The following is a 57,080-nucleotide window of genomic DNA, read 5'->3' on the forward strand; positions in this document are numbered from 1 at the left end:
ACGCTTCGGCATGGAAACCCGCACCGAGCTGATCCTTCTGCAACGCACCATGGTTGTCGTCGAAGGCGTCGCCCGTTCGCTCGATCCAAGCGTCAACATCTGGGACGTCGCCAAACCGGTCGTCGGAGACTACATCCGCGACTCTGTAGGGCCAAAGGCTCTTGCTCGTGATCTTTGGAAAACGGCGCAGGTATTGTCACGTTTCGGCCCGCGCCTACCGGGTCTCGTCGAATCCGCACTGATCAAACAGATTTCCGAAGAACCAGAACCACGCCGTCGCATCTGGCCCATTGCAGCCGGCAGCATGGTGCTCGGCGCGGGCCTTGGTATCGGAGCCGTGTACCTCGCGGTGACTTTGCTCTAGCGGCGGGTCAACCAGTCCGCCCTTGGCAACACCGCGTGCCCGCCGCACTGCACGGCCGGTTTCATCTTGCCAAAAATACTCAAATCCAAGCCGCCCAACAAAAAGCCCCGACCAATGGCCGGGGCGTTTTTTGCAAAAAGAAATCAGATCAGTTGATCAGCCCCGCATGACGCATGGCCGCATCAATCTGCGCCTTGGTGCTGTCCAGCAACCCTGTCAGCGGAGAGCGCACCTCATCCGAGCACAGGCCCAGCTGAGACATGCCGTATTTTGCACCAACAAGACCGGGCTCTACAAAGATCGCACGATGCAGAGGCATCAAGCGGTCCTGAAGTTCCAGCGCCTTGCCATAGTCACCAGCCAGAGTGGCCTCTTGGAACTCTGCACAAAGACGTGGCGCGACATTGGCCGTCACAGAGATACAGCCCACACCACCATGTGCGTTGAAGCCAAGCGCCGAGCCATCTTCGCCAGAGAGTTGAATGAAGTCCGCACCGCAGGTCTCGCGTTGGTCGCTCACGCGGGCAACGTCTCCGGTGGCGTCTTTCACGCCGACAATCCGAGGCAGTTTCGCAAGCTCACCCATGGTCTCAGGCGTCATGTCGATGATCGAGCGGCCTGGAATATTGTAGATCACGATCGGCAGATCGCAGCAGTCATGCAGCTCGCGGTAATGCGCCAGCAAGCCCCGTTGCGTCGGCTTGTTGTAGTATGGCGTCACAACGAGGCCCGCATCCGCGCCGGCTTTCTCGGCGAATTGCATGAAACGCACGGCTTCGACGGTGTTGTTGGACCCGGCCCCCGCGATCACAGGAATACGACCCGCCACTACTTTGACGACCTCTTCGATCACGGTCTCATGCTCTTCATGGGTCAAAGTCGGGCTTTCACCCGTTGTCCCAACCGGAACCAAACCATGAGAGCCTTCGCTGATATGCCACTCGACCAGCTTCTTGAGCGTATCCAAATCCAGCTCGCCGTTCTTGAACGGCGTGATGAGTGCAGGCATAGACCCTTTGAACATAACACGCTCCTTTGTTGTGCGATCTGGGCAGGACGCCCAAGTGACAGGCCGGAAGTCGCCGACCCAGGTTGAATTTCGCGCGGACCCTAGCCGGAAGTGGCGAGGTTGCCAAGTTACTCATTGGACCATGAGCAATCCGCATCTATGTTTGTCCTATAACCCGCAGCGAGGTGGAAAACGCAAGAGATGATGCAGCGGATTTGGGCAGTATTTTTGGTTTTCATCGTCAGCAGTGCAGCTTGGGCACAGCAGGCGGTGGATATTTCGCCCGTGATGCGGGCCATCCAGTCTCAAAACTGGAGCGAAGCTGCGCGCCTATCTCGCAGCTATGGCCCCGTGGTCCAGGATATCGCCGAATGGCACCGTTTGCGCGCGGGTGAAGGGACGTGGCGCGATGCACAGAGTTTCCTGCGCCGTAATGGGGATTGGCCAGGGTTGCCCTTGTTGCGTCGTAAACAGGAACCGAACTTTGCCGATGCGCCCGCCGATGCGATCTATCAGGTCTTTGCCGAAACCGGAGCGCAAACCGCTGAAGGCGCGCTTCTTTTGGCTGATGCGTTTAAGTCGCGGGGTTTACGCGACGAAGCCAATGCGACGATCACGCAAGCTTGGCTCGAGCGCGCCATGAGCGACGAGGAACATGCAGCCTATCTGGCGCGGTATGGAGACGTCCTGAAATCCCGTCATGTGGACCGCCTTGATGCGATGCTTTGGAATGGCTGGCGGGAAAATTCTCAGCGCATGTATCAGCTTGTACCAGATGGTTGGCGCAAGCTGGGTGCCGCGCGGCTTGCGCTGCGCGAGGACCGTACGGGCGTGGACGTATTGATCAACGCGGTGCCCTCAAGCCTCACCGATGATCCCGGGTTGGCCTATGAACGGTTTCTGTGGCGCATGCGCAAAGACCGAGACGCAGAAGCCGCCGCATTGATCCTTTCGCGGAGCGAGGCGAGAACCTTGGGCAATCCCGAGGCCTGGGCCAAGCGGCGTCTCGCGCTTGCGCGGTCGGAAATGCGGGAAGGTCGCGCTGCGCAGGCCTATAAAATAGCGGCGCAGCATGGGTTGATTGACGGCAGCGACTTCGCACAACTTGAATGGCTCGCGGGGTATATCGCCCTGAGGTATCTCGACGAACACTGGCTCGCGCTTCAGCATTTCGTCTTCTTTGAACAGGCCGTGCAGACCCCGATTTCCCTTGGTCGCGCGGGGTATTGGATTGGCCGTGCCTATGAGGCCATGGGCGATCAAGCTGCGGCGCAACGGGCCTATGCCGGAGGCGGAGCCTATCAAACTACATTCTATGGGCTTTTGGCGGCCGAAAAGGCGGGACTGCCGGTCGATCAATCCCTGTCTGGTCAATCTAATATCCCGAATTGGCGTGGTGCGGCCTTCGCGCGCTCGACGGTGCACGAGGCGGCGATGATGTTCTTGGCATCCGGCGAAGGCCCGCTTGCCGAAAGGTTTTGGCTGCATCTGGCTGAAACACAGGATGTCCTCGGAATGGCGCAGTTGGGCGCGATGGCGATTGAATTGAATGACCCTCATATCGCGGTGAAGCTTGGTAAGTATTTCGCCAGCCAAGGCATAGAGATCCACGCGCCCTATTACCCGCTGCACCCTCTGGCCAATCGCACGGATCTTCCTGTTCCAAAAGAGCTGGCCCTCGCCATCGCTCGCCGCGAAAGCGAGTTTGATCCTTCAGTTGTCTCTCACGCAAATGCCTATGGGTTGATGCAGATCTTGCCAGGTACAGCAAAGCTCGTCGCGGGAGCGTTGGGCGTGGGGTATTCCCGGTCCAAGCTGCTGAGCGATCCCGCCTATAACGTGACCCTAGGGACGGCCTATTTGGATGGGCTTAGCGAGGAATTTCAGGGGAATGTGATTATGATGGCCGCGGGCTATAATGCGGGACCACGTCGGCCCGAGGCCTGGATGGCGCGGCTCGGTGACCCTCGCCGCGCGGGCGGTCCTGATATGATCGACTGGATTGAACATATCCCGTTCACAGAGACGCGGAACTATGTGATGCGCGTGTCCGAAAGCTTGCCGATCTATCGCGCTCGATTGGGGAAGGATCCCCTGCCGATCCCTTTTTCTGAGGAAATCCGTGGGAGCACTTTGGCGAATTAAGCCAGCGACTGAACGAGGATCATGATCCCCGAGAGCAGCAAGAGTGTTAGCACCGCGCGTTTGAACCCTTTGGCTGTAACGCGACCAAACATCCAGACGCCTGCGAGGGCTCCGAGGATCACAATCGGCATCGAGACCAGTGACAGGCGCAGGACCTCGGATGTCAGTTGCCCAAAGGCGAGCATCGACACCGTAGACAGCGCCAAGATCGCAAGGTTGTAGGGCTGATAGCGCGCGCGTTGTTCGGCGGGAGGCAGGCCTCGCATCTGATACCACACGACTGGCAGGGCTCCGGACAGGCCAGCAAGCCCTCCGAGAATGCCACCGAGAAAGCCAATGATGCGATCCCAGATCAGCCCTGAGACGCGGATTTGCGGCACCGAGCGCCGCGCCATGAATTGCCAAAGCGTATAGGCGATCAGGAAAACACCCACGATCAGTTTGACCCGCTCTGGCGCGCCGTAGGCAACGAGCGCTGTGCCAATAGGAATGCCGAGAATACCCGCCCAGATCAACGGCCAGGCCTTGGGCCAGGAGATATGTTTCGCCAGTTTCGCAAGCCCCGTCAGCTGCCCTGCGGTGGCGCTGAGAACGACCAATGGCGGAACCAGATAAGCCGGGAGCGCTGCGAACCAGATGCCTGACACCACAAGCGCAAAGCCAAACCCCGCAAAGCCGCTGATAAAGCCACCCACAAACGCGCCAAGACCGACTGTTATGAGGATCATTGGGTCCATGGATTAGTCCGACGACACCCGTTCGCGCCACAGGGTAAACAACCCCGCGCCCACGACAATCGCCGCACCTACGGCGACGTTGATGCGCAGCGTTTCCCCGAATGCGAGGATCCCGAGTGAGGCCGCAAAGGGCAGTTGTAAATAGGCAAAAGGCTGCACAGCGCTGGCCTCTGCCACCTCATAGGTCTTGATCAACAGCCAATGTCCAAAGACACCGCTGCAACAGAGGATCGCCATCCAGATCAAATGTGTGCCCGTCATGACTTCCCAGTGAAACACGCCAATCGCCGTCATCACGACGCAGCCCACAACGCCTGTATAGAAAAAGCTCGTCATCGCATCGTCTTCGCGCGCGACATACCGCGTCGCCAATCCATAAACCGCGAACATGGCAGCCCCCAGCAAAGGCACCGTGGCAAGTGGAGAGAATACACCCACGCCGGGTTGCAGAATGATGAGAACGCCCACGAGGCCCGCGCCAATCGCCGCCCATCTGCGCCAGCCGACCTTTTCGCCCAGAATTGGACCAGACAGGGCGGCGATCATCAGAGGATAGCAGACAAAGATCGCATGGGTCTCGGTGAGGCCGAGCAGGGTAAAGGCCAAGACGGTCACGATAATCTCGGCGGCCAAAAGCGCGCCGCGAAAGATCTGCATCAGGGGGAACTTCGTGCGGGCCATCTTGCGGATACCCGCTGCGCGCTGAGCCAACACCAGAACGAAGGCGGCAAAGAACCAATAGCGGATCATGATCACGAGAAAGAGGTTGTATTCTTCCGCCAGAAACCGCGAAATCCCGTCCTGCATGGCAAAGACGAAGGTCGTCAAGCACATGAGAAGGATACCAAGACGGTTGGACGCTTGCGCCATGGTTTATCCTTTCACGCCGACGGTCATATGCCGCTTACGCCCGAACCCCGGAACGCGCTCGATGGCAAAGCCTGCATCTTCAAGCCCCCGTCGCACAAAACCCGCCGCAGTATAGGTCGCGCAGGTTCCGCCCGTTTTTGTGTGATCCCCGACAGTTTGCATCAGGTCCGCATCCCAAAGTTCTGGATTCTTGGCAGGCGAAAACCCGTCTAAAAACCACGCATCCGCCTGCCAATCTTGCTGCGCCAAGGTCTCGCGCGCATCACCCAGGATCACGCGTGCCTCAATCCCATCGAGCGTCGCAAGCGTCGGATCCTTTTCCCAAGCTGCAGAGAGCCGCGCGGCAAAGGGCGCGAGCTCGGGAAAGGCCTCATGCGCGCGGCGCATCTCTGTTGCGCTCATTGGAAAGGCTTCAAAGCTTGTGAAGCTTAGCGGTGTCTCCATGCCCGAGGCTTCCCACGCTTGCCAGACCGCCAAGAGGTTCAAGCCAGAGCCGAAACCCAACTCGGCAATATGAAACCCCTCAACAAACCGTGCGGGCAGATCATTGCCATCCAGAAACACATGGCGCGTTTCATTCAACCCGTTTTCCAAACTGAAATAGGGATCATCAAACCGCGTCGACACGGGGATCGTGCCATCGCGCCAGATCAGCTCTGCACTCTGGTTGCTCATTGCGGATTGCCTTAAAGAGAGGGACGCGTGGTCCGACACGCAACTGTGACGCAGCTTGGGGTGATTTGGCAATGGTGGATGTAACGGTCTATGGGGCTGGGATCTTTGGGCTTTCAGTCGCCTGGTCCTGTGTCAAACTAGGTGCCAAGGTGCAAGTGATCGATCCGAACGTCGTCGCTGCTGGCTCCTCTGGTGGTATTGTCGGCGCGCTGGCGCCTCACACGCCCGAGAATTGGAACGACAAGAAAGAGTTCCAGTTTCAAAGCCTTATCATGGCAGAGGACTATTGGGCTGACATCGCCGAGGTGAGTGGACAGTCCCCAGGCTACGCAAGATCAGGACGTCTACAACCCATCGCCGATCAGCGTGCTCACGATCTGGCGCTCAAGCGCCAACAAGGGGCGGCAGAACTCTGGCGCGGCAAGGCCATTTGGGAGATCAAACTTGCGGCCGATTTCGAAGATTGGTGCCCCCTAAGCCCCACAGACTTTGTCATTCTCGACACGCTCTCAGCCCGCATTCACCCGCGTCAGGCCTGCGAGGCTCTTGCTGCGGCACTTAGGGCCAAAGGCGTGGAGATCTCGCCGGATGGTGCGCCCAAGGGCCATATCGTCTGGGCAACGGGCTGGCGTGGGCTTCTCGAGCTTTCAGAGGAAACCGAACGCCCAATCGGCAATGGAGTCAAAGGGCAAGCGATCTTGCTAGAGCTCGATCGTGCGGATCTGCCTCAGCTCTTTGCCGATGCACTGCATGTGATCCCTCATGCGGATGGGACAGTTGCGATCGGCTCGACCTCCGAGCGTGACTTTGAGGATCCAAACGCAACAGACGCGCAGTTGGAAGAGATCTATCAGCGCGTGATAACCGCAGTGCCCGCTCTAAGAAATGCACCTATCCTCGCGCGCTGGGCCGGCGTGCGCCCGCGTGCAAAAAGCCGAGCGCCCATGCTCGGGAACCATCCCACGCGCGCGGGTGACTTCATCGCCAACGGTGGCTTTAAAATCGGCTTTGGTATGGCACCAAAAGCAGGCGAGGTAATGGCGGATCTGATCCTGGAAAACCGCGACGAGATTCCAGAAGGCTTCCGCCCTGAAGCCTCACTCTGACCTATTCATCTTGCCAAAAATACTCAAACTATCCTCTGATTTCGACTTCCAAAGCCCGCATGAGGCGTTCCACCGACGCCTGATATCGCTCTGACACCAAGCGACCTTCATCGTCAAATTCTGATCCCGCCGAGGCAATGCCGACTTCCGGCGCTGCTGCGATGCGCACGCTGAAAGGTGTCATACAGGTACGCAGCATGGTTTGCGCGCGCACGCCTCCGGCGCGGCCAGCAGCAGCACTCATGACCGCCACAGGTTTACCCGCCCAAGGGGACGGTTTTGCGCGGCTCACCCAATCGAGCGCGTTTTTCAGAACGCCGGTTATGCCGCCGTTGTATTCAGGCGTCGAGATAATGACCGCGTCAGCGTCCGCAATTTGAGACACCAGTGTCTCCACCACGTCAGGCAGACCGTGCTCGTCCTCAAGGTCTCCGTCGTAGAGCGGGATATTGAGGTCGGCTTCCAGAAACTCACACTCGCCGTACAAGCGCGCGGCCTCACGGATGAGCTTGCTGTTGACCGAGTCTTTGCGAAGGGAACCCGAGATGCCCAATATCTTAGTTGCCATGATGGCCTCCAGTCTGTGCGTTGAGGCTAAGGTATAACGACAGACCCGCGGGGCAACTGGCGATTGCGCACATGAGTCAGGCTGATCACGCACAGAAAAACCCCGCGCAGATCGCCTCTACGCGGGGTTTGGAAATGTTCCGATCTTAGCCTGCTGTCGGCAGGATCACAATCTCAACGCGGCGGTTCTGCGCGCGGCCCTCTGGTGTGAGGTTCGATGTCACCGGCTGGCTTTCTCCGCGGCCAATCGCGTCGATCCGGCCGAATGGGACGCCCTCGGCCATCAAGACATCAGCGACCGCGTTTGCACGACGCTCAGACAAAGTCTGGTTATAGGTCGCATCCCCTTCGTTGTCGGTGTGGCCGATGACCTGAATGGTAGAGTTCGGATAGGCCAAGAGGTTGCTTGCGACGGACCGCAGGTCGCGCTGCAAATCGGCGCGTACGGTATAGCTGTCGGTGGCAAAAAGAATGTTGTTCGGCATCGTCACGATCAGGCGGTCACCCGTGTTGGTGATATCGACGTCGGAATTGTCCAGATCGCGACGCAGGTCTGCTTCTTGGCGGTCCAGAATATCGCCTGCAATTGCGCCGATGCCCGCGCCAATCGCTGCGCCACGCACGGTGCCGCCGACTTTGTCATCCGCGGTGATCGCGCCGATAGCGCCGCCGAGGATCGCACCGATGGTCGCGCCCTGGCGTGTATTGTCGCGTTCAATGCCCGCGTATTGAGGATCTGTACAAGCGCTGAGCGTCAGTGCTGCGCCAGCGGCCAATGCCAGTGAAAGTCTTGCTCGAGCCATCTTCATGCCCCTTTCGGTTCGCTTAGTCGTGATGGGTTTACTGCTAAAGCGAGTCTGAGGCTTCCCGCCTTGGTTCACAAGGGGGAATTCGGCAAGGCTTTGCTCAAAATGCTGTGTCTAAGATGCCTGAGCCAGGCTTTCAGACTGCGCGGCCTCATAGGCCAGCATGGCGCGTTTGACCGGCAAGCCCCAGTGATAGCCGCCAAGGCCGCCCGATTTCCGAAGCGCTCGGTGGCAGGGGATGATCCAACTGATCGGGTTTTTCCCAATCGCCGTTCCAACAGCCCGCACCGCTTTGGGCGAGCCGACCGCATGCGCGATCTCGGAATAGGTTGTGACTTGCCCCGAAGGGATGCGCATCAGAGCCTCCCAAACCTTAATCTGCAAGGGTGTGCCGATGAGCAGTAGCGGTGTTTCGCCTTTTGATGTGCCAAAGACATTGGCGATCCAGGGGGACAGCATGTCTGGATCTTCGACAAACTCAGCGTTGGGCCAGCGGGAGGTCAAATCGGCGTATGTGTTGTCTCGACCGGTTTCGGAGGCGAAAGCCACGCCGCAAATGCCTTTAGATGTCCCCATGACAAGGGTTTCGCCAAAGGGGCCTTCAAACCAGCCAAATGAGATCACAAGACCCGCACCTTTTTGGGCGTATTCGCCGGGGCTCATGGCTTCCCATCTGAGGAAAAGATCGTGCAGGCGCCCGGTGCCCGAAAGGCCAAGCGAATGGGCGGTGTCCAATGTGGTGAAGCGCTCGTGCAAAAGCGATTTCGCATGCCCGAGCGTGAGATATTGTTGAAAACGTTTTGGCGAAATCCCAGCCCATTTGGAAAACTGACGCTGGAAATGCGCGGGGCTCATGCCTTGCGCGGCCGCCAGCTCTTCGAGGGAAAGCGCGTCCTGCCCCTGATCGATCATCTCGATCGCCCGGCGCATGACGCCATAGTGGTAGCTTTGTTCCATATCGCTCATGTGCTCATCGCTTCCTTCGGGCGCTCTTCGTTAGGGTAACTTAAGCCGCGTGCCTTGCTCAAACGACCCGTTTGTTGCGGTTTTTCTCAGGAAGGGTTTGACGCAGGTGCCAGACGGGCTAAACCCAGCCCATGGCCAAGCAACTTGATTACCACACGATCCGCGAGATCTTTACCCGATTTGAAGCCGCCGAAGCCGAGCCCAAAGGAGAGCTTGATCACGTCAATGCCTATACATTGGTGGTCGCTGTGGCCTTGTCCGCGCAGGCGACCGACGTTGGAGTGAACAAGGCGACAAAGAACCTCTTTCCCATCGCGGATACGCCGCAAAAGATGTTGGACCTAGGCGAAGAGCGGCTGATTGAACATATCAAAACCATCGGTCTTTACCGCAACAAAGCGAAGAACGTGATGAAGCTGAGCCGTATTCTGGTGGACGATTACGGTGGCGAAGTTCCCAATTCCCGCGCTGCTTTGGAAAGCCTGCCGGGCGTGGGGCGCAAGACCGCCAATGTGGTTTTGAACATGTGGTGGCAATACCCCGCGCAGGCGGTGGATACGCATATCTATCGCTTTGGCAATCGGTCAGGTGTGTGCCCTGGCAAGGACGTCGTTGCCGTGGAGCGCGCCATCGAGGACCATATCCCGACCGATTTCCAACAACACGCGCACCATTGGATGATCCTGCATGGACGCTACACCTGCAAAGCGCGTAAACCCCTGTGCGGCACCTGCCTGATTCGAGATCTCTGCCTATTTGAGGACAAAAACCTATGACCCAATATCAAGTCGTCGGCATCGGTAATGCGATTGTTGATGTCATCAGCCAATGTGACGATAGCTTTCTGGACCTCATGGGCATCCAAAAAGGCATTATGCAGCTGGTCGAGAAAGAACGCGGCGAAGTGCTGTATGGCGGGATGACCAACCGGGTTCAGGCGCCGGGTGGATCTGTGGCGAATACGCTCGCGGGCCTTGGGGCGCTGGGCCTGACCACTGCCTTTATCGGGCGCGTGAATGACGATGCCCTGGGCAAGTTTTACCAAGCCGAAATGGTCGCAGGCGGCACGGATTTCCCGAATGCGCCGGTTGCGGGCGGTGAATTGCCAACCTCTCGTTCTATGATTTTTGTTTCGCCGGATGGTGAGCGGTCAATGAACACCTATCTGGGGATTTCCTCCGAGGTCGGACCAGAGGACGTGTCCGAGGATGTGGCTGGCAACGCGAAGCTTCTGTTCCTTGAGGGCTATCTTTACGACAAGCCACAGGGCAAGCAGGCGTTTGAACGGGCTGCAGAGCTTTGCAAAACAGGAGGTGGCAAGGCTGGGATTTCCCTGTCTGACCCATTCTGCGTAGACCGTCACCGCGATGACTTCCGTCGCCTTGTGAAAGAGCTGGACTATGTCATCGGCAATGACCACGAGTGGAAGTCGCTCTATCAGACCGACGACCTCCAAGAAGCGCTGGATCAAGCGGCTCAGGAAACTGGTTTGATCGTATGCACACGTTCCGGCGAAGACGTGATCATGGTCGAAGGCGGCGAGACCGCGACGGCACCTGTCCGCACGATTGTCCCCGTGGATGCCACAGGCGCTGGCGATCTGTTCGCGGCCGGGTTCCTATATGGCTATGCGACCGGCCAGCCCTTGGCAAAAGCGGGCCGCATGGGCTGTGTCGCTGCTGCCGAAGTCATCAGCCACTTTGGTGCGCGCCCCGAAGCGGATCTAAAGGCCTTGTTCCGCAAGGAAGGCCTGCTCTAAAAGCTCTTGCTGGGGGACGTATCGGCCCCCGTCGAACCCGTTCCCCAGCAAGACACTTTGTGTGATGCGCACGACCCCCTGGACGATGCGCAAGACCGAGTAAACCGCGATTCTAGTTAACAAAGCCTTTAGGCCTATGGCCAAATTTGGGCGTTAGTCGCCGAGCTTAGCGTGGACTTCATCCAAATCGATTTCCCCGATGGGCATCTTATTGGCCGGATTCTCGAAATCATATTTGAAGAGTTTGAAGTCGCGTTTGTAGATCTCGTACATTAGATGCATCGAGAGATCGTCGAAGTAATCCTCAACAGGATGCGCGCGTTTGGGGCCATGGCCCTCGGATTCGTTAAACCGCGGCACATCTTTCAGCTTGATCGCATTGGGCACCTCGATGTGATCCAGTACATCCTGCATCCCTTCATTAAAGCTCTCGGTCCAGAAGATCTTGTTATAGCGCCCGCCATTCTGAATGAATGTCGAGACATGGCCCGAGGTCGCTGACCAGTGAATGTCGGGATCCATCGGGCGGCGAAAGCGAATGGTGTCGCGGGCAAACAGCAAAAAACGACGGAAGCTCTTGATCTGGTCAAACTCCTCGGTGCCGTCCTCTCCGCCGACATCGATCCCATATTTCTGGATCAGCATCGGCACCATATTGCCGCGATAGCGCCGTCCATTGCGCTGAATGCCGCAGATCTTGTCAAAGAACGAGCTGAGGATCCGAGTATAGGGGTTGCGCACGCAGGTAAACGCATAGGTTTCACCAGCTTTCACAGCATCTGTGATCAGCGGTTTGCTGTCATCCAGCGCCCACTTGTGCATCCCTGCGGTTGCATCGTGGATATCGCCGTCAAAGTAGTCGCCGTTGTCGGAATAATACATGATCTGCCCGATGGTCGAGCAGGCGCATTTCGGCACAACGCGGTACACCACGCTTTGACTTTCCGTCATCCAGACGCCGGGAAATCCCATCTGCTTTGGCCTCTCTTAGTATTTTGTGATTATTTTTAGGGCAAATCCGGGAAGAGTAAAAAACAAATTTCGCAAATCGCTCGTTTTGATATACTGGGCGTTAAGAATAATGATCGAGCGGCACACGGGGCAAGGGTTTCTACCATGGCAAAAATTGCATTTATTTTGCTTTGTCACAAAGACCCTGCGGCTGTTGTGGAACAGGCTACGCGTCTCACCGCAACTGGTGATTGCATTTCCATCCACTATGACAAAAGCGCGGATCCGGCAGGCTTTCGCGAGATCCAATCTCAGTTGGCAGACAATCCAAACGTCGTTTTGGTGAAGCGTCGCGTGAAGTGTGGTTGGGGGGAATGGTCTCTGGTCGAGGCCACACTGCGCGCGGTGCGTGCCGCGCTGGATGCCTTCCCGAAGGCCACGCATTTCTACATGCTTTCTGGCGATTGCATGCCGATCAAAACCTCGGAATATATCCAAGAGTTTCTGGCCGAACAGGACGCGGATTTCATCGAAAGCCACGACTTTTTCGAAAGCGACTGGATCAAGACAGGCATGAAAGAAGACCGTCTGATCTATCGCCATTTCGTCAATGAGCGTGGGCGCAAAGATCTGTTCTACCGACTTTACAACCTGCAAAAGCGTTTCGGCATATCTCGGGAAATTCCCAAGGATATTCAGGTGCATATCGGCAGCCAATGGTGGTGTTTGCGGCGTCCGACTATGGAAAAGCTGATGGAGCTGGTGCGGGAACGCCGCGATCTGGTGCGGTTTTTCAAATTCACCTGGATCCCGGACGAGACCTTCTTTCAGACTCTCATTCGTCTTGTAGTGCCTGCTGAGGAAATCGAGAGCCGCACGCTGACGTTTTTGATGTTCACTGATTACGGCATGCCGCTGGTTTTCTACAACGACCACTACGACATGCTGATCAATCAGAACTTCCTGTTTGCGCGCAAAATCAGCCCCGAGGCGGACGAGCTGAAAGCAAGGCTTGGCGATCTCTATGCGGCCAAAGGCGTGTCATTTGAGATCTCGGACGAGGGGCCAGGCCTTTTCAAATTCGTCACCGAACGTGGCCGGATCAGCCGTCGCTATGGCAACCGCTTCTGGGAGGTCGAAACGACTCTGGGACGTGACCGCGAGCTGATGATCGTCGTGTGCAAGAAATGGCATGTTGCAAAGCGCGTTCTGGCCAAGATTAAACAGGTCACCAATGTGCCCGCTGTGGAATTCCTGTTCCAAGAAGAGGACACCGAGCTGCCCGATCTTGGCGGCATCCAAAGCACGGTTGCAAAACGTCACCGCCATCGCCGCGCGTTGTTGCGGATGATGTTTGATTATTTCCAAACCAACCGGATGATCATCTGTATGGATCCTCAGGGGCTTGAGCTTCTCAAAGACTTCTACGCGGATCGATCGACCACGCGCGCTTTAGAAATTCAGTGCAGCTACAGCGATGACTACCTCAAAGGCCATGCCGCGCGCATCGGACTGGCTGGCGAAAGCACGCCGAAGGATACGTTTGAACGCATCCTGCCAACCATTCGACGCGGGATCGATGACGAAAGCGACGCTATTCGCGATGCGCGATTTGAAAATTACCACTACATCCGCGAACAGGACGAGTTTGACGACTTCTTGGACCCTCTGCAGGCGTTCTTGTCGGTCTCGCAAGATCAAGCGCGCGATATCGCAGCAACGCCACATATGTTTGCCGACTAACAACAGGTCTGACCAAAAGCCGCAGGGCAGGGCTTATCGCGCTCTTGCGAGCGCTGCCCGCTTGCCCCATAGTCCGCGCGAAACGACCCAAGCGATCAAAGCCAGCCAAAGGATCTAGACGATGACCACTGACGCGCCTGAAACCATCATCGTGGACAGCTATCGTGTGGCTTGTGACGGTGGAGACGGTGCCTTGGGCCATCCGCGCGTCTATCTGACGATCCCGCGCGAAGTTGGCTATGTGGTCTGCCCTTACTGCGGTCGCAAATATGTGCATCGCGACTTTGCGGACAAACTGGCCTAAGCCACCCTTACAGATGCGTTAAAGCGTGGCGTCTCTCTGGTGTGTCTAGATGGGGGACGCTATTGAATTGCGTCAACAATTGCCGTCCCATGAAAGCCTGCCAATTGTGTAGCGACGTATTGTGGATCGCCAGACACATCTGTGCCCAAGCCGGGGTGTTCAACGCCAAAGTGGTTCGCAATACCGTGCTTATCAAACCACCGGATGTCACAACCAAAGCCGGGCCGTCACCGCTCGCTATATCCTGAATCACCGCATCCACCCGCGCGGCAAAATCCGCGAAAGGCTCGGCAATATCTTCTAGCTCGTCTGCCGCCCATGCCGCGAGCACGCGCTCCAACTGCATCGCGAAGCCTTCGCGTGTCATAGGCACCGGTTCGCCGGTTTGACGCTCATAGGACTGAGCCAAAGAAAAATACGGGAACTCGTTAAGACGTGCGTCGATCTGCAGCGATCCATATTGCTCAGCCCCCATGCCCTGCGCGGTTTCCTGATGGCGCCGCATGGAGCCACAATAGACCCGCGTGAAATGCTGTCCCGTGTCGCGCAGATAGGCGCCGAGCCAAGCCGCCTGTTGATGCCCAAGATCCGACAGCCGATCATAGCTTTCTTCATCCCGTGCACTCGAGTTCGCCTGCCCATGGCGCACCAACATCATCTGGCTCATATTTGCCCCGCTTTCTTTTTGAAGACCGACATGTAGGGCAGGCCAAAGGCTGCGAAAAGTGAATTTTCTGTAAAGATGGTTGTGTGCCTATCGGAAACCTGCGTTGCATTTCAAATTCACCCTTGGCGCAAAACGCATCTCGGCTGTCGGTTAAAGCGTCTAGGCAGGTGCGGATTTTGGGCTACTGTGTCGTGGAATCTAAGGAGACCCAGCATGTCCGATCGTATACGTTTCACATTGGATGGCCAGGAAGTTGAGGCTGACAAGGGCCTTACGATCTGGGAGATCGCGCATGGTCGCGGTCTGGTGATCCCGCATCTGTGTCACAAGCCGCAGCCTGGGTACCGTCCCGACGGCAATTGCCGGGCTTGTATGGTCGAGATCGAAGGCGAGCGTGTTCTGGCGGCGTCTTGTATTCGTGAACCCTCTGAGGGCATGGTTGTTCACACCAACACCGCGCGGGCGGAAAGCGCGCGCAAGATGGTTGTTGAGATGCTGGTCGCCGATCAGCCCGAGCGCGAAGAGAGCCATGATAAATCCAGCCACCTCTGGGATATGGCGGATCTCAATGGCGTCTCTGAGTCCCGTTTCCCGAAGCTTGAAGAGGGCCGCATTCCGCTTTTGGACGACAGCCATGTCGCGATGAGCGTGAACCTTGATGCCTGTATCTCCTGCGGCCTCTGCGTGCGTGCTTGTCGCGAAGTTCAGGTGAATGACGTGATCGGCATGGCTGGACGTGGCCACGACGCTTATCCGACCTTTGACATCGCTGACCCGATGGGGGACTCAACCTGTGTGGCCTGCGGCGAATGTGTTCAGGCCTGCCCGACGGGGGCTCTGATGCCAGCCACGGTGGTCGATGAGAACCAAGTCGGCGACCGCAAGGATTTTGACACGGAAACTGAGTCCGTCTGCCCGTTTTGTGGCGTTGGCTGTAAGGTCAGCCTCAAGGTCAAAGACAATAAGGTCAAATACGTCGAGGGCATCAACGGCCCTGCCAACGAAGGCCGCCTTTGCGTGAAGGGCCGCTTTGGCTTTGACTATATCCACCATAAACACCGCCTGACCGTGCCGCTGATCCGCCGTGACGATGCGCCCGCCAAGGGCTTGAACGTAGACCCCGGCGATCTGTCGACCCATTTCCGCGAAGCCACGTGGGAAGAGGCGATGGATCTGGCCGCCAAGGGCCTGATCAAGCTGCGCGATGAGGATCCTAAGTCCGTCGCAGGTTTTGGCTCGGCCAAATGCACCAACGAAGAGGCGTATCTCTTCCAGAAGTTCATCCGCCAGGGATTCAAACACAACAACGTCGATCACTGCACGCGGCTTTGTCACGCGTCTTCAGTGGCGGCCTTGATCGAGAACGTCGGCTCTGGCGCCGTCACCGCGACCTTCAACGAGGTCAAGAACTCGGATGTGGCCATCGTCATCGGTGCGAACCCGATTGAGAACCACCCGGTGGCAGCGACCTACTTCAAACAGTTCACCAAGCGCGGTGGCAAGCTCATCGTGATGGATCCGCGCGGCGTCGGCCTGCGCCGCTTTGCCGACGAGATGCTGCAATTCCGCCCGGGGGCCGATGTGGCGATGCTCAATTCGATCATGAATGTGATCGTCGAAGAAGAGCTTTATGACAGCCAATACATCCACCGTTGGACCGAGAACTGGGACGCCGAGAAAGCCCACCTCAAGGACTTTACGCCTGAGGCGATGGAAAAGATCTCGGGCATTGATCCCGAGCAAATCCGCCGCGTGGCGCGCACCTTCGCGAAGGCCAAAGCAGGTATCATCTTTTGGGGTATGGGCGTCAGCCAGCACATCCACGGCACGGACAATTCCCGCTGCCTCATTAGCCTCGCGCTGATGACCGGCAACGTTGGCAAACCCGGCGCAGGTCTGCACCCGCTGCGCGGCCAGAACAACGTACAAGGCGCCTCTGACGCGGGCCTGATCCCGATGTTCCTGCCGGACTACCAGACGGTGACCAGCGACGATGTGCGGCGCAGCTTCACCGATGTCTGGGGCGGCGGAGACTTCAGCAATGAAAAAGGCCTCACCGTGACCGAGATCGTCGATCAGGTCTACGCGGGCAACATCAAAGGCATGTATATCCAGGGTGAGAACCCCGCGATGTCAGACCCTGATGTCGAACACGCACGCGACGCTTTCGCGAAGCTCGATCTGATGATCGTGCAGGATATCTTCCTGACGGAAACCGCGAACTACGCCGACATCATCCTGCCGGCTTCTGCCCTCTATGAGAAGAACGGCACGGTCTCCAACACCAACCGCCAAGTCCAGCGGGTGCGCCCTGCGGTGACGCCTCCGGGTGAGGCGCGTGAGGATTGGGCCATCACAGTTGAGCTCGGCCAGCGCATTGGTCTGCCGTGGGAGTACAAAGACGTCTCTGAAGTCTTTGCCGAGATGAAGCTCAATATGAAATCCTTGGACAATATCACCTGGGAGCGTCTGGAAACTGAAACCGTCACCTACCCATCGCTCTCCCCGGAAGATCCCGGTCAGGCGATTGTCTTTGGCGATGGCTTCCCCCGCGAAGACGGCCGCGCGCGGTTCACCCCTGCCGCTGTGATCCCACCGGATGAAGCGCCAGATGCGGACTTCCCGATGATCATGACCACGGGCCGTCAGCTCGAACATTGGCACACAGGGTCGATGACCCGCCGCTCTCTGGTGCTCGATCACGTAGAGCCTGAAGCAAACTGCTCGCTGCACCCCAAGACGCTGCGCCGTCTGGGCATCCAGCCGGGCGAGATGCTGCGCCTTTCGACCCGTCGCGGCTCCATCGAGATCATGGCGCGTGCGGATCGGGCAATTGCCGAGGACATGGTCTTTGTGCCCTTCGCCTATGTCGAAGCCGCCGCCAACGTGCTCACCAACCCGGCCATCGACCCCTATGGCAAAATCCCAGAGTTCAAATTCGCCGCCGTCAAAGTCGAGAAAATCGACCAGCAAATCGCCGCGGAATAACCGGTTTCATCTTGCCGAAAATACTCCCGCCGGAGGCATCCCCTCTGGCGGGAGTCAACTACATTTGCCAGCTAAGAGCGTCTTCCTGATACCCCCGCTGAACCGCGTCTTCGCGAAGCCCGTCGGCCAGTTGAGAGGCTTCGCGAAGGTTGGCAAAGCTTTGGGATGTCCTGTGTTTTAGCCCACCGACGACACCCCATTCGCAGATCACGGCAACATCATCAAAAAGATCATAAGCGATCTCGACGCGATAGAAACGCGGCGGGCTTGAGGGGAGGTGTCTATACAGGAAGCACTCTGCCATAGGTTGTTTATGGCATGTGTTTACGTGCGAATCAACAAATAGTTGTGATGATAGGGTTGTCGCCTAAATATAGACATCTTCACTGCTGATTGTGGTGCGCTTCGACAAGGGCGGGTTTTCCAAAAAGAGCCCCCGTGGCGTCTGACCCGCACACGGGGGAGTGGGAGTGTGATGTGAATTGCACGCGCGCTTCTCAGTCAGGTCACCGATGAAACGCTGCAAAACCCTGAAGTGATACCCAGGAAGAGATGGTATCTGAAACTCCTGCCTCAAACATATCCCGTTTAGGGCGAGTTGTCTATATATTGTGGGTGGAAGGTATTCCCTACCGCTTATATTGCGTGGTTCCAACGGTCAAACCCAAGACACATCGCCCAGAAAGATATAGCCGGCTCCGTAGATCGTCTTGATAAGTCGCGGATTTTTCGGATCTTCTTGCAGTTTCGTCCGCAGTCGGCTGATCCGCACATCCATCGCCCGATCAAAGCTTTCGCCCGCAGCGCCGCCCAAGGTTTCCTGCATCTGCGCGCGGTTGATCAAACGTTTGGGGCTGTCCAGAAACAACCGCAACACCTCGCCTTCTGCGTGACTAAAGGTGGTTTCTTCCCCTAGCTGATCTTCTAGCACATAGCGATCAAAATGCGCGGTCCAGCCGTTAAATTTCGCTGTGTTCGAGCTGTTGAGCGGTTGTGCGCGGTCTTTGCGCAGGCGGGCTCGCACGCGGGCCACCACTTCGGCAGGGTCGAAAGGCTTGGTGATATAGTCATCGGCCCCCAGCTCTAATCCGGTAACCCGATCCTGAACCTGCGCGCGGCCAGAAATGATAATGACAGCAGCCCCCAGTTCCAACGCCAGCCGATGCACGAGCGTCAGTCCGTCCTTGTCAGGCAGGCTCAGATCAACGAGGCAAACATCAGGCGTCACCCGCCGCAAGGCGGCTTCAAACTCGGTTGCACGGCCAAAGCCCATAGTTTGAAAACCGGCCTCTTCCAAAGCGTCCGAAAGGACCTGACGCACGCCGGCTTCATCATCGAGAATTGTAATCAATGGGGCGCTCATTCTGAGTCCTCGGCATTCAAGAAGTTGGCCAGATCCTTGGCGACGAAAGGTTTGCGCAGCACGGGAGCTAAGGCAGCAGCGCGCACGTAGAGAGGATCATCTTCGGGCAGGCTGGTCATCAAGAACAAGGGCAACGATCCATTGACGTTACGTGCCAAATCCACGCCGGTCGCCACGCCTTCAAGTTTGATATCGGACAAGACCAGCGAGATGTCAGGGACGTTTTCCAACAAGGCCAAGGCCTCTTCGACGATGGCGGTTTCGATCACCGTGTGGCCCTGTTCGGTCAACATCTCCCGGATCGCGCCGCGCAGATCTGGGTTGTCCTCGACCAAGAGCACAAGCCCTGGAGCCTCCGCCCCGCGCGCCCACCGCAATGGCAGGCGGATCGAGACGGCGGCGCCTTCGCCGGTGTTGGATAGGCGGACATCGCCACCCATGAGTTTGGCCATATCATAGACCATCGGAAGGCCAAGGCCTGAGCCCTCCGAGCCTTTGGTGGTGAAGAATGGATCTAGCCCTTTGGCTAAGGCCTCTTCGCTGAACCCGGGTCCGTCGTCGCGCACTTCGAGCCTGAGCCAGATGTCCTGCACAACATCGACGGTCAGAGTGATTTGCCCAACGCCATTCAGCGCGTCGCGCGAGTTTAGAATGAGATTCAAAAGGCTGTCTTGTATCACGCCCGCATCCAGCAAAAGCGCGCGGTTGGGCACATAGTTCTTAACCATCAGGCTGACCTGACCATCGAGCGCAGGTTTCGCCAAGCTTTGCAGGTTCAGCAAAAGATCGCGGATCTGATGGCGCGCGAGTTTCGGGGCGCGTTGACCGGTCATATCCGCAAGTTGGTTGAGCAAGGTGCCTCCGCGCCGTGCCGCCGTCAAAGTCGTGTCCACAAGCTCGCTGGCCGCCCCATCAAGGTCCATTTTTTCAAGCTTGCTCTGCGTGCCGAGAATGATGGTCAGCAGATTTGAGAAATCATGCGCCAAACCGCTGGTCATCTGCGCCGCCAATTCGCGGCGACGTGTTTGTTGCAGAGCGGCGCGTGTCTGGGCTTCTTGGGTGATATCCATCGACAGGATGTAAACGCCCCGCCGCTCGGCCGCTTCTCCGTCAGGGGTCAGGGCGACGCGGATGCGACGTTGGCTGTCTTGATCGGTGAATTCAAAGACCGACGGGTCCCCGCCGAAAGCCGTCTCGAGATGCGGCTCAAGGCGCGCGTATGCGGATTCGCCGAGCGTCTCATTGATCAACGTGCCTACAATATTGCGCGGCCGACCGGGCATGACTGACGACAGTCGCCTGTTTGAATAGGTATAGCGATAGTCAGGGCCCACGTGTGCAATATGGGCGGGCATCATTTCGGTGGTGAGACGCATGCGGGCCTCAGAATCGGAAACCAACCGTTTGGCCTCTTCCAAAGCAATGACCGTGCTTTCAAGCTTGCGGTTCGCGCTGGCCAGATCTTCGGAGTATTTGAGCAATGTCTCCGAGAGTTCCTCGGATCTGCCGCGCAACAACTCTTCCTGCCGCTTCACGTTCGTGATGTCAGTATAGACGGCCACCCATCCGCCATCGGGCAGAGGAGAGCCCTCGACGCTGATCCAGCGCCCGTCTTCGCGCTCGCGTTCCATGTAATGCGGCTCAAAGGCAAGCGCGCGCTCGACGCGCTCTTTCACGAGCGTTTCGATGTCCTCCACGTCGCCATATTCACCGCGTGTCGCGATAACCCGAATGGTTTCCTCAAAGCTCGCGCCGGGGCGCATCAGGTGATCCGGGATCTCGAACATCTCGCGAAACCGCTCGTTGGCCACCACAAGTCGCAGCTCGCTGTCATAGATGGACAGAGCCTGTTTGATCAGGTTCAGACCAGCCATTGTCATGGCTTGAATAACGGTTTGCGATAGTCCTGATCGAGGTGTCATGGTCCGTCTCCTTCCCTAGGGCTAGCACCGGGACGGCTGGGTCGAAAAGGGAATAATGTCGGCTGTTACAATTCGTAAGGATTGAGAAATGTTCAGGAAAAAGTTGACGGTTTAGTTTTCTCTATCGCCTAATGGATGTGAGGAATCGCTTTCAGGGCGGTGGACCTGCGCAAGCAGGCTCAGGGAGGAAAAAATTTGACACAGCTGTCGCAAGCGACGCAGGGATTGGCTTCGGTCCCGGCGCTCTTGAACCGTAATGTCGCGCAATTCGGCGACAAACCGGCCTATCGTGAAAAAGAATTCGGGATCTGGCAAAGCTGGACCTGGGCGGAAACCGCTGACGAGATCGAAGCGCTTGCGCTTGGGTTTCTCGAGATGGGCGTGTCCGAGGGCGATTTCATCGCGATCATCGGACGCAATCGCCCATATTTCTATTGGACCATGGTGGCGGCTCAATCAGTTGGGGCCGTGCCGGTTCCGGTCTATCAGGACTCCGCTGCCGAAGAGATGGCCTATGTCCTGGGCCATTGCGGCGCGAAATATGTCGTGGCCGAGGATCAAGAGCAGGTCGACAAAGTCATCGATGTTCAGGACCAACTGAGCGACTTTGATCAGATGGTCTACCTGGATCCACGCGGCATGCGAAAATACGACCACAGTAAGCTGCATCAGTTCAGCAAGCTGCAAGAACAAGGCCGCGCTGCGAAAGCGAAACATGCCGCCGAGTTGAAAGCGCGCAGCGAAAAGCTGACCTACGACAGCACCTGCGTGATGCTCTATACCTCGGGCACCACCGGCAAGCCTAAGGGCGTGGTGCTGAGCAATCGCAATATCATTGAGAGCGCGAAAAACGCCTGCGAGTTCGATAAACTCGGCCCGGACGAGGAAATTCTCGCCTATCTGCCGATGGCTTGGGTTGGCGACTTTATCTTCTCGATCGGTCAGGCCTATTGGAGCGGGTTCTGCACGAACTGCCCGGAAAGTGCCGACACGATGATGACCGATCTGCGCGAGATCGGGCCCACCTATTACTTTGCCCCGCCACGTGTGTTTGAGAACCAGTTGACCAACGTCATGATCCGTATGGAGGACGCTGGGCGGTTCAAGCGCTGGCTGTTCAAACGCTATATGGAGCACGCTAAGAAGGTTGGTGGCAAAATTCTGGATGGAGAGCCCGTCGGCGCGATGGACCGGCTGCAATACGCCATCGGCAACGCGCTGGTGTATGGCCCCTTGAAGGACACGCTGGGCTTTGGCCGCGTCCGTGTCGGCTATACGGCGGGGGAGGCGATTGGACCGGAGATTTTCGAATTCTACCGCTCCTTGGGCATTAACCTGAAACAGCTTTATGGCCAGACCGAGGCCTCGGTGTTCATCACTCTACAGCCCGATGGCGAGGTCCGCGCAGACACGGTCGGCGTGCCTGCACCCGATGTTGAGATCAAGATCGACGATAAGGGCGAGATCTTCTACCGCTCGCCGGGTGTCTTTGTGGAGTACTACAAGAACGCAGACTCCACGGCCTCGACCAAAGACGGTGAGGGCTGGGTCGCGACGGGTGACGCTGGTTTCTTTGAAGAAAAGACGGGGCATTTGCGGATCATCGACCGTGCGAAAGACGTGGGTCAGATGGCCGATGGTGCAATGTTTGCCCCGAAATATGTCGAGAACAAACTGAAGTTCTACCCAGACATTCTGGAAGCTGTTTTGTTTGGAAACGGCAAGGACCGCTGTGTAGCCTTCATCAACATCGACCTGACGGCGGTCGGCAACTGGGCCGAGCGTAACAACATCGCCTATGCCTCATATCAGGAATTGGCGGGTCATCCGCGGGTTCTGGATACGATCCAGCAACATGTTGAAACCGTGAATAAATCTGTTGCCGAAGACCCGATGCTCTCTGGTTGTCAGATCCACCGTTTCCTCGTGCTGCATAAAGAACTCGACGCCGACGACGGCGAAATGACCCGCACCCGCAAGGTGCGCCGTGTGATCGTGGCGGATAAGTTCAACGACCTGGTCACCGCGCTCTATGACGGCAGTTCCGAGGTCTCGACCACAACGGAAGTGACCTATGAGGACGGCCGCAAGGGGTCCATCAGCGCGACCTTGCAATTGCGCGATGCGGCTGTGGTGCCCACGGCGGCGCAAAAAGTGGCTGCGGAATAAGGAAAGACAGAGATGCTAGACAATTCCGACAGCTACGTCACCGAGGACGGCCGCACCATTGGCGGCGTGGTGATGGAGATGAAAAACATCACTCTGCGCTTTGGCGGCGTGGTGGCGATCAAGGATATTTCCTTTGATATTCGTGAGGGCGAAATCCGCGCGATTATCGGGCCGAACGGGGCGGGGAAGTCCTCGATGCTGAACGTGATCTCGGGCTTTTATAACCCGCAGGAAGGTGACGTTTATTATAAAGGTGCGCTGCGCCCGCCGATGAAACCTTATCAGGTGGCGCAACAGGGCATAGCGCGGACATTCCAGAACATTGCGTTGTTTGAGGGCATGACCGTTCTCGACAACATCATGACAGGTCGTTTGAACCACATGAAGGCGGGGCTTTTTGCGCAGGCAATCTGGAAGGGCAAGGCTGAGGCCGAAGAGGTCGCGAACCGCGAAGTCGTCGAAAAGATCATCGACTTCCTCGAGATTCAATCCATCCGCAAAACGCCTGTTGGCCGCTTGCCCTATGGTCTGAAGAAACGCGTAGAACTTGCGCGTGCTTTGGCGGCTGAGCCTTCTATCCTGCTGCTGGATGAGCCAATGGCGGGGATGAACGTCGAAGAAAAAGAGGACATGAGCCGCTTTATCCTCGATGTGAACGATGAATTTGGTACGACGATTGCGCTGATCGAACACGACATGGGCGTTGTGATGGACCTGAGCGACCGCGTGGTCGTGATGGATTATGGCAAAAAGATCGGTGACGGCACGCCCGATGAAGTGCGCAGCAATCAGGCGGTGATCGACGCTTATCTGGGGGTATCACATGACTGATCTCACCCGCTGCCAAACGGAGTTTTTCAAAAACTCCGCGCCGAATTCTTTCAAAGAATTCGAACACTTGACCTCAAAGGGAGGCGCTTATGTCTGATACCTTTATCTTTGGCATGGAAGTCTTCCTCAATGGCCTTATGGCCGGGGTGCTTTATGCTCTTGTCGCGCTGGGCTTTGTCTTGATCTACAAAGCCTCGGGCATCTTTAACTACGCTCAGGGTGTTATGGCGCTTTTCGCCGCGATGACTTTGGTGGGCATCATGGAAGGCCGAGTGCCCTTTAGCCACCTGATCAATGCGATCTTTGGCACCCATATCCATCATTTTGGCTGGCATTTGCCCGCGGTGTTTGGCATCGCTTTCACCGTCGCCGTCATGGCAGCTTTTGCCTGGTGCGTGCAAAAGTTCATCTTCCGCCATCTCGTGGGTCAGGAACCGATCATCCTTTTCATGGCGACCATTGGTCTTGCCTATTTCCTCGAAGGATTTGGCGACTTGATGTGGGGCTCTGACATTAAGAAACTCGATGTGGGTCTGCCCCAAGGCATCAACCTGTTGATTGATGAGACCACCTATGGCTGGTTCGGCTATGGCTTCTTTATCGACAACCTCGATCTTGTGGCGACGGTGATTGCAGCGCTCCTCGTGATCTCGCTAATCATCTTTGCGCAATACACCAAACAGGGGCGTGCAATGCGCGCTGTGGCGGATGATCACCAAGCCGCGCTGTCCGTGGGCATCTCGCTCAACTTCATCTGGGTCATGGTCTGGACGCTCGCAGGGTTCGTCGCGCTGGTCGCAGGCATCATGTGGGGCACCAAATCGGGAGTGCAGTTTTCGCTGTCACTGATTGCTCTCAAAGCCCTTCCAGTTCTGATGCTCGGCGGCTTTACTTCGATCCCCGGAGCCATCGTGGGTGGTCTGATCATCGGCGTCGGTGAAAAGATGTTTGAATTCCTCGTCGGCCCACTGGTGGGCGGCGCAACAGAGAACTGGTTCGCCTATGTACTGGCGCTTTTGTTCCTCGTCTTTAGGCCACAAGGCCTCTTTGGCGAAAAAATCATCGAGAGGGTCTGAGCATGTTCTATCGCGAAGCCGGTGACTTCAAAACCACCTATAAAGACGACAACCAGACCTTTCCGATCAAGTTTGATCGCTATCGGTACTACGCGGTGATGTTCGCAGCCTTTGCGGTCATTCCTTTCCTGATCAACGACTATTGGGTCAACGCGATCTTTCTGCCGTTCCTGATCTATGCGATTGCGGCACTTGGGCTGAACATCCTCGTAGGCTATTGCGGGCAGGTCAGCCTCGGGACCGGCGGGTTCATGGCTGTGGGCGCTTACGCGTGCTACAAGCTGATGACCGGATTTCCCGAAATCAACCTGTTCTTCCACATCATCATCTCGGGCGGGATTACGGCCTTCGTCTGTGTCCTCTTTGGCTTGCCATCCCTGCGGATCAAGGGCTTCTACCTCGCGGTGGCAACGCTGGCGGCACAGTTCTTCCTTGTGTGGCTCTTTAACCGCGTGCCGTGGTTCTACAATTACTCGGCCTCTGGTCAGATCAACTCGCCAGAACGCAGCCTTTTTGACATCACCATCACCGGTCCAAATGCGGACGCTTGGGCGAAATACCTCTTCTGCCTCGTGTTCCTAACCGTGCTAGCCCTGATTGCCCGCAATCTGACGCGCGGCACAATTGGCCGGACCTGGATGGCAATCCGCGACATGGATATTGCCGCCGAAATCATCGGGGTGAACCCGCTGAAAGCCAAGATCTCGGCCTTTGCGATCTCGGGCTTCTTTGTCGGGGTATCGGGCGCGCTGTTCTTCTCGGTCTATCTGGGCGCGGTTGAGGTCGGCGAAGTCTTTGGCATCAACAAAAGCTTCCTTGTCCTCTTTATGATTATCATCGGCGGCCTGGGATCCATCTTTGGCAGTTTTGCCGGTGCGGCTTTCCTTGTCCTGCTGCCCGTCCTTTTGAAAAACGTGCTGGTGGGCGGCCTGGGCTGGCCAACCGACCTCGCAGCACATCTCGAATTCCTGATCATCGGAGCACTGATTGTGATCTTCTTGATCGCGGAACCCCATGGCCTCGCGCAACTCTGGCGCGTTGCCAAGGAGAAACTACGGCTCTGGCCCTTCCCTCACTAAGAGGGGCCAAGCTGACAAGGCGGGCCAACCCGCCACCTAATCATGGGTCAACCAATGGGAGGAGACACCCTATGAAGAAACTAGCAACATTGGCAGTCGGCGCCGTGATGGCGGCAAGCCCGGTTCTGGCGGATCTTGTGATCCCGTCGCTCAGCTACCGGACCGGCCCTTATGCAGCGGGCGGCATCCCGTTCGCGGATGGCTATGAAGATTACTTCACCCTGCTCAACGAGCGTGACGGTGGCATCGGCGGCGTGCCTGTGCGCGTGATCGAATGCGAGACCGGCTACAACACCGAAAAAGGCGTTGAGTGCTATGAGTCCACCAAAGGCGAAGGCGCGCTGGTCTATCAACCGCTGTCCACCGGTATCACTTATCAGCTGATCCCAAAGACCACCGCGGATGACATTCCGATGCACACCATGGGCTATGGTCGGACCTCTGCCGCGAACGGCGACGTGTTCAGCCATACTTTCAACTACCCTGGCAACTACTGGAACGGGGCGTCCGGCGCGATCAACTATCTGCTCGCAGAAAACGGCGGTGACCTGTCCGGCAAGAAAATCGCGCTGGTCTATCACAACTCTGCCTACGGCAAAGAGCCGATCCGTACTCTGGAAGAACTGTCTGCCAAGCATGGCTACGAGCTGAGCCTGCTGCCAGTGGATCACCCAGGTCAGGAACAGAAGTCCCAGTGGCTGCAGATCCGCCGTGACCGTCCTGACTTTGTCCTGATGTGGGGCTGGGGCGTGATGAACCAGGTGGCGATCCAAGAAGCGGCGAACATCCGTTTCCCAATGGAGAACTTCATCGGCATCTGGTGGTCTGGTGCAGAGCATGACGTGCTGCCAGCGGGCGACAAGTCCAACGGCTATAAGGCGCTGGCTTTCCACAACGTGGGTCGTGACTTCCCGGTCTTTGACGACATCAACAAATACGTCGTTGATGCAGGCAAAGCCGCAGGTGCAGGCGATCAAGTTGGCAACGTGCTTTACAACCGTGGCCTCTATGCTGCGATGCTTGCAGCCGAGGCGATCAAGACCGCGCAGGGCATCCACGGCGTGGCAGACATCACTCCAGGCATGATGCGCGACGGTATGGAAGCTCTGTCCATTACCGAAGAGAAGATGGCGTCCTTGGGCATGCCAAACTTTGGTCCATCCTTCGACGTCTCCTGTGAGAACCACGGCGGCGAAGGCTTTGTGGGCGTTGCGCAGTGGGATGCTGGGTCCAAAACCTGGTCCCTGATCTCTGACTTCGCGGCAACAGACGGCGAAGTGATCGGCGCACTGGTCGAAGCAGACAGCGCGGCCTACGCGGCTGAGAACAACATCGCGTCTAACTGCAGCTAAGTGACATTGCTCCGGCCTGCTATGTGGGCCGGGGCATCCAAACTTACAAGGAATTCAAACTCATGCTGGATGCGGCCCCACAAGATGAGACCCTGCTAGAGGTCAACAACATCGAAGTGATCTACAACCACGTGATCCTCGTGCTGAAGGGCGTAAGCCTGAGCGTGCCCAAGGGCGGTATCACCGCATTGCTGGGCGGCAATGGTGCGGGCAAGACGACGACGCTGAAGGCGGTCTCTAATCTGCTGCATTCCGAGCGCGGAGAGGTCACGAAAGGTCAGATCACCTATCGCGGCGACCGTATTCAGGATCTGGACCCGGCGGCCTTGGTCAAACGCGGCGTCATTCAGGTGATGGAAGGCCGTCACTGTTTTGAACACCTCACCGTCGAAGAAAACCTCATGACCGGCGCCTATACACGCAGTGCCTCTGGGGCCGAGATCCAGCAGGATCTTGAGATGGTTTATACCTATTTTCCGCGTCTCAAAGAGCGCCGTAAGAGCCAAGCGGGCTATACCTCGGGCGGCGAGCAGCAGATGCTCGCGCTGGGCCGCGCTTTGATGAGTCGGCCCGAGACGATCCTCTTGGACGAGCCCTCCATGGGCCTTGCCCCGCAGCTGGTGGAGCAGATCTTTGAGATCGTGAAATCGGTCAATGAAAACGAAGGCGTGACCTTCCTCTTGGCCGAACAGAACACCAATGTGGCGCTGAGGTTTGCGCATTACGGCTACATTCTGGAATCCGGCCGCGTCGTGATGGACGGCCCTGCTGCCGAACTGCGCGAGAACCCGGACGTTAAAGAATTCTACCTCGGCATGTCGGACGAAGGCCGCAAGTCCTTCCGCGATGTGCGCTCGTATCGTCGCCGCAAACGCTGGCTGAGCTAAGCCCGCGTTTCACCCCAACCCACGAGCGACAGGAGACACCATGAGCCGCTACTTCGATGCCCTAGAGACCCGAACCGCCGACGAGCGCGCCAATGATTTGGCCATGGCGCTGCCGCAACAGATTGCGCGGGCTAAGGTTTTGTCGGGCTATGCGGCGCGGTTTGCAGAGGTAAATCCGGCGAATGTGACGGATGCGAAGGCGCTGGCCAAGCTGCCGATCCTGCGCAAGTCGGATCTGGTACAGGCGCAGACCGAGAAGCCGCCGTTGGGTGGGTTCAACGCCATTCCTGTGGCCGAATTCGCGCATATCTTTCAGTCTCCGGGCCCGATCTATGAACCCGGCGGAATGACACGCGATTGGTGGCGGATGGGCCGGTTTTTGCATGCCTGTGGCGTGACCGAGCAGGATGTTGTGCAGAACTGTTTCGGCTATCACCTCACGCCCGCCGGTATGATCTTTGAAAACGGAGCACGGGCTGTTGGGGCGACGGTTCTGCCGGCTGGAACGGGTCAGACTGAACTTCAGGTCTCAGCCGCCGCAGCGATGGGCGTGACGGCCTATGCGGGGACTCCGGATTACCTGAAGGTCATTCTGGACAAGGCTGCTGAATTGGGCGTGTCGCTTGGGATCACGAAAGCCGCTGTCGGCGGCGGAGCGCTTTTCCCAAGCCTGCGTCAGGAGTATGCGGATCGAGGCATTACCTGCCTGCAGTGTTACGCCACGGCGGATCTTGGCAATATCGCCTACGAGTCCGACGCGATGGAGGGTATGATTGTCGACGAAGGCGTGATCGTGGAAATCGTCACTCCGGGCACCGGCAATCCAGTGGCTCCGGGTGAAGTCGGCGAGGTCGTCGTAACCACATTGAACCCAGACTATCCGCTCATTCGGTTTGCTACCGGCGATATGTCCGCTGTTCTCGAGGGCCAAAGCCCCTGTGGCCGTACCAATATGCGCATCAAAGGCTGGATGGGTCGTGCGGATCAAACCACCAAGATCAAAGGCATGTTCGTGCGCCCCGAACAGGTGGCCGCTTTGGTCGCCAAACACGAAGACGTCCGCCGTGCCCGCGTCATCGCGAGCCGCGCTGACGAGAAAGACGTCATGACTGTTCAGATAGAGACCGAGGCGCAAGATGCAGGTGCCTATGAGGACAGTATCGCCAGCGTTTTGAAACTGCGCGGCAAGGTCGAATTGGTGGCCCCGGGCAGCCTGCCAAACGATGGTCTGGTGATCGAAGACCAACGCAGCTACGACAGTTGATCCGCGATTTTCCCCCTGAGCTGACTTCGTAAGAACCTTCCCAAACGCCCGATTCTGGCGCAGACTGTGTCTGGGGATGCATGCAAACGCATGTAAGGAGTTCTATTTATGCGTATGAAGTGGGCGGCCGTTGCCGCGATGGTTACCGCGTTGCTGGCCTCTGCTGCCAGTGCCAAAGATCGCGCTTTGATCGTGGATCTGAGCAATTACAAACATCTGACCGATCTGCCGAGTGACGGGCGGATCAATGCGATCCGGTCGCGCCTAATTTCCGAAGGCTTTGAGGTCGACCGGCTTGACAACCCGACCCTGTCACGGATGCGCGCGGCCGTCTTTGCACTAGAGGCTGCGACACAAGGCGAACCGGGGCGTACGATTATCCTGTTGCGGGGGCATATCGTCCATGATGACGCGCGCACGTGGATCATGTCGCAAGGCGGGCGTACGCCGGATCGGTATGATCTGGGGAGCAAGGCTCTGCCATTCTATCTGTTAGACCGTGCGCTTGGATCCTCTGCCGGCAGCGCAGTTTTGGCGACCATTCCCAGCCCGCGCCCACTGGACGGGTTGGTTGACCTTGAAAACGGCCTTGGTGCGCTGAACTTACCGCAGGGCGTGACCTCTGTGTCGGGAACATCTCGTCAGGTGCAGCGGGCGATCAATGCGCTTTTAAGGCCTGGATCGACGACAGCAGAACTGGCCTCATCTGGCGCTACGGTCGACGGGTATATTTCCAGCACAACGGCCTTTACGGTGGCCGAAAACGAGACGCCGGAGGATATCGGTGAGCTGGCCTATTGGAGTGCCGTACGCGACATCGGAACGCCTGAGGCCTATGATGCCTATCTCAATCGCTATCCCAACGGCTTGTTTGCGGAACAAGCCGCGCAGGCGATCATCGGGACTGAGCAAGACCGCGAGGCTGCTATCAAACAGGCAGAAACGGATCTGCGGCTGAACCGGTCTAAACGTCAAGAAATTCAACGGTCTCTGGCGTTGCTTGGCTATGATCCGCGCGGGATCGATGGCGTTTTTGGCCCCGCAACGCGCCGCGCCATCGTAGCCTGGCAAGAAGACAATCGCCTAGAGCCGCACGGCTTTTTGGATCGTGACCAACTGTCATTGCTGACCGAAGTCGCCGCCCGTCGCGCAGCCGAGCTTGAAGAAGAAGCGCGTCGTCGTCGATTGGTCGAGGAAGCAAGGGACCGCGCCTATTGGAACGCAACCGGCATCACCGGTCTGGAAGAAGACTACCGCTTGTATCTGGATCGCTATCCTGACGGAATCTTCGCCGATATCGCCCGCGACGGTATTGCGGATTTTGAAGCCGAACGCCGCGCCGAGTTGAGCGGCCGTGAGCGCGCCGCTTGGGATCGCGCTGAGGCCGACAATAGCATTGCCGCCTACGAGGATTTCCTGGCTGACTACCCCGACGGGGCCTTTGCAGAGACTGCGAAAACTCGGATTGCAGAGCTGGAAGAAGAAGCCCGTTCGGAACAGCTGCGTGCGCAATTTGGCGCGACCGAAAACGCCGTAGCGCGCAATTCGGCCACCCGCCTGCTGATCGAAGGGAGACTCTCTGGATTGGGATTGGATCCTGGGACGGTGGACGGAGAGTTCGATGCTTCAACCCGCCGCGCAATCCGGCGCTTTCAAAAGGCACGTGGGTTGAACGTGACTGGCTATATCGACCAGCCCACAATGGTAAGGTTATTGCTCGGAGGATAGGTTCTCCCTTTGGTTGTAACTTGCTGCCACGCCTCGATTTTTCCGTCTGGGCGTGGTATTTGCTGTTCCAATTAGACAAAGAGCCCGTAAATCTGGGCCGGTTGAGCAAGAGAGCAGCTATGCCAGCGTCCTATACCGATCAGTTCTGGCTGATTGACGCGTTTTCTCCGCCTCCAGCGGGGAACACGCTGCATGTCTATACGTTTGACATGATCGATGCCGATGATGATGGCGATATCGGACGTGAGGGCGGCGATAGCATCGATGGCAGCGATGTGATCCGAGCTTATCCGGGCGATACAATCACAGTGCGCCTGCCGGGCGGCGGCCAAACGACGGTCACGGGTACGACACTGTATCTGGCGGACGGGCGCGAAGTGTTCACGCCGACGGACGGCACTGTGCTTAAAGAGTCGTCACTCGTGTCCACAACCTACGTCACAGGCTCGGGGTCTCTGGATGTAGATCTGCTGGGTCCTGCGTGTCTGGTTGCAGGAACACGGGTTGCGACGCCGAACGGACCGCGCGCTGTTCAAGATTTGGAAGAGGGCGACAAGATTTACGCCGCCGACGGGCGTGTTCTGATTTTGCGCGGGGTGATGTCGACCACTGTTTCGCAAAAACGACAAGAGCGAAGCCCGCATTTGCGCCCCATCCGCATTGTCGCAGGAGCCCTTGGTGGCGGTATGCCGACGCGGGATCTTTTGGTGTCTCGGCAGCATCGCATGGTGATCAAGTCAGCCATCGCGCAGCGCATGTTCGGGCAGGCCGAGGTTTTGGTTGCAGCGGCCAAGCTGTTGGAGGTTCCGGGGGTCTTTGTGGACAGCTCATTGACCGATGTGGGTTATTTCCATCTGGTCTTTGATGATCATGAGATCATTCTCGCCGAAGGGGCCGAAACGGAAAGCCTTTTGATCGGGCCAGGCATTATGAAATCCCTCGGGGCGGAGGCTGTAAAAGAGCTTATTTCCCTGTTCCCACATGTCGGTGGCGGCGAAGTCTATACGATGCCCGCCCGCCCGATTCCGTCTCGCAAACGGACGAATAAATTGATGGCGCGGCATATGAAGAACAATCGCCCGATCGTTGCACAGGCTGGGAAGGCCTAGCGGAAACCGAAATCCAAGAATCAAAAAAGCCGCCCAAAAGAGCGGCTTTTTTTTACGAAGCAAGTCCGCCTTGGGCTTAGCCCTGACGTGCTTTGAACCGGCGTTGCGTTTTGTTGATCACATAAACGCGGCCCTTACGGCGCACAACACGGCAGTCGCGGTGACGCTGCTTGAGCGAGCGGAGCGAGTTCTTGACCTTCATGGCCTTCTCCTCATTTCGCGGCGCGACATGCGCCTGGTTAGCGGGCTACCTGGACCTTGATCCAAGCGATGAATTCATGGTGGGCGATACTAGGATCGAACTAGTGACCCCTTCGATGTCAACGAAGTGCTCTACCGCTGAGCTAATCGCCCATGAAACCTTTGCAAATCCCTGCTCCTCAAGAAAAAGGAGCGCGGAAGTCCGCGCTGGTGGAGGCGTCTATAAAAGGAGTCGCAGGGGGGATCAAGGGCTTTCGAAAAATATCTTTTTCGCGCTATCTTATACATGGAACAGGAGAGTCCATGAGCAGTCAGGCCTTTATACTGGATCGCCCAGATCCTTGCACCTCATCTGTGGTGTTCGCGTCGCCCCATAGCGGGTGCGACTATCCTGATGCGCTCCTGCGACGCTCGATTTTGAACGCGCATGTGATCCGAAGTTCGGAAGACGCCTTTGTAGACAGGCTTTTTGCCGCTGCACCTATGTTTGGAGCACCTCTGTTGCGCGCGGGCGTGCCCCGTGCCTTCGTCGATTTCAATCGCAGTGCGGACGAGCTTGATCCTGCCTTGATCACCGGAGTGCGCGGCATTGGGAACAATCCGCGTGTGGCCTCCGGACTCGGTGTGATTCCACGGGTGGTGTCTAATGGACGTGCGATCTATCGCGGCAAAATCGGGCTGGATGAAGCGGAAAGCCGCTTAGAGACCTATTGGCGTCCGTATCATAAGACGTTGCAATCTTTGCTGAATGATGCGCTTGCGAATTTCGATCAGGCGATCTTGTTGGATTGCCACTCCATGCCGCGAGAGGCCTTGGACACATTGCGCGACAAGAGCGGAACGCGGCCAGAGATCGTGCTTGGGGATCGCTTTGGCACCTCGGCAAGTGGCGAGATCGTAGAGCAGGTTGAGGCGGCTTTTGCTGCGGCTGGCTTTGTCGTGGCTCGCAATGCCCCGTTTGCCGGCGCTTATGTGACCCAGCACTATGGGCGCTTGGGACGCAATCAACATGCCATTCAGATCGAAATTGATCGGTCGATCTATATGGATGAACAGCTGATCGAGCCACACGGCGGGTTTGATGAGGTGCGGGAGCGTCTTTCCCAGGTCATTTCTGATGTGGTTTCTATCGGGCGGCCTGCGCAGCAATTGGCGGCAGAATAGGGGCTTTGTCCCTCGCGACATGCGTCGCTCACCCCGGGATATTTTCGGCAAGAGAAAGGCCTAGCGCATCGCGCGACCTTTGAGGATTGCGTCGTTGCCAAATCGCGCGCGGATCTTGTCGGTTGCGCGTTCGGCTTCGCGGCGTTGCGCGGCCTTTGGGTCGAGGAGATCGGCGCTTAGGTCGGCAGCGGAATCCTCGACGATATCTGAGATGCCGACGCCAATGAGCCGGAATGGGCCTTTGTGTGCGCAGGTGTCAAAGAGGGCGCGGGCTGTCGTGTAGATCGTGTCGGTCATTTGCGTCGCGTCACGCAGGCTTTGACGACGGCTGATCAGGGTGAAGTCTTTGCGCTTGAGTTTGAGGGTCACAACGCGGCCCGCTTTGGATTTTGCTTTCGCGCGGTCTGCAACCTGCTCGGCCAACCGCCACAGGTGACCGTCGAGGATATCCAGATCGGCGGTGTCTTCAAAGAAAGTGGTCTCTTTGCTGATGCTTTTCACCGGCGCGCGCGCGGTGATTTTGCGCCTGTCTTCGCCGCGCACGAGGTGCCAGAGGCGAAAGCCCATAGAGCCGAAGCGGTCGGTGAGTTCGCGTTGATCCCAGCGCAGTAGGTCTGAGAACGTATGGATCCCGGCGCTTTCCAATCCTGCTTGGGCCGCTGGGCCGACGCCCCAAATCAACCGAACGGGTTTGTCATGCAGAAAATCCGCTGTTTCAGCCGCGCCGATGATGGCGAAGCCCTGGGGTTTATCGAGGTCAGATGCGACCTTAGCGAGGAACTTGTTGTGGCTGAGACCGATGGACCCTGTGATGCCCAGCTCGTCTTTCATGCGTTTCACCAGGCGGGCGAGCATGACGGCGGGCGGGGCTCCGTGCAGTTTCTCGGTGCCGGTGAGGTCCATGAAGGCTTCATCCAGCGACAGGGGCTCAACGGCAGGCGTGAGCTCGTCCATAAGAGCGCGCACTTGGCGGCTGACCTCTGCGTAAACTGACATGCGGGGTTTCACGACCACGGCGTCCGGGCAAAGATCCAGCGCTTTGAACATCGGCATGGCGGATCTGACACCTCGGATACGCGCCACATAGCAGGCAGTGGAGACAACACCGCGTTTGCCGCCTCCGATGATGACCGGTTTGTCCGCCAGATCCGGATTGTCCCGTTTTTCCACACTTGCGTAGAAGGCATCACAATCCATATGAGCGATGCTAAGATCATAGAGTTCCTCATGGCGCACGATCCGCATACTGCCGCAGTTTGGGCAGCGTCGGGCATCAGAGACGTCAGTGAGGCAATCGCGGCAGAGGGCAGGCATGGTTCACTCGGGTGATGAGATCCCCAGCATAGCATTTGAGGCGGGCGCGCACATCCGCTTTGTCGGGGCCAAGGTGGCAGTTTTTGTCGGCAGCGAGATCATTTGTTTGCTGCGCGATGACATTCCGACGATCCCATGGCCGGGGCATTGGGATGTTCTGGGCGGAGGTCGCGAAGAGGACGAGAGCCCTTGGGCCTGTGCTGCGCGTGAAGCGGAAGAAGAATGCGGCTTGGAGTTGGAGCCTAGCGATCTGCTTTGGGCGCGTCAGTACGTCAATTCGCGCGGCAAAAACGTTTGGTTCTTTGTGGCATCCGTACCGGTTGAACGTGCCGCTTCGATTTCGCTTCGGGACGAAGGCAAAGCGCTCGGGCGGATGACGCCCGACGCGTATTTGTCTCATGAAATGGCCGTGCCGCAGTTTCAACAGCGCCTGGTGGATTGGATCGCGGGGCTTTAGAGCGCCGCGAGCTCGTCAATGATTGCCTGCGATGCGCCTTTCGGGTCAGCTGCCTGCCAGACTGGGCGGCCCACGACGATGTGGTCCGCGCCGTCTTTGATCGCATTTGCAGGTGTCGCGACACGTTTCTGATCCCCCAGAGCCGCGCCGGTTGGGCGCACCCCGGGTGTCACGATCAGCTTGCCCTTGGCCTCTGGCAATGCCCGTATCAAAGCGGCCTCTTGCGGGCTGGCGATGACACCATCTGCGCCGGCCTCAAAGGCTTTGCCCGCGCGTTCCTGAACCAGGTCGCGGATCTCTCCGTCTTTGATCAAGGCCCCATCCAGATCCTGACGATCCAGCGATGTCAGAATGGTGACGGCGAGGATCTTAAGGTCTTTGCCCGCAGCGCCCTCTTTGGCAGCCTTCACCACATAGGGGTCGCCATGCACCGTCAGGAAATCCAGATCAAATTGCGCAAGACCTCGGACAGCGTTTTCCACGGTCGCGCCGATGTCAAAGAGCTTCATGTCCAGAAAGATGCGCTTGCCGTGCTCGGCCTTCAGCTCATTGGCGAGAGCAAGCCCACCGCCCGTCAGCATGCCCAGCCCGATTTTATAAAATGACACCGCGTCGCCGATCTGTTCGGCCAGTTTCAACCCTTGCAGGGCGTTTGGGACATCGAGGGCGACGATGAGGCGGTCATCTGACATGGATAGGTCTCCGAGATCTGGCGTGTGGACAAAATTGTCTCTCTCTAAGAGCCTCGGCGCGTGGGGGCAACCCTGTCAGGCCCATTCCATCGCCCGAGGCATCGCGTGTTTGGCGATTTCTAAGGAGGTTCCGGCGAATTCGGGCAGGCGTTTCAGCTGACCAATGGCGGCGCGCGCAAACAGGCTATTGAGCCCATGCAATCCCCCAACGCCCGTGAAGGGAAAGGTGCAATCCACTACGATGTTCTCGCCCGTCGACAAGCAGATACGCGCTTTGCCAATGCAGCGCCCGCATGGGGTGATCTCTCGCTGCAGCAGATCCACGCGAACAACTTTCATAAAATTCTCCGTACCTACCAGATCGGTATGGCAGGCCATCATTAACAAACCCCTAGCGGCGAAAAATATGCCACTATGGGGCAGCTTATTCTTGAATTGTAACAGGCAATTGCCAAATTAAGAGAGAGGCCCAAGACTGGGGCGTGCCGCAAAGCGGGCGCCAGACCGACCTGGGGCGCTTTAGAGAAGGAGAGAGCCATGGACTTGAACAAGTTCACGGAGCGGTCGCGCGGATTCATTCAGGCGGCGCAGACCATTGCGATGCGGGAAAACCACCAACGGTTGATGCCCGAACATTTGCTCAAAGCATTGATGGATGATGATCAGGGGCTTGCGTCCAATCTGATCAAACGCGCGGGCGGGGCGCCGAACCGCGTGGTAGAGGCTGTGGATCTGGCCGTGGGCAAGATTGCGCGGGTCTCGGGCGATGCGGGGCAGGCCTATATGGACAATGCCTCGGTGCGGGTTCTGGATGAGGCCGAAAAGGTCGCCAAGAAGGCTGGCGATAGTTTTGTTCCCGTGGAGCGCATTCTAATGGCTTTGGCCTTGGTGAAGTCCAAGGCACGTGAGGCTTTGGAAGCGGGCGCGGTGAATGCGCAGGCTCTGAATGGCGCGATTAATGATATTCGCAAAGGGCGCACGGCGGATTCTGCGACGGCCGAAGAGGGCTATGACGCGCTCAAGAAATACGCGCAGGACCTGACGGAACGTGCGCGCGAGGGCAAGATTGACCCGATCATTGGCCGAGATGATGAAATCCGCCGGTCGATGCAGATCCTCAGTCGTCGGACAAAGAACAATCCGGTTCTGATTGGGGAGCCCGGCGTGGGGAAGACGGCGATTGCTGAGGGGCTCGCGTTGCGGATCGTCAATGGCGATGTGCCTGAGTCGCTGCGCAACAAGCAGCTCTTGGCGCTGGATATGGGCGCTTTGATTGCCGGTGCGAAATATCGCGGTGAGTTTGAGGAACGCTTGAAGGCCGTTCTGACCGAAGTCACCGAGGCCGCTGGCGATGTGATCCTCTTTATCGACGAGATGCACATGCTTGTTGGCGCAGGTAAAACCGATGGCGCAATGGATGCGGCGAACCTGATCAAGCCCGCCTTGGCGCGCGGAGAGCTGCATTGCGTCGGCGCGACGACTTTGGACGAGTACCGCAAACACGTGGAAAAAGACGCGGCATTGGCGCGGCGATTCCAGCCTTTGGTAGTTGAGGAACCGACAGTTGAGGACACGATCTCGATCCTGCGCGGCATCAAAGAGAAATACGAGCTGCATCACGGGGTGCGCATTTCTGACAGCGCGTTGGTGTCAGCGTCAACGTTGAGCCATCGCTATATCACCGACCGGTTCCTGCCAGATAAAGCCATTGACCTGGTGGATGAGGCTGCGAGCCGTTTGCGGATGGAAGTGGACTCTAAACCAGAGGAACTTGACGCTTTGGACCGCCAGATCCTGCAAATGCAGATCGAGGCCGAGGCCTTGCGGCGCGAGGATGATGCTGCGTCCAAGGACCGATTGGGCAAATTGGAAAAGGATCTTGCCGATCTGCAGGATCGCTCAGCCGAGCTGACTGCGAAATGGCAGGCAGGTCGGGACAAGCTGGCCTCGGCTCGGGATCTGAAAGAGCAACTGGACCAGGCGCGGGCAGATCTGGAAATTGCAAAGCGCGACGGCAATCTGGCGAAGGCCGGAGAGCTGTCTTACGGCGTGATCCCAGCCTTGGAAAAGCAATTGTCGGAGGCCGAAGAGGCTGAGGACGATTTGATCGTCGAAGAGGCCGTGCGCCCGGAGCAGATCGCGGCCGTCGTCGAACGCTGGACAGGTATTCCGACGTCCAAGATGCTGGAAGGCGAGCGTGAGAAGCTCTTGCGCATGGAAGATGATCTGCACCGCCGCGTCATCGGGCAGAGCCCCGCGGTCCGCGCCGTTTCAAACGCTGTGCGTCGCGCGCGCGCTGGGCTGAACGATGAAAACCGTCCCTTGGGCTCTTTCCTCTTCCTTGGCCCAACCGGCGTCGGCAAGACCGAGCTGACCAAAGCCGTTGCGGAATTCCTCTTTGATGACGACAGCGCTATGGTGCGTATCGACATGTCTGAATTCATGGAGAAACATGCGGTCGCCCGCCTGATCGGCGCGCCTCCGGGTTATGTCGGTTATGATGAAGGCGGCGTGTTGACCGAAGCCGTGCGGCGCAGGCCTTATCAGGTGGTGCTGTTTGACGAGGTCGAAAAGGCGCATCCGGATGTCTTCAATGTGCTGCTGCAGGTGCTCGATGACGGTGTCCTGACGGATGGGCAAGGTCGGACTGTTGATTTCAAACAGACGCTGATCATCCTGACCTCGAACCTTGGTGCGCAGGCACTAAGCCAGTTGCCCGATGGTGCAGATGCCTCTCAGGCCAAGCGCGATGTGATGGACGCGGTGCGTGCCCATTTCCGTCCCGAGTTTCTGAACCGGTTGGATGAAACCATCATCTTTGATCGCTTGGGTCGCGCGGATATGGACGGCATCGTCGACATTCAGCTCGCGCGTCTGATAAAACGGCTTGCGGCGCGCAAGATCGAGATCTCTCTGGATGAGGATGCGCGCAAATGGTTGGCGGATGAGGGCTATGATCCGGTCTTTGGCGCGCGGCCTCTGAAACGCGTGATCCAGCGTGCTTTGCAGAACCCACTGGCGGAAATGCTGCTGGCGGGGGACGTGAAAGACGGCGAGACGATCCCTGTGACCGCAAGCCCCGAAGGTTTGATGATCGGGGACCGGGTTGGATCTTCGGGCTCGCCTCGTCCTGATGATGCGGTCGTGCACTAACACTCGAAACGGCGGGCTTCGGTCCGCCGTTTTTGCAACAAAGCTCACGAAATTGCTCGCGCGCTTGCGCCCATCGTGACTTGCCCGTCGGGGTGGCATCTCTCACAGTGACCTCAGTTTAGTCAGTTGGAGAGAGTTGCGATGTCCATGGAACGCGCCTTTTATGTCGTGGAATTTCTCGGCCTTATGTTTGTCTGGGCCGTGGGACTGCTGGCCTTGGTCGCGGTGATCCTGTTCATCATCGACCGCTCTCAGACACAGGACGCAATCCGGCGGAACTATCCTGTCATCGGCCGTTTCCGCCATATCTTCTCCGAACTGGGCGAGTTCTTTCGCCAGTATTTCTTTGCCATGGATCGCGAGGAAATGCCGTTCAACCGCGCGCAACGCGAGTGGATTGGACGGGCGAGTTCGGGCAAGTCGAATTCCATCGCTTTTGGATCAACACGAAATACTTCTGTCCCAGGTACGCCGATCTTCGCCAATGCCCCCTTTCCGCCATTGGACGATGAATTCGCCAAATCAGAACCCCTGTTGATTGGGCCGACCGCGCGACATCCCTACGCAGCGCCGTCGTTCTTTAACATTTCGGGTATGAGCTATGGCGCCCTGTCCCGGCCCGCCGTAACCGCGCTCAGCAAAGGCGCGGCCAAAGCGGGTGTCTGGCTGAACACCGGAGAAGGCGGCATGTCTCCGTTTCACCTCGAGGGCAATTGCGACATCGTTTATCAGATCGGAACCGCAAAATACGGGGTGCGCGATGCTGAGGGGAACCTATCTGAGGACCGCCTAAAAGAGGTGGCCGCAGCGCCTCAGGTAAAGATGATCGAGCTGAAACTTGCGCAGGGGGCGAAGCCCGGCAAGGGTGGCATCCTGCCTGCTGCTAAGGTCAATTCTGAAATCGCGAAAATTCGGGGTATCCCGGAAGGCCAGCCCAGCCTGTCCCCCAATCGTCACCGCGAAGTCGACTCATTTAGCTCGCTGTTGGACTTCGTCGCACATCTGCGCGAGGTCAGCGGCCTGCCGGTTGGCATAAAGACGGTGGCGGGGTCTCGGGTCGTGTTGGAGGAGATGTTTGAGGCTTTCGCCGCACGCCCAGATGATGTGCCTGATTTCATCACGATTGACGGCGGCGAGGGTGGCACGGGCGCGGCCCCAATGCCGCTTATGGATTTGGTGGGTATGTCGGTGCGAGAGGCTCTGCCCATGCTGGCCGATCTACGCAAGTCCTATGGGTTTCAGGACCGCATTCGCCTGATTGCGAGTGGCAAGCTCGTCAATCCCGGAGACGTCGCCTGGGCGCTGGCTGCAGGGGCTGATTTCGTGACCTCGGCGCGTGGGTTTATGTTCTCTTTGGGCTGCATTCAGGCGTTGAAATGTAACAAGAATACCTGCCCGACCGGGATCACAACCCATGATCCAAGGTTCCAAAAGGGGCTGGTTGTTGAGGACAAATACAAGAAAGTCGCGCGTTATGCCGAGGGCATCATCTCCGATGTTGAAACCATTGCCCATTCCGTCGGCGTAAGCGAACCACGCAAACTGCGCCGTCATCACGTGCGCATCGTCGGTGACGCCGGAAAGTCGGAACCCTTGGGCGACGTGCTGGCTCGGTAACGCCTTAGAACCTGCATTGTTACAATCCCTGCACCTCTTCGTGACCCATCGTGCTTTGTCTTGCGCGACACCTCCGCCTACATCAGTCTCAACACGAAAGAGGAGACAGCTATGGCCCACCGTTGGAAGAATGACCTGACCCATGACGACGTCACGCCCCACGCGGCGTTTCTGAACCGCCGCCAGATTATGGCGGGGATGGCTGGGGCCGGTCTTGCGACAACTTTGGGCTCGGGGCAGGCACGCGCCGCGACGCTGGAGCCTGATAGCTTTGAGGTCATCACGACCTACAACAACTTCTATGAGTTCGGCACGGGCAAGGATGACCCGGCCAAGAACGCGCATATGCTGACCACCAAGCCTTGGACCGTGACGATTGATGGGATGGTGGACAATCCTGGCGATTACTCTTTCCAAGACATCATGTCCCAGATGACCGTCGAAGAACGCATCTACCGGTTCCGCTGTGTCGAGGCTTGGTCGATGGTGGTGCCATGGAACGGCTTTGAACTGGCGGATCTTTTGAACATGGCCGGAGTGAAGTCCGGCGCGAAATACGTGGCCTTTGAAACGCTCTACCGTCCTGAGGAAATGCCGGGTCAGCGGTTCCGCACGCTCGATTGGCCCTATGTCGAGGGCTTGCGTCTGGATGAGGCGATGCACCCGTTGACGATCATGGCGACTGGCATCTACGGCCAGGACATCCCCAACCAGAACGGCGCGCCAATGCGCTTGGTAGTGCCATGGAAGTATGGCTTTAAGTCGATCAAATCCGTAGTGAAAATCACCCTGACCGACAAAGAGCCGCCAACCAGCTGGAACAAAGCCAATTCCCGCGAGTATGGCTTCTATTCCAACGTGAACCCGAATGTGGATCACCCGCGCTGGTCTCAGGCATCGGAACGGACCATTGGTGGCGGCCTGTTTGCGCGCCGCAAAGAGACGCTGATGTTCAACGGATATGAGGACGAGGTTGCAAGCCTTTATGAAGGCATGGATCTGGCGAAGTTCTACTGATGGTCAATACGTTCAACACATATCTGCGCAAGATCCCGACTTGGGTTCTCTATGTCCTTGGGGCTGCCTATCCTGTTTGGCTCTTGTATCAGGGGCTGACCGGCGGTCTTGGCGTGGACCCGGTCAAAGTCATGGAACACGCATTGGGCGAACGCGCCCTGCAACTTTTGATCCTTGGGTTGGCAGTGACGCCCCTGCGTCAGCGTGTTGGGTTGAACTTGATGAAATTCCGCCGCGCAATTGGTGTGATCGCCTTCTTCTATGTCTTCGCGCATCTGTTGGTTTGGCTGGTGCTGGATGTTCAGATCCTCTCGCAAGTCTGGGCGGACATCCTGAAGCGTCCCTATGTGACGATTGGCATGGCCGGTTTCCTCGTGATGATCCCGCTGGCGGTGACATCGAACAACTGGTCCGTACGCAAACTGGGGCCGACGTGGCGCAAGCTGCACAAGTTGACCTATGCGGCCTGTCTTCTGGGTGGTGTGCATTTCGTCTGGCTTGTGAAAGGCTTTCAACTCGAGCCGCTGATCTACCTCGGACTGATCGTCGGACTTCTGGCCACACGTTTTCCGAACCGGAACAAGCGCATGGCAGGGGTACAAAAGGCGTAAGTCAGGCGAATCCCACAAAGAATCTGTGAATGCGGCGACTCGGACTTTCGTGTTTCTAGTAGAGTCGTAGAGGTTTGCCGCAATATATAGGTGTTTCGCGATACGGCCTGGCAATTCTGTCAGGCTGTCTTCGTTTTGGGGTGAGGCTTCTGAAAGTTCTTCATGCCCTTAATCATCTGAATCTATTCAATTTAATGCCTTTTGGTGAACTTTTTTCAGAAAGTTTGAAAAAGGGTGTTGCGACTCTCTGAGACTCTTCACCGACGGGGCAGCGACGCTGTTTGGTTGGTCATCTAGGGAATTTGAGGCGGGGCGCGCCGGAAGTTAGGGCGCATCTGGTCTTGTTTGTCTCTTCGGTTGGTTTTTGGCTGGCCACGTTTTTTGACATTGTGATGATATCGAAGAGATATGCGGGCGGTTTGGTTTGTAATCGACAGACGGACTTCTGTATATCTGGTTCCTAGGGCTTCGGCTCGATGATGGAATTAACAGCTTCACTGTTTGTCGGACTTTTTGTTCCCGCTTTGGAAACTGAAGTACACAAACAGTTTATTCCAACTTTTCCTGCCGGGAAGGTTGGATTGCCATTCCTCTTGTGACGAGGGGAATGTCAGTGATGTGCAGAGGTTCAGACGTTAAGGATACGATGGTAACATCGTTTCAACTTGAGAGTTTGATCCTGGCTCAGAACGAACGCTGGCGGCAGGCCTAACACATGCAAGTCGAGCGCCCTTTTCGGAGGGAGCGGCGGACGGGTTAGTAACGCGTGGGAACGTGCCCAGATCTAAGGAATAGCCACTGGAAACGGTGAGTAATACCGTATACGCCCTTCGGGGGAAAGATTTATCGGATTTGGATGGGCCCGCGTTAGATTAGATAGTTGGTGGGGTAATGGCCTACCAAGTCGACGATCTATAGCTGGTCTGAGAGGATGATCAGCCACACTGGGACTGAGACACGGCCCAGACTCCTACGGGAGGCAGCAGTGGGGAATCTTGGACAATGGGCGCAAGCCTGATCCAGCCATGCCGCGTGAGTGATGAAGGCCCTAGGGTCGTAAAGCTCTTTCGCCTGTGAAGATAATGACGGTAACCGTAGAAGAAGCCCCGGCTAACTCCGTGCCAGCAGCCGCGGTAATACGGAGGGGGCTAGCGTTGTTCGGAATTACTGGGCGTAAAGCGCGCGTAGGCGGACTATTAAGTCAGGGGTGAAATCCCGGGGCTCAACCCCGGAACTGCCTTTGATACTGGTAGTCTTGAGTTCGAGAGAGGTGAGTGGAATTCCGAGTGTAGAGGTGAAATTCGTAGATATTCGGAGGAACACCAGTGGCGAAGGCGGCTCACTGGCTCGATACTGACGCTGAGGTGCGAAAGTGTGGGGAGCAAACAGGATTAGATACCCTGGTAGTCCACACCGTAAACGATGAGTGCTAGTTGTCTGCAGGCATGCCTGTAGGTGACGCAGCTAACGCATTAAGCACTCCGCCTGGGGAGTACGGTCGCAAGATTAAAACTCAAAGGAATTGATGGGGCCCGCACAAGCGGTGGAGCATGGTTTAATTCGAAGCAACGCGCAGAACCTTACTTCAACCCTTGACATCCTGTGCTAACTCCAGAGATGGAGTGTTCTTCGAAGCAATGGACGCAGGACAGGTGCTGAATGGCAGTACGTCAGCCCATGCCGTGAGATGTTACTGGTTAACCGGCAACGAGCGCAACCCACATCTTTAGTTGCCAGCAGTTCGGCTGGGCACTCTAGAGAAACTGCCCGTGATAAGCGGGAGGAAGGTGTGGATGACGTCAAGTCCTCATGGCCCTTACGGGTTGGGCTACACACGTGCTACAATGGTAGTGACAGTGAGTTAATCTCCAAAAGCTATCTCAGTTCGGATTGGGGTCTGCAACTCGACCCCATGAAGTCGGAATCGCTAGTAATCGCGTAACAGCATGACGCGGTGAATACGTTCCCGGGCCTTGTACACACCGCCCGTCACACCATGGGAGTTGGTTCTACCCGACGGCCGTGCGCTAACCTTTTGGAGGCAGCGGACCACGGTAGGATCAGCGACTGGGGTGAAGTCGTAACAAGGTAGCCGTAGGGGAACCTGCGGCTGGATCACCTCCTTTCTAAGGATGTTCCTAGAACATTGGACTTGTCCAACGTCGTGGAACACTTAGCAGTCCAATATGGACATATAGATCAACAATAGTTGGTCAAACTCGGCCAGGCCGTCCTCATATCTCTTCGTTAAGTCACAGACCTGCCGGTCTGTTTTGGGTCGGTAGCTCAGGTGGTTAGAGCGCACGCCTGATAAGCGTGAGGTCGGAGGTTCAAGTCCTCCTCGACCCACCAAATCTGTTGGCAAACAATGGGGCCTTAGCTCAGCTGGGAGAGCGCCTGATTTGCATTCAGGAGGTCAGGAGTTCGATCCTCCTAGGCTCCACCATTCTTCGCTTCAGTCTGTTACGAATTGATCGTTAAGCACCAATTTGGTTCTTAACCGTCCATTCGGACGTTTTGACATCGTTTAGAGAGATACAAAGTAGTTTTAAGACTAGTCTTAAAACTACAAATCAACACTGTTTGATCCCCTTGAGTAAGAGGTGGATCTCAGTTTGGTGCTGATCCCTTCTTGGGTGATGCGAGCCTTTGATCAAGACTGTTTCCTCGGTCTTCCAAGGGTCTGCCGGCTGAAACGAACAGAGTTGTCCAAGTCAAGTACACTAACCCGAGCAACCAAGCGGTTGCTCATTTTGTTCTTTGTCCTCCAAGCGGGGCCGACCGACATCGGCAGCTTGGGTTCCAGGATAAAGAGCGGGAAAGTATGACTTTTGGTTCAGAAACAGGATCCCTTGCTTGCCAGCTGTTGGGATCGCGAGTGACTTATGTCTCTCTCTTTCTGGATCAAATCAAGCGCGAGAAGGGCGTTTGGTGGATGCCTTGGCAGTAAGAGGCGATGAAAGACGTGATACTCTGCGATAAGTCATGGGGAGCTGAGAATAAGCTTTGATCCATGAATCTCTGAATGGGGGAACCCACCTAACAGTTCGTTATAATAGCACTTCGGTGCTGCTTATAATGTGCTGAATTAGGTACTTTTAACCTGAATACATAGGGTTTTAAGAGCAAACCCGGGGAACTGAAACATCTAAGTACCCGGAGGAAAGGAAATCAATTGATACTCCCCTAGTAGCGGCGAGCGAACGGGGACCAGCCAAGCCTGATGAGTGACTAGAATGCGTTGGGAAGCGCAGCCATAGCGGGTGATAGCCCCGTATAGGAAGCTTTGAGGGATGTATTAAGTAGGGCGGAACACGTGAAATTCTGTCTGAAGATCGGAGGACCACCTTCGAAGGCTAAGTACTCCTTACTGACCGATAGCGAACCAGTACCGTGAGGGAAAGGTGAAAGCACCCCGACAAGGGGAGTGAAACAGTACCTGAAACCGAACGCCTACAATCAGTTGGAGGCCCCTTGAGGGCTGACAGCGTACCTTTTGTATAATGGGTCATCGACTTAGTGTATCTAGCAAGCTTAAGCCGTTAGGTGTAGGCGCAGCGAAAGCGAGTCTTAATAGGGCGATTGAGTTAGATGCATTAGACCCGAAACCGAGTGATCTAGGCATGACCAGGCTGAAGGTAAGGTAACACTTACTGGAGGGCCGAACCCACACCTGTTGAAAAAGGTCGGGATGAGTTGTGCCTAGGGGTGAAAGGCCAATCAAACTCGGAGATAGCTGGTTCTCTGCGAAATCTATTTAGGTAGAGCGTCATCCGAATACCCCGGGGGGTAGAGCACTGGATGGGTAATGGGGCCCCACAGGCTTACTGATCCTAACCAAACTCCGAATACCCGGGAGTACTAGATGGCAGACACACTGCGGATGCTAACGTCCGTAGTGGAGAGGGAAACAACCCTGACCTACGACTAAGGCCCCCAATTCATGGCTAAGTGGGAAAGCAGGTGGGACGACCAAAACAACCAGGAGGTTGGCTTAGAAGCAGCCATCCTTTAAAGATAGCGTAACAGCTCACTGGTCTAAATAAGTTGTCCTGCGGCGAAGATGTAACGGGGCTCAAGCCATGAGCCGAAGTCTAGGGTGCAGTAATGCACGGTAGCAGAGCGTAGTGTGACATAGTTCCTATCCTCTTTAGTGCCTTCGGGCACCATGGAGGATATTTGGAGCTTTCGATGAAGCGGGCGCGTGAGCGATCCCGTGGAGAGATCACTAGTGAGAATGATGACATGAGTAGCGACAAAGAGTGTGAGAGACACTCTCGCCGAAAGTCCAAGGGTTCCTGCTTAAAGCTAATCTGAGCAGGGTAAGCCGACCCCTAAGGCGAGGCCGAAAGGCGTAGTCGATGGGAACCAGGTTAATATTCCTGGGCCAGATGGAAGTGACGGATCGTGACGGTTGTTCCTCCTTATCGGATTGGAGGGGCCGCTAATCGGTTCCTGGAAATAGCTCCATCATGAGATCGTACCCTAAACCGACACAGGTGGACTGGTAGAGCATACCAAGGCGCTTGAGAGAACGATGTTGAAGGAACTCGGCAAAATACCTCCGTAAGTTCGCGAGAAGGAGGCCCAGTTTCTACGCAAGTATTGGCTGGGGGCACAAACCAGGGGGTGGCGACTGTTTACTAAAAACACAGGGCTCTGCGAAGTCGCAAGACGACGTATAGGGTCTGACGCCTGCCCGGTGCCTGAAGGTTAAAAGGAGGGGTGAGAGCTCCGAATTGAAGCCCAGGTAAACGGCGGCCGTAACTATAACGGTCCAAGGTAGCGAAATTCCTTGTCGGGTAAGTTCCGACCTGCACGAATGGCGTAACGACTTCCCCACTGTCTCCAACATCGACTCAGCGAAATTGAATTGCCTGTCAAGATGCAGGCTTCCCGCGGTTAGACGGAAAGACCCCGTGCACCTTTACTACAGCTTCACACTGGTGATCGTGGCTTCATGGGCATGTGTAGGGAGATAGGTGGTGGGCATTGAAACCGGGACGCCAGTTCCGGTGGAGCCTCCCTTGAGATACCACCCTTGCATTGCTTGATGTCTAACCGCGGTCCGTTATCCGGATCCGGGACCCTGTGTGGCGGGTAGTTTGACTGGGGCGGTCGCCTCCTAAAGCGTAACGGAGGCGCGCGAAGGTTGGCTCAGAGCGGTCGGAAATCGCTCGTTGAGTGCAATGGCAGAAGCCAGCCTGACTGCAAGACTGACAAGTCGAGCAGAGTCGAAAGACGGCCATAGTGATCCGGTGGTCCCGAGTGGAAGGGCCATCGCTCAACGGATAAAAGGTACGCCGGGGATAACAGGCTGATACTGCCCAAGAGTCCATATCGACGGCAGTGTTTGGCACCTCGATGTCGGCTCATCTCATCCTGGGGCTGGAGCAGGTCCCAAGGGTACGGCTGTTCGCCGTTTAAAGAGGTACGTGAGCTGGGTTTAGAACGTCGTGAGACAGTTCGGTCCCTATCTGCCGTGGGTGTAGGATACTTGAGAGGAGTTGCCCCTAGTACGAGAGGACCGGGGTGAACGATCCACTGGTGGACCTGTTGTTGCGCCAGCAGCAGTGCAGGGTAGCTATGATCGGACAGGATAACCGCTGAAGGCATCTAAGCGGGAAGCCCCCCTCAAAACAAGGTATCCCTGAGGACCGTGGTAGACCACCACGTCGATAGGCCGGAGATGTAAGCGCAGTAATGCGTTCAGTTGACCGGTACTAATGGTCCGATGAGGACTTGATTGATCCAGTAATAGATAGACATCTGTCTTCAATCACTGCGATCCAAAAGCCAGCGTACAGCACCTCATGTGTACTGACTTGAAACTTTAACGTTTGTTTTTTTACTCGGTTTGGTGATCATAGCACGAAGTGAAACACCCGGTCCCATCCCAGAACCGGAAGTTAAGCACCAATTGCGCCTGAATGGTTCTGCATCTTAAGGTGTGGGAGAGTAGGGCATCGCCAAACCCTAGCAAAAACAAACACATATCTCTCAAAACGATGATATATCTATTCGACCTGCCGACGCGGGATGGAGCAGCCCGGTAGCTCGTCAGGAAGCTCATAACCCTGAAAAGGTCGTCCAGGTTCAAATCCTACTCCCGCAAATCCAGGTCGAATAACAAAAACAAACCACATTCAGAATACAATCGATACACAGCATCAATCGATTAACGTCTGCACATCCTCAGGCTCACACCCTCAAGGGCAAAGGGCCAAAGCCTGCTCACGAAAACCAACTTTAGCGAACATGCAAAACAAGAACTGACCGCTGCACGCCAATTGAAACGGTCGTTTGTGTCTATCTCTACCCAACTATCAGCTGCTTCAACTGTAACGCCTCGTGCTCCAATTCCGTCAGGCGAAGTTCACAACATCCCCCAATCGTGACCATGCCCATCAGTTTACCATCAGCAAGCACTGGCATGTGGCGGAAACGGCCTGCGGTCATGCGCTTTAGAACAGACACCAAGGCCTCATCAGGCCCACAGGTTTCCACTTTGGATGTCATAACATCGTTGACTGATTGCGGAAGCGTCTGACCCGGCGTATCCGCCAGTTTGCGCACGATATCGCGTTCCGACAGGATCCCGCAGAGATCTCCAGCATCATCCGTGACGATCAACGCACCAATCCGCTTGTCGCGCAAAACCTGAACCGCCTCTCCAAGAGTTGCCGATGGTTTGATCGAGAACACATCCTCGCCCTTGCCCTTCAAAATCTGCGCAACGCTGGCCGCATTGCTTTGCACATTGGTTGCGGCAGATTGGCTTTGCGTCTTGGATTTGGACTGATCTTTGCGCATGGGGGCCTGGTAGGATGCTGGCATAGGGTATGATACTCTTCGCAATGGTTGTTATTCACTTGGACCTCAAGCATAACCCAAGTTCCCAAAATGCGGAGAGAAAATTGCTTACAGTTCAGTTGACCCCGGCCATCGCCACGGTGATCTTCGTTTTGGCCTGTCTGTCAGGATATCAATATCGGCGTGTCTGGAAGGCCGAGGGGCCACGTTGGCAGCTCTGGGTTTTTGGGGTCTTTACCGCCGCAGCGCTTTTGTTTCTTGCGTTTACGCCGCTTCAAACAGGCACCTAAGCGCCGTCAGCGTCCAGACCTGCGCGTTCCATCATCTTGCGTGCACGCGGGCAAGCCAGACGTTCACGCAGCGGGCTATTGGGATCGATCTCTTTGTTGCAGACGAGGCATTGATCCGCGTCGGCAATGGCATTCAGGCCGCCGCAACTACCCTTGATGCGCTTGTTCATCAGAATCACGCCAAGCGACATGCCCAGCGTGATCAGGATCAAAAGTACAAAAGTGAGAAGGAAAGTTTCCATTCTACTTGCGTCCTTTGCGCGTGCTTAGGCGGTCAGGGCCTTGAAGCTGTCGCTTGCTTCGGTCTTGAACCGCAATTCAGTCGAAGATGGGTCACGTTCCACGAACAGAACCGCCAAGTCATGCGCTTTTGCGATCTCAAGACCCTTCTCACGACCCAATATAAGCATTGCTGTCGCCCATGCATCAGCCAGCATCGCATTTTCTGCCAAAACAGTTGCGGATGCGGTTTTATGCGTGATCGGACGGCCGGTCACTGGATCGATCAGGTGGGAGAAACGCTCGCCGTCCTGCTCGAAATAGTTGCGGTAGTCACCAGAGGACGCGAGGCCGTAGCCAGAGACGCCAACCACATCCAGAACACCGCCGGACAGAGCCGCTGGTTTCTCGATGCCGATCTGCCAAGGGGTGCCGGCTGGGTTCATGCCGGAGGCATAAAGGTCGCCGCCGATCTCAACCATATAGTCGGTGATGCCGAGGCTTTCGAGCGCGCGACCGACTTGGTCCGCACCATATCCCTTGCCGATTGCGGAGAGGTAAACCTGCGCATCAGAGCGGCGTTTCTGCAGCGTGGTTGCGCCGACGTTCAATGTCGCACCGTGACCAGAACGGGCCTGAGCGGCCGCGATCTCAGCGTCAGACGCCATGTGTTTCGCGCCATTTGCGCCAAAACCCCAGAGCTCGATCAGCGGGCCCATCGTGGTATCAAAGCGACCTTCGCTTGCGATATGCACGTCTTCGGCGGCGCGCATAACTTTCGCGAGATCCGTAGAAATACCCATGGAACCAAGGTCGGTTTTGGCATTGAAGCGTGAAATTTCAGAGGTCGAGTCCCAGTTCGACATCTGTTTGTTCACCAAAGCCAAGGCCGATTCGATCTGTGCTTTCGCCTCTGCTTCATTGACCTTACGGGACGGATCGACCGCCACGACGTTATAGCTCGTACCCATGGTAAGACCCGAGAAATCAAGGGTTTTTGCACCAGGTTTGCAGGCAGCCAGAGCCACGGACATGAGGATAAAAGAGCGGCGGGATAACGCGGTCATATCGGTCAAGAAAGCACTTCCTTATATGGGACAACGAAGCCAAAACGGTGTGTCGGGACGGCTTTTCAACGACATTCATGCCCTTTACAACTGAAAAAGTTAAGTCAGAGACATAATTTTCTGCTTTCAACCAGAGCCCGCATGTCGCATATGCCTGTCAAATTCTGTTAGAGGTTCGAACTTTGAAGCGCTTTAAGCTCAGAAAAGGTCTGGACGTGCCCATTCTTGGCGCACCAAGCCCAGACATTCAGGTTGCTCCCCAAAGCAGCACAGTTGGACTCCTTGGTGATGACTACATTGGCCTCAAGCCACGTATCCTCGTTGCCGAAGGGGATGTGGTCGGCGTCGGTGCCCCTATTCTTCATGACAAAGATCTGCCTGAGGTGAACGTCGTTTCCCCAGTTGCCGGTCGCGTCAAAGCGATCAATCGCGGGGCGCGTCGTAAGCTGATCAGCGTTGAGATCGAAGTTCAGGATGGCGCGGCTGAGTCCGTCGATTTCTCGAATGTTGGCGACATCGCAACCGCCGAGGGCCTAACCGAACGTCTATGTGCGGCGGGTCTCTGGACCTCCTTCCGCGCGCGGCCCTATTCGAAAGTGCCCTCTCCGGCGACGCGTCCGGCGGCGATTTTCGTCACCGCAATGGACAGCGAACCTCTGGCCGCAGATGCTGCGCAGATCATTGGCGAGGCCGCAGATGCCTTCACCAAAGGTCTTGAGGCGATCACCTCATTGACCGACGGTGCGACATTCCTTTGCTTTGAAGACGGCGCTCCAGTTCCAGGTGGCGATATCGCGGGCGTAGAGGCTGCGGCCTTCTCGGGTCCGCACCCAGCTGGCCTTGCTGGCACGCATATCCATTTTCTACACAAACTTGATCCAGAGAACCCTGTTTGGACCATCGGCTACCAGGACGTGATTGCGATTGGCCAATTGCTGATCACCGGCAACTACGACGGATCGCGTGTGATTTCTCTGGCGGGTCCGGTCTGTGCGAACCCACGTTTGGTGCGCACCGTCGCAGGTGCCTCCATGGTGGACGTCGCGGCCTATGATTTGCCGGACATGCCCGTACGCATGATCTCGGGTTCTGTTCTCAGCGGTCGCGCGGGCGAGGGGCCTAGCGCCTATTTGGGGCGTTACGCGCGCCAGATCACGTTGATCGAAGAAGACAAGAAACAGATCCCAATGGGCTGGATCCGTCCCATGTTCGCGAAATACGCGGTGCAGCCGGTGCTCGGGTCGGCTCTGTCGGGTCGCAAGTTCCCGCTGACCAGCAACCTGAATGGTGGTCGCCGCGCGATGGTGCCTCTGGGCACCTTTGAAGGCTTGATGCCGCAGGACTTCCTTCCGACGCAGCTGCTGCGGGCGATGCTGGTGATGGACACCGATCAGGCGCAACTCTTGGGCGCGATGGAGCTTGACGAAGAAGACCTTGGTCTCGTCGGCTTTGCCTGTCCTGCGAAATATGAATACGGGCTGGCGCTGCGCGACTGTCTGACTAAGATCGAGAAAGAGGGGTAAACCGTGGGTCTACGTAACTTCTTTCGATTCGGATTGAGCCGCATTTTGTAAAGGGCGGGAAATATGAAAAGTTCTTCCCCATTTATGAAATGGTGGAGAGTTTTGTTTACACACCTAAAACGGTCACGACAGCTGCACCGCATGCACGCTCATATATAGATATGAAGCGCATCATGACTTACGTAGTGATTGCAACTATTCCAGCGATTTTAGTGGGCATGTATAATGTTGGTCTTCAGACCAATATGGCGATTGAGACATTTGGTGCTGAGGGTTGGCGTGCTTGGATCTTAAGCACATTGGGCATTGGATTTGATCCAGGCAATCCATTTGCCAATATTGTCCATGGTGCACTTTATTTCTTCCCGATTTACATCGTAACGCTTGTTGCGGGCGGTATTTTCGAAGTTGTGTTCGCAACCATTCGCGGTCACGAAGTGAACGAAGGTTTCCTCGTAACATCAATGCTTTACGCTTTAATCATGCCAGCAAGTACACCATTGTGGCAGGTGGCGCTTGGTATCATTTTCGGTGTTGTGATTGGTAAAGAAGTCTTTGGCGGTACAGGTAAGAACTTCCTTAATCCCGCGCTCACCGGTCGCGCGTTCTTATACTTTGCTTATCCTGCTCAAATGTCAGGTGATACAATTTGGGTGCCGGTTGATGGGTTTTCTGGCGCGACGGCTTTATCGATTTCGGCCTCAGCCGGCTTTGAAGAATTAGCCGCAAACGGCATGAGCTGGATGGATTCATTCATTGGTTTAATTCCAGGTTCGATTGGCGAAACATCAACAATTGCCTGTATGATTGGACTGGCATTCTTGCTGATTACGCGCATTGCTAATTGGCGCCTTGTTGTTGGGTGTCTTGCGGGTATGATTGGATTTTCGCTGCTGTTGAACCTTATTGGTTCTGACACAAACCCAATGTTCGCATTGCCTTGGTATTGGCATTTGGTAATCGGCGGATATGCCTTTGGTTTGGCCTTTATGGTCACCGAGCCAGTATCTGCATCTCACACAAATCTTGGACGCTATTTCTATGGCGCATTGGTTGGTGTCATGGTGGTCATGATCCGCGTGATCAATCCAGCTTTCCCAGAAGGGATGATGCTGGCGATCTTGTTCGCAAACGTCTTTGCGCCGCTGATTGATTATTTCGTCGTGCAGGCAAACATTAAACGTAGGGCCAAAAAACATGTCTGATCAGGAAAAACAGCCCGGATTAATTCGTCGTTTTTTAGCCACCGGATTAGCGTTGCCTAAGACGATCTTTATCGCGGTATCGGTCTGTCTGGTTGCCTCGATGATCGTATCAGCCGCCGCCGTGGCCCTTCGCCCGACGCAGGCCGTGAACGCGCTGAAAGACAAGCAGATCAACATTCTGCAGGTCGCGGGGATCTATGATCCGAGCAAAGACGTGCTGGAATCCTTCGCAGCCTTTGAACCGCAGATCCTGGAACTGGCAACCGGCGAGTTCACCGACCAGTTTGACATCGCCACATTCGATGACCGCGACGCGGCCGACGATCCGGCGACCTCGGTTGCGCTGGACGACGACCCAGCGGGCATCGGCCGTCAGGGCAAATTCGTCACCGTCTATCTGCTGCGCGATGACGCGGGCGAGATCGACAAGGTGATCCTGCCGCTGCACGGCTATGGCCTCTGGTCCACGCTCTATGGCTTCATCGCTCTGGAAGAGAACGGCAACGACATCTTCGGTCTACAGTTCTATGAACACGCCGAGACCCCGGGTCTGGGTGCAGAGGTCGACAACCCACGTTGGAAAGCATTGTGGAACGGCAAGAAGCTGGCGGACGAGAACGGTGAGCTGCAGATCAGCGTGACCAAAGCGGTGCCTGCCGCGGGTGCTGACTATCACATCGACGCTTTGGCCGGTGCGACACTGACCACCGTTGGGGTGCACAACCTTGTGAACTTCTGGATGGGCGAAACAGGGTATCAACCTTTCCTAGACAACCTAAAAGCAGGGGGCATCTAATGGCGCATAAACGCAGAGAAATGCTGATCGACCCGTTGGTCGACAACAACCCGATCACGCTTCAGGTTCTGGGGATTTGTTCCGCCCTCGCGGTGACGTCCTCGCTGCAGGTGGCCTTCGTGATGTCCATCGCGGTGACATTCGTGACGGCGTTTTCGTCCATGTTCATCTCGATGATCCGCAACCATATCCCAGGTTCCATCCGTATTATTGTTCAAATGGTGATTATCGCATCTTTGGTGATCATCGTGGACCAGATTTTGAAGGCATACGCATTTGAGATCTCAAAAACACTATCGGTATTTGTGGGCTTGATTATTACCAATTGTATCGTGATGGGTCGCGCAGAAGCATTTGCCATGAAGAACCCGCCGATTGCATCGTTCATTGACGGTGTTGGCAACGGACTTGGTTACGGTTTGATCTTAATGCTTGTTGGATTTGTTCGTGAATTGTTTGGCGCTGGCAGCTTGTTTGGTGTGACAATTTTGGAAACAGTCAATAATGGTGGCTGGTATGTACCCAACGGCATGTTGCTCCTACCGCCTTCAGCATTCTTCATTATCGGCTTGATCATTTGGGCATTCCGCACTTGGAAACCTGCTCAAGTTGAGGTGCGCGAATATAAAATCCAGACGGTGGAGGCCCACTAATGGAAGCGCTCATTTCCCTTGCTGTCAAAGCAATCTTTGTTGAAAATCTTGCGCTCTCATTCTTCTTGGGAATGTGTACGTTTATTGCGGTATCGAAGAAGATTTCAACCGCAATCGGACTCGGTATTTCTGTGATGATTGTGCAATCCATCACAGTACCAGCGAACAACCTCATCTTGAACTATCTATTGGCACCTGGTGCACTGAGCTGGGCAGGATTTGATGATGTTGATCTAACCTTCCTTGGTTTGATTTCTTATATCGGCGTGATCGCGGCGCTTGTGCAAATTCTTGAGATGGTGCTCGATAAGTATTTCCCACCGCTTTACAACGCATTGGGCGTGTTCTTGCCTTTGATTACCGTGAACTGCGCGATCTTGGGTGGTTCATTGTTCATGGTGGAACGGAGTTACGATTTCTCTGAATCTGTCACGTATGGTGTTTCATCGGGCTTTGGTTGGGCGCTGGCGATTACTGCAATGGCAGGTGTTCGCGAGAAGCTTAAATATTCCGACATTCCCGATGGTCTGCAGGGGCTTGGCATCACCTTTATCTCAGCTGGCTTGATGGCAATGGCATTTATGTCATTCTCTGGCGTTAAATTGTAGGGAGATTACTCATGGCAACATTTGGTCTTGGTATTGTACTCTTTACATTGATCGTTCTCGCGCTGGTGACGATCATTCTCGCAGCGCGTTCGAAACTCGTTTCAACTGGTAATGTGAATATTACCATAAATGGCGAGAAAACAATTTCTGTCCCTGCTGGTGGCAAATTGTTGCAGACTTTGGCAGAACAGAAACTATTCGTCCCATCTGCTTGTGGCGGTGGTGGCACATGTGCTCAATGCCGGGTGCGAATTCATGAGGGTGGGGGATCCATCCTTCCCACTGAGGAAAGCCACATTACCAAGCGAGAAGCTGCATGCGGCGATCGTTTGTCATGTCAGGTTGCTGTTAAGCAAGACATGCAGGTCGAAGTGCCCGAAGAAGTCTTTGGTGTGAAGAAATGGGAATGTACCGTTCGTTCCAATGACAATGTTGCAACCTTTATTAAGAACCTTGTCCTTGAATTGCCCGAAGGTGAAGATGTGAACTTCCGTGCCGGTGGTTATATTCAGATCGAGGCACCTGCACACAAGCTTTCTTACACTGATTTTGATATCGGTGATGAATATCGCGAAGATTGGGATAAATTTAATCTCTGGCAGTTTGAATCAAGCGTGGAAGAGCCGATTGAGCGTGCTTATTCCATGGCAAACTATCCCGATGAGAAAGGCCTCATTATGCTGAACGTGCGTGTGGCTTCACCACCGCCTGGCAAAAATGATGTACCTCCTGGGCAGATGTCGTCTTACATCTTTAATTTAAAACCAGGCGATAAAGTCACGATTTCAGGCCCATTTGGTGAATTCTTTGCACGCGAAACACCGAAAGAGATGGTCTTTGTGGGTGGTGGTGCTGGTATGGCGCCAATGCGCAGTCACATCTTTGATCAGCTGAAGCGTCTTGAAAACCGCGATCGCAAGATCACTTTCTGGTATGGTGCGCGGTCGAAAAAAGAAATGTTCTTTGTTGAAGATTTCGATCAATTGGCCGAAGAGTTTGATAATTTTGAATGGCATGTTGCGCTTTCTGATGCGCTGCCTGAGGATGATTGGTCTGGCTATACAGGCTTTATTCATAACATCTTGCTTGAAGAATATCTCAAGGATCATCCAGCACCAGAAGATTGCGAATATTATATGTGTGGCCCGCCCATCATGAACCAGTCGGTGATTAATATGTTGCTGGAGCTGGGTGTGGATCGCGAAGACATCATGCTGGATGACTTTGGCGGTTAAGCCGGGCA

The 57,080-nt window shown here is 56.2% G+C and carries 48 protein-coding genes, 4 tRNA genes, 3 rRNA genes and 1 pseudogene (1 of these 56 only partly in view); 36 read left to right on the forward strand and 20 right to left on the reverse strand.

Going from position 1 to position 57,080, the window contains the following annotated elements:
- Positions 1-364: the end of a 2-polyprenylphenol 6-hydroxylase gene (ubiB, locus tag HZ995_RS07655; protein WP_209358067.1), read on the forward strand. 1,169 nt of this gene lie to the left of the window's left edge; 364 of the gene's 1,533 nt are visible here — the last part of the coding sequence; the start codon falls outside the window, past its left edge; the stop codon is at positions 362-364.
- Positions 365-512: 148 nt separating this feature from the next.
- Here ubiB and dapA read toward each other — a convergent pair whose 3' ends face one another.
- Positions 513-1,388 (reverse strand): 4-hydroxy-tetrahydrodipicolinate synthase, encoded by an 876-nt coding sequence (dapA, locus tag HZ995_RS07660; protein WP_209358068.1) that lies wholly within the window; start codon positions 1,386-1,388, stop codon positions 513-515.
- Between the two features lie 186 nt (positions 1,389-1,574).
- Here dapA and HZ995_RS07665 point away from each other — a divergent pair, with 186 nt between their 5' ends.
- Positions 1,575-3,518 carry a lytic transglycosylase domain-containing protein gene (locus tag HZ995_RS07665; protein ID WP_245168784.1) on the forward strand — a complete coding sequence of 648 codons (1,944 nt, stop codon included), beginning with the start codon at positions 1,575-1,577 and terminating at the stop codon, positions 3,516-3,518.
- Here HZ995_RS07665 and HZ995_RS07670 read toward each other — a convergent pair.
- From HZ995_RS07670 to mnmD, 3 genes are read right to left on the reverse strand one after another with little or no spacing between them, the layout of a single operon-like run.
- Positions 3,515-4,255 carry a sulfite exporter TauE/SafE family protein gene (locus tag HZ995_RS07670; RefSeq protein WP_209358069.1) on the reverse strand — a complete coding sequence of 247 codons (741 nt, stop codon included), beginning with the start codon at positions 4,253-4,255 and terminating at the stop codon, positions 3,515-3,517. The genes HZ995_RS07665 and HZ995_RS07670 overlap by 4 nt on opposite strands.
- Positions 4,256-4,258: 3 nt before the next feature.
- A complete protein-coding gene (locus HZ995_RS07675) occupies positions 4,259-5,125 on the reverse strand; it encodes a DMT family transporter (RefSeq protein WP_209358070.1) in 867 nt (288 codons plus the stop codon).
- 3 nt (positions 5,126-5,128) lie between these two features.
- Positions 5,129-5,800 (reverse strand): tRNA (5-methylaminomethyl-2-thiouridine)(34)-methyltransferase MnmD, encoded by a 672-nt coding sequence (gene mnmD, locus HZ995_RS07680; RefSeq protein ID WP_209358071.1) that lies wholly within the window; start codon positions 5,798-5,800, stop codon positions 5,129-5,131.
- 71 nt (positions 5,801-5,871) lie between these two features.
- Here mnmD and HZ995_RS07685 point away from each other — a divergent pair, with 71 nt between their 5' ends.
- Positions 5,872-6,906, forward strand: a complete 1,035-nt coding sequence (locus HZ995_RS07685) for an NAD(P)/FAD-dependent oxidoreductase (protein ID WP_209358072.1) — start codon at positions 5,872-5,874, stop codon at positions 6,904-6,906.
- 28 nt (positions 6,907-6,934) lie between these two features.
- On the opposite strand, the gene HZ995_RS07690 is transcribed toward HZ995_RS07685, so the two are convergent.
- The 3 genes from HZ995_RS07690 to HZ995_RS07700 all read right to left on the reverse strand — a co-directional run bounded on the left by HZ995_RS07690 (position 6,935) and on the right by HZ995_RS07700 (position 9,245).
- A complete protein-coding gene (locus HZ995_RS07690; RefSeq protein ID WP_209358073.1) occupies positions 6,935-7,474 on the reverse strand; it encodes an NADPH-dependent FMN reductase in 540 nt (179 codons plus the stop codon).
- A 145-nt stretch (positions 7,475-7,619) separates the two neighbouring features.
- Positions 7,620-8,276 (reverse strand): OmpA family protein, encoded by a 657-nt coding sequence (locus HZ995_RS07695; RefSeq protein ID WP_209358074.1) that lies wholly within the window; start codon positions 8,274-8,276, stop codon positions 7,620-7,622.
- 117 nt (positions 8,277-8,393) lie between these two features.
- Positions 8,394-9,245, reverse strand: coding sequence for a bifunctional helix-turn-helix domain-containing protein/methylated-DNA--[protein]-cysteine S-methyltransferase (locus HZ995_RS07700; RefSeq protein ID WP_209358075.1), 852 nt, complete (start codon positions 9,243-9,245; stop codon positions 8,394-8,396).
- A gap of 131 nt (positions 9,246-9,376) precedes the next feature.
- Here HZ995_RS07700 and nth point away from each other — a divergent pair, with 131 nt between their 5' ends.
- Positions 9,377-10,021: an endonuclease III gene (gene nth, locus HZ995_RS07705; protein WP_209358076.1), complete on the forward strand. Its 645-nt coding sequence runs from the start codon at positions 9,377-9,379 to the stop codon at positions 10,019-10,021.
- Positions 10,018-11,004, forward strand: a complete 987-nt coding sequence (locus HZ995_RS07710) for an adenosine kinase (protein WP_209358077.1) — start codon at positions 10,018-10,020, stop codon at positions 11,002-11,004. The genes nth and HZ995_RS07710 overlap by 4 nt, the downstream gene beginning before the upstream one ends.
- Before the next feature lie 153 nt (positions 11,005-11,157).
- Here the strand turns inward: HZ995_RS07710 and HZ995_RS07715 are convergent, their stop codons facing one another.
- The gene (locus HZ995_RS07715; protein WP_209358078.1) at positions 11,158-11,976 is read right to left on the reverse strand and encodes a sulfotransferase family protein; all 819 of its coding nucleotides are present in this window, start codon (positions 11,974-11,976) and stop codon (positions 11,158-11,160) included.
- 144 nt (positions 11,977-12,120) lie between these two features.
- Here HZ995_RS07715 and HZ995_RS07720 point away from each other — a divergent pair, with 144 nt between their 5' ends.
- Both HZ995_RS07720 and HZ995_RS07725 read left to right on the forward strand, forming a co-directional pair.
- Positions 12,121-13,698, forward strand: coding sequence for a DUF5928 domain-containing protein (locus HZ995_RS07720; RefSeq protein ID WP_209358079.1), 1,578 nt, complete (start codon positions 12,121-12,123; stop codon positions 13,696-13,698).
- A 121-nt stretch (positions 13,699-13,819) separates the two neighbouring features.
- Positions 13,820-14,002, forward strand: coding sequence for a zinc-finger domain-containing protein (locus HZ995_RS07725; RefSeq protein ID WP_209358080.1), 183 nt, complete (start codon positions 13,820-13,822; stop codon positions 14,000-14,002).
- Positions 14,003-14,009: 7 nt separating this feature from the next.
- On the opposite strand, the gene HZ995_RS07730 is transcribed toward HZ995_RS07725, so the two are convergent.
- Positions 14,010-14,669, reverse strand: a complete 660-nt coding sequence (locus HZ995_RS07730; RefSeq protein WP_209358081.1) for a histidine phosphatase family protein — start codon at positions 14,667-14,669, stop codon at positions 14,010-14,012.
- Between the two features lie 213 nt (positions 14,670-14,882).
- On the opposite strand from HZ995_RS07730, the gene fdhF reads away from it, so the two are divergent.
- Complete coding sequence (gene fdhF, locus HZ995_RS07735) at positions 14,883-17,657, forward strand: formate dehydrogenase subunit alpha (protein ID WP_209358082.1); 2,775 nt, start codon at positions 14,883-14,885, stop codon at positions 17,655-17,657.
- 58 nt (positions 17,658-17,715) lie between these two features.
- On the opposite strand, the gene HZ995_RS07740 is transcribed toward fdhF, so the two are convergent.
- From HZ995_RS07740 to HZ995_RS07750, 3 genes are all read right to left on the reverse strand, one after another.
- Positions 17,716-17,961, reverse strand: coding sequence for a WGR domain-containing protein (locus HZ995_RS07740; protein WP_209358083.1), 246 nt, complete (start codon positions 17,959-17,961; stop codon positions 17,716-17,718).
- Between the two features lie 354 nt (positions 17,962-18,315).
- A complete protein-coding gene (locus HZ995_RS07745; protein ID WP_209358084.1) occupies positions 18,316-19,020 on the reverse strand; it encodes a response regulator transcription factor in 705 nt (234 codons plus the stop codon).
- Complete coding sequence (locus HZ995_RS07750; RefSeq protein ID WP_245168785.1) at positions 19,017-20,942, reverse strand: hybrid sensor histidine kinase/response regulator; 1,926 nt, start codon at positions 20,940-20,942, stop codon at positions 19,017-19,019. Before HZ995_RS07750 ends, HZ995_RS07745 begins: the two co-directional genes overlap by 4 nt.
- A gap of 195 nt (positions 20,943-21,137) precedes the next feature.
- Here HZ995_RS07750 and HZ995_RS07755 point away from each other — a divergent pair, with 195 nt between their 5' ends.
- From HZ995_RS07755 to HZ995_RS07795, 9 genes are all read left to right on the forward strand, one after another.
- Positions 21,138-23,111 (forward strand): AMP-binding protein, encoded by a 1,974-nt coding sequence (locus HZ995_RS07755; RefSeq protein WP_245168786.1) that lies wholly within the window; start codon positions 21,138-21,140, stop codon positions 23,109-23,111.
- A gap of 12 nt (positions 23,112-23,123) precedes the next feature.
- Positions 23,124-23,942 carry an ABC transporter ATP-binding protein gene (locus tag HZ995_RS07760; RefSeq protein WP_209358085.1) on the forward strand — a complete coding sequence of 273 codons (819 nt, stop codon included), beginning with the start codon at positions 23,124-23,126 and terminating at the stop codon, positions 23,940-23,942.
- Between the two features lie 89 nt (positions 23,943-24,031).
- A complete protein-coding gene (locus HZ995_RS07765; protein WP_209358086.1) occupies positions 24,032-25,018 on the forward strand; it encodes a branched-chain amino acid ABC transporter permease in 987 nt (328 codons plus the stop codon).
- Positions 25,019-25,020: 2 nt separating this feature from the next.
- Positions 25,021-26,097, forward strand: a complete 1,077-nt coding sequence (locus HZ995_RS07770; protein ID WP_209358087.1) for a branched-chain amino acid ABC transporter permease — start codon at positions 25,021-25,023, stop codon at positions 26,095-26,097.
- A gap of 71 nt (positions 26,098-26,168) precedes the next feature.
- A complete protein-coding gene (locus tag HZ995_RS07775; RefSeq protein WP_209358088.1) occupies positions 26,169-27,449 on the forward strand; it encodes an ABC transporter substrate-binding protein in 1,281 nt (426 codons plus the stop codon).
- Positions 27,450-27,511: 62 nt separating this feature from the next.
- Positions 27,512-28,336 (forward strand): ABC transporter ATP-binding protein, encoded by an 825-nt coding sequence (locus tag HZ995_RS07780; protein WP_209358089.1) that lies wholly within the window; start codon positions 27,512-27,514, stop codon positions 28,334-28,336.
- Between the two features lie 40 nt (positions 28,337-28,376).
- Positions 28,377-29,600, forward strand: coding sequence for a phenylacetate--CoA ligase family protein (locus tag HZ995_RS07785; protein WP_209358090.1), 1,224 nt, complete (start codon positions 28,377-28,379; stop codon positions 29,598-29,600).
- Between the two features lie 108 nt (positions 29,601-29,708).
- Positions 29,709-31,328: a peptidoglycan-binding domain-containing protein gene (locus HZ995_RS07790; protein ID WP_209358091.1), complete on the forward strand. Its 1,620-nt coding sequence runs from the start codon at positions 29,709-29,711 to the stop codon at positions 31,326-31,328.
- Between the two features lie 119 nt (positions 31,329-31,447).
- Complete coding sequence (locus tag HZ995_RS07795; protein ID WP_209358092.1) at positions 31,448-32,437, forward strand: Hint domain-containing protein; 990 nt, start codon at positions 31,448-31,450, stop codon at positions 32,435-32,437.
- 76 nt (positions 32,438-32,513) lie between these two features.
- On the opposite strand, the gene ykgO is transcribed toward HZ995_RS07795, so the two are convergent.
- Together ykgO and HZ995_RS07805 are read right to left on the reverse strand one after the other, a co-directional pair.
- Positions 32,514-32,639: a type B 50S ribosomal protein L36 gene (gene ykgO, locus HZ995_RS07800; RefSeq protein ID WP_012177066.1), complete on the reverse strand. Its 126-nt coding sequence runs from the start codon at positions 32,637-32,639 to the stop codon at positions 32,514-32,516.
- A gap of 77 nt (positions 32,640-32,716) precedes the next feature.
- Positions 32,717-32,791 (reverse strand) — tRNA-Val (locus HZ995_RS07805).
- 150 nt (positions 32,792-32,941) lie between these two features.
- Between HZ995_RS07805 and HZ995_RS07810 the strand changes: the two genes are divergently transcribed.
- Complete coding sequence (locus tag HZ995_RS07810) at positions 32,942-33,802, forward strand: N-formylglutamate amidohydrolase (RefSeq protein ID WP_209358093.1); 861 nt, start codon at positions 32,942-32,944, stop codon at positions 33,800-33,802.
- A gap of 60 nt (positions 33,803-33,862) precedes the next feature.
- Here HZ995_RS07810 and HZ995_RS07815 read toward each other — a convergent pair whose 3' ends face one another.
- Positions 33,863-35,116 (reverse strand): DNA polymerase IV, encoded by a 1,254-nt coding sequence (locus HZ995_RS07815; RefSeq protein ID WP_209358094.1) that lies wholly within the window; start codon positions 35,114-35,116, stop codon positions 33,863-33,865.
- On the opposite strand from HZ995_RS07815, the gene HZ995_RS07820 reads away from it, so the two are divergent.
- Positions 35,115-35,573, forward strand: coding sequence for an NUDIX domain-containing protein (locus HZ995_RS07820; protein WP_209358095.1), 459 nt, complete (start codon positions 35,115-35,117; stop codon positions 35,571-35,573). The genes HZ995_RS07815 and HZ995_RS07820 overlap by 2 nt on opposite strands.
- Here the strand turns inward: HZ995_RS07820 and pyrF are convergent.
- Both pyrF and HZ995_RS07830 read right to left on the reverse strand, forming a co-directional pair.
- Positions 35,570-36,265 carry an orotidine-5'-phosphate decarboxylase gene (gene pyrF / locus HZ995_RS07825; RefSeq protein WP_209358096.1) on the reverse strand — a complete coding sequence of 232 codons (696 nt, stop codon included), beginning with the start codon at positions 36,263-36,265 and terminating at the stop codon, positions 35,570-35,572. The genes HZ995_RS07820 and pyrF overlap by 4 nt on opposite strands.
- A 75-nt stretch (positions 36,266-36,340) precedes the next feature.
- Entirely contained in the window at positions 36,341-36,604 is a 264-nt protein-coding gene (locus tag HZ995_RS07830; protein ID WP_209358097.1) for a hypothetical protein, read from the reverse strand.
- 198 nt (positions 36,605-36,802) lie between these two features.
- On the opposite strand from HZ995_RS07830, the gene clpB reads away from it, so the two are divergent.
- From clpB to HZ995_RS07880, 10 genes are all read left to right on the forward strand, one after another.
- Positions 36,803-39,418, forward strand: coding sequence for an ATP-dependent chaperone ClpB (clpB, locus tag HZ995_RS07835; protein WP_209358098.1), 2,616 nt, complete (start codon positions 36,803-36,805; stop codon positions 39,416-39,418).
- A 147-nt stretch (positions 39,419-39,565) separates the two neighbouring features.
- Positions 39,566-41,035 (forward strand): FMN-binding glutamate synthase family protein, encoded by a 1,470-nt coding sequence (locus HZ995_RS07840; RefSeq protein WP_209358206.1) that lies wholly within the window; start codon positions 39,566-39,568, stop codon positions 41,033-41,035.
- A 111-nt stretch (positions 41,036-41,146) separates the two neighbouring features.
- Entirely contained in the window at positions 41,147-42,052 is a 906-nt protein-coding gene (gene msrP / locus HZ995_RS07845; RefSeq protein ID WP_209358099.1) for a protein-methionine-sulfoxide reductase catalytic subunit MsrP, read from the forward strand.
- Positions 42,052-42,663: a protein-methionine-sulfoxide reductase heme-binding subunit MsrQ gene (msrQ, locus tag HZ995_RS07850; RefSeq protein ID WP_209358100.1), complete on the forward strand. Its 612-nt coding sequence runs from the start codon at positions 42,052-42,054 to the stop codon at positions 42,661-42,663. The genes msrP and msrQ overlap by 1 nt, the downstream gene beginning before the upstream one ends.
- Before the next feature lie 661 nt (positions 42,664-43,324).
- Positions 43,325-44,789 (forward strand): 16S ribosomal RNA (locus tag HZ995_RS07855).
- Positions 44,790-44,938: 149 nt separating this feature from the next.
- Positions 44,939-45,015 (forward strand) — tRNA-Ile (locus HZ995_RS07860).
- Between the two features lie 18 nt (positions 45,016-45,033).
- Positions 45,034-45,109, forward strand: a tRNA-Ala gene (locus tag HZ995_RS07865).
- Positions 45,110-45,570: 461 nt separating this feature from the next.
- Positions 45,571-48,413, forward strand: a 23S ribosomal RNA gene (locus HZ995_RS07870).
- Between the two features lie 106 nt (positions 48,414-48,519).
- Positions 48,520-48,638: ribosomal RNA gene (gene rrf, locus HZ995_RS07875) — 5S ribosomal RNA — on the forward strand.
- The 16S, 23S and 5S rRNA genes sit together here with 3 tRNA genes alongside, the layout of an rRNA operon.
- 58 nt (positions 48,639-48,696) lie before the next feature.
- Positions 48,697-48,778: transfer RNA gene (locus tag HZ995_RS07880), tRNA-OTHER, on the forward strand.
- A gap of 200 nt (positions 48,779-48,978) precedes the next feature.
- Here HZ995_RS07880 and HZ995_RS07885 read toward each other — a convergent pair.
- Positions 48,979-49,500, reverse strand: a complete 522-nt coding sequence (locus HZ995_RS07885) for a CBS domain-containing protein (protein ID WP_209355136.1) — start codon at positions 49,498-49,500, stop codon at positions 48,979-48,981.
- Positions 49,501-49,580: 80 nt separating this feature from the next.
- Between HZ995_RS07885 and HZ995_RS07890 the strand changes: the two genes are divergently transcribed.
- The gene (locus HZ995_RS07890; protein ID WP_209355137.1) at positions 49,581-49,766 is read left to right on the forward strand and encodes a hypothetical protein; all 186 of its coding nucleotides are present in this window, start codon (positions 49,581-49,583) and stop codon (positions 49,764-49,766) included.
- Here HZ995_RS07890 and nqrM read toward each other — a convergent pair.
- Both nqrM and HZ995_RS07900 read right to left on the reverse strand, forming a co-directional pair.
- On the reverse strand, positions 49,763-50,008 hold the full coding sequence (gene nqrM / locus HZ995_RS07895; protein WP_209355138.1) for a (Na+)-NQR maturation NqrM: 246 nt from the start codon (positions 50,006-50,008) through the stop codon (positions 49,763-49,765). The genes HZ995_RS07890 and nqrM overlap by 4 nt on opposite strands.
- A gap of 24 nt (positions 50,009-50,032) precedes the next feature.
- Complete coding sequence (locus tag HZ995_RS07900) at positions 50,033-51,052, reverse strand: FAD:protein FMN transferase (RefSeq protein ID WP_245168802.1); 1,020 nt, start codon at positions 51,050-51,052, stop codon at positions 50,033-50,035.
- A 182-nt stretch (positions 51,053-51,234) separates the two neighbouring features.
- Between HZ995_RS07900 and HZ995_RS07905 the strand changes: the two genes are divergently transcribed.
- From HZ995_RS07905 to nqrF, 6 genes and pseudogenes are all read left to right on the forward strand, one after another.
- On the forward strand, positions 51,235-52,575 hold the full coding sequence (locus HZ995_RS07905) for a Na(+)-translocating NADH-quinone reductase subunit A (RefSeq protein ID WP_209355139.1): 1,341 nt from the start codon (positions 51,235-51,237) through the stop codon (positions 52,573-52,575).
- 3 nt (positions 52,576-52,578) lie between these two features.
- Positions 52,579-53,780 (forward strand): annotated as a pseudogene (locus HZ995_RS07910) (NADH:ubiquinone reductase (Na(+)-transporting) subunit B).
- Positions 53,773-54,576: a Na(+)-translocating NADH-quinone reductase subunit C gene (locus HZ995_RS07915; protein ID WP_209355140.1), complete on the forward strand. Its 804-nt coding sequence runs from the start codon at positions 53,773-53,775 to the stop codon at positions 54,574-54,576. Before HZ995_RS07910 ends, HZ995_RS07915 begins: the two are co-directional and overlap by 8 nt.
- Complete coding sequence (locus tag HZ995_RS07920) at positions 54,576-55,229, forward strand: NADH:ubiquinone reductase (Na(+)-transporting) subunit D (RefSeq protein WP_209355141.1); 654 nt, start codon at positions 54,576-54,578, stop codon at positions 55,227-55,229. Before HZ995_RS07915 ends, HZ995_RS07920 begins: the two co-directional genes overlap by 1 nt.
- Positions 55,229-55,837: an NADH:ubiquinone reductase (Na(+)-transporting) subunit E gene (gene nqrE, locus HZ995_RS07925; protein ID WP_209355142.1), complete on the forward strand. Its 609-nt coding sequence runs from the start codon at positions 55,229-55,231 to the stop codon at positions 55,835-55,837. Before HZ995_RS07920 ends, nqrE begins: the two co-directional genes overlap by 1 nt.
- Positions 55,838-55,848: 11 nt before the next feature.
- The gene (gene nqrF / locus HZ995_RS07930) at positions 55,849-57,072 is read left to right on the forward strand and encodes an NADH:ubiquinone reductase (Na(+)-transporting) subunit F (protein WP_209355143.1); all 1,224 of its coding nucleotides are present in this window, start codon (positions 55,849-55,851) and stop codon (positions 57,070-57,072) included.
- Positions 57,073-57,080 lie beyond the last annotated feature (8 nt).

This window comes from Cognatishimia activa (genome assembly GCF_017798205.1).
Taxonomy (GTDB): domain Bacteria; phylum Pseudomonadota; class Alphaproteobacteria; order Rhodobacterales; family Rhodobacteraceae; genus Cognatishimia; species Cognatishimia activa_A.

Excerpts from the sequence above, each read along its gene's own strand:
- nth (WP_209358076.1), top strand. The coding sequence starts at position 9,377 with ATGGCCAAGCAACTTGATTACCACACGATCCGCGAGATCTTTACCCGA.
- dapA (WP_209358068.1), bottom strand. The coding sequence starts at position 1,388 with ATGTTCAAAGGGTCTATGCCTGCACTCATCACGCCGTTCAAGAACGGC.
- HZ995_RS07795 (WP_209358092.1), top strand. The coding sequence starts at position 31,448 with ATGCCAGCGTCCTATACCGATCAGTTCTGGCTGATTGACGCGTTTTCT.
- HZ995_RS07780 (WP_209358089.1), top strand. The coding sequence starts at position 27,512 with ATGCTGGATGCGGCCCCACAAGATGAGACCCTGCTAGAGGTCAACAAC.
- HZ995_RS07750 (WP_245168785.1), bottom strand. The coding sequence starts at position 20,942 with ATGACACCTCGATCAGGACTATCGCAAACCGTTATTCAAGCCATGACA.
- clpB (WP_209358098.1), top strand. The coding sequence starts at position 36,803 with ATGGACTTGAACAAGTTCACGGAGCGGTCGCGCGGATTCATTCAGGCG.
- nqrM (WP_209355138.1), bottom strand. The coding sequence starts at position 50,008 with ATGGAAACTTTCCTTCTCACTTTTGTACTTTTGATCCTGATCACGCTG.
- HZ995_RS07730 (WP_209358081.1), bottom strand. The coding sequence starts at position 14,669 with ATGAGCCAGATGATGTTGGTGCGCCATGGGCAGGCGAACTCGAGTGCA.
- HZ995_RS07775 (WP_209358088.1), top strand. The coding sequence starts at position 26,169 with ATGAAGAAACTAGCAACATTGGCAGTCGGCGCCGTGATGGCGGCAAGC.
- pyrF (WP_209358096.1), bottom strand. The coding sequence starts at position 36,265 with ATGTCAGATGACCGCCTCATCGTCGCCCTCGATGTCCCAAACGCCCTG.
- HZ995_RS07745 (WP_209358084.1), bottom strand. The coding sequence starts at position 19,020 with ATGAGCGCCCCATTGATTACAATTCTCGATGATGAAGCCGGCGTGCGT.
- HZ995_RS07665 (WP_245168784.1), top strand. The coding sequence starts at position 1,575 with ATGATGCAGCGGATTTGGGCAGTATTTTTGGTTTTCATCGTCAGCAGT.
- HZ995_RS07820 (WP_209358095.1), top strand. The coding sequence starts at position 35,115 with ATGGTTCACTCGGGTGATGAGATCCCCAGCATAGCATTTGAGGCGGGC.
- HZ995_RS07810 (WP_209358093.1), top strand. The coding sequence starts at position 32,942 with ATGAGCAGTCAGGCCTTTATACTGGATCGCCCAGATCCTTGCACCTCA.
- HZ995_RS07695 (WP_209358074.1), bottom strand. The coding sequence starts at position 8,276 with ATGGCTCGAGCAAGACTTTCACTGGCATTGGCCGCTGGCGCAGCACTG.
- HZ995_RS07915 (WP_209355140.1), top strand. The coding sequence starts at position 53,773 with ATGTCTGATCAGGAAAAACAGCCCGGATTAATTCGTCGTTTTTTAGCC.
- HZ995_RS07710 (WP_209358077.1), top strand. The coding sequence starts at position 10,018 with ATGACCCAATATCAAGTCGTCGGCATCGGTAATGCGATTGTTGATGTC.
- HZ995_RS07785 (WP_209358090.1), top strand. The coding sequence starts at position 28,377 with ATGAGCCGCTACTTCGATGCCCTAGAGACCCGAACCGCCGACGAGCGC.
- HZ995_RS07920 (WP_209355141.1), top strand. The coding sequence starts at position 54,576 with ATGGCGCATAAACGCAGAGAAATGCTGATCGACCCGTTGGTCGACAAC.
- HZ995_RS07740 (WP_209358083.1), bottom strand. The coding sequence starts at position 17,961 with ATGGCAGAGTGCTTCCTGTATAGACACCTCCCCTCAAGCCCGCCGCGT.
- mnmD (WP_209358071.1), bottom strand. The coding sequence starts at position 5,800 with ATGAGCAACCAGAGTGCAGAGCTGATCTGGCGCGATGGCACGATCCCC.
- HZ995_RS07715 (WP_209358078.1), bottom strand. The coding sequence starts at position 11,976 with ATGGGATTTCCCGGCGTCTGGATGACGGAAAGTCAAAGCGTGGTGTAC.
- HZ995_RS07675 (WP_209358070.1), bottom strand. The coding sequence starts at position 5,125 with ATGGCGCAAGCGTCCAACCGTCTTGGTATCCTTCTCATGTGCTTGACG.
- nqrF (WP_209355143.1), top strand. The coding sequence starts at position 55,849 with ATGGCAACATTTGGTCTTGGTATTGTACTCTTTACATTGATCGTTCTC.
- ykgO (WP_012177066.1), bottom strand. The coding sequence starts at position 32,639 with ATGAAGGTCAAGAACTCGCTCCGCTCGCTCAAGCAGCGTCACCGCGAC.
- HZ995_RS07765 (WP_209358086.1), top strand. The coding sequence starts at position 24,032 with ATGTCTGATACCTTTATCTTTGGCATGGAAGTCTTCCTCAATGGCCTT.
- msrQ (WP_209358100.1), top strand. The coding sequence starts at position 42,052 with ATGGTCAATACGTTCAACACATATCTGCGCAAGATCCCGACTTGGGTT.
- HZ995_RS07840 (WP_209358206.1), top strand. The coding sequence starts at position 39,566 with ATGGAACGCGCCTTTTATGTCGTGGAATTTCTCGGCCTTATGTTTGTC.
- HZ995_RS07670 (WP_209358069.1), bottom strand. The coding sequence starts at position 4,255 with ATGGACCCAATGATCCTCATAACAGTCGGTCTTGGCGCGTTTGTGGGT.
- nqrE (WP_209355142.1), top strand. The coding sequence starts at position 55,229 with ATGGAAGCGCTCATTTCCCTTGCTGTCAAAGCAATCTTTGTTGAAAAT.
- HZ995_RS07725 (WP_209358080.1), top strand. The coding sequence starts at position 13,820 with ATGACCACTGACGCGCCTGAAACCATCATCGTGGACAGCTATCGTGTG.
- HZ995_RS07720 (WP_209358079.1), top strand. The coding sequence starts at position 12,121 with ATGGCAAAAATTGCATTTATTTTGCTTTGTCACAAAGACCCTGCGGCT.
- HZ995_RS07700 (WP_209358075.1), bottom strand. The coding sequence starts at position 9,245 with ATGAGCGATATGGAACAAAGCTACCACTATGGCGTCATGCGCCGGGCG.
- HZ995_RS07830 (WP_209358097.1), bottom strand. The coding sequence starts at position 36,604 with ATGAAAGTTGTTCGCGTGGATCTGCTGCAGCGAGAGATCACCCCATGC.
- fdhF (WP_209358082.1), top strand. The coding sequence starts at position 14,883 with ATGTCCGATCGTATACGTTTCACATTGGATGGCCAGGAAGTTGAGGCT.
- HZ995_RS07885 (WP_209355136.1), bottom strand. The coding sequence starts at position 49,500 with ATGCCAGCATCCTACCAGGCCCCCATGCGCAAAGATCAGTCCAAATCC.
- HZ995_RS07690 (WP_209358073.1), bottom strand. The coding sequence starts at position 7,474 with ATGGCAACTAAGATATTGGGCATCTCGGGTTCCCTTCGCAAAGACTCG.
- HZ995_RS07770 (WP_209358087.1), top strand. The coding sequence starts at position 25,021 with ATGTTCTATCGCGAAGCCGGTGACTTCAAAACCACCTATAAAGACGAC.
- HZ995_RS07815 (WP_209358094.1), bottom strand. The coding sequence starts at position 35,116 with ATGCCTGCCCTCTGCCGCGATTGCCTCACTGACGTCTCTGATGCCCGA.
- HZ995_RS07900 (WP_245168802.1), bottom strand. The coding sequence starts at position 51,052 with ATGACCGCGTTATCCCGCCGCTCTTTTATCCTCATGTCCGTGGCTCTG.
- HZ995_RS07760 (WP_209358085.1), top strand. The coding sequence starts at position 23,124 with ATGCTAGACAATTCCGACAGCTACGTCACCGAGGACGGCCGCACCATT.
- msrP (WP_209358099.1), top strand. The coding sequence starts at position 41,147 with ATGGCCCACCGTTGGAAGAATGACCTGACCCATGACGACGTCACGCCC.
- HZ995_RS07790 (WP_209358091.1), top strand. The coding sequence starts at position 29,709 with ATGCGTATGAAGTGGGCGGCCGTTGCCGCGATGGTTACCGCGTTGCTG.
- HZ995_RS07685 (WP_209358072.1), top strand. The coding sequence starts at position 5,872 with ATGGTGGATGTAACGGTCTATGGGGCTGGGATCTTTGGGCTTTCAGTC.